The sequence below is a fragment of the Buttiauxella massiliensis genome, from assembly GCF_902500225.1.
Taxonomy (GTDB): domain Bacteria; phylum Pseudomonadota; class Gammaproteobacteria; order Enterobacterales; family Enterobacteriaceae; genus Buttiauxella; species Buttiauxella massiliensis.
Genome location: NZ_LR722649.1, coordinates 346,028 through 398,437 on the forward strand (window position 1 = coordinate 346,028; position 52,410 = coordinate 398,437).

At 49.1% G+C, this 52,410-nt stretch carries 45 protein-coding genes, 1 tRNA gene, 1 other RNA gene and 1 pseudogene (1 of these 48 running past the window's edge); 26 read left to right on the forward strand and 22 right to left on the reverse strand.

Annotation, left to right across the window (positions count from 1 at the left end):
• Both serA and GC128_RS03900 read left to right on the forward strand, forming a co-directional pair.
• Positions 1-920, forward strand: the 3' portion of a protein-coding gene (serA, locus tag GC128_RS03895) for a phosphoglycerate dehydrogenase (RefSeq protein ID WP_151993178.1). It extends 319 nt beyond the left edge of the window; only the last 920 of its 1,239 coding nucleotides appear in the window; its start codon lies off the left edge, out of view; the stop codon is at positions 918-920.
• 115 nt (positions 921-1,035) lie between these two features.
• A complete protein-coding gene (locus GC128_RS03900) occupies positions 1,036-1,647 on the forward strand; it encodes a DUF2238 domain-containing protein (protein ID WP_151993179.1) in 612 nt (203 codons plus the stop codon).
• 2 nt (positions 1,648-1,649) lie between these two features.
• Here the strand turns inward: GC128_RS03900 and GC128_RS03905 are convergent, their stop codons facing one another.
• The 3 genes from GC128_RS03905 to zapA form a co-directional block, all read right to left on the reverse strand.
• Positions 1,650-2,246 carry a 5-formyltetrahydrofolate cyclo-ligase gene (locus GC128_RS03905; RefSeq protein WP_151993180.1) on the reverse strand — a complete coding sequence of 199 codons (597 nt, stop codon included), beginning with the start codon at positions 2,244-2,246 and terminating at the stop codon, positions 1,650-1,652.
• A 26-nt stretch (positions 2,247-2,272) separates the two neighbouring features.
• Positions 2,273-2,456, reverse strand: a non-coding RNA gene (gene ssrS, locus GC128_RS03910) — 6S RNA.
• A gap of 41 nt (positions 2,457-2,497) precedes the next feature.
• Positions 2,498-2,827, reverse strand: coding sequence for a cell division protein ZapA (gene zapA, locus GC128_RS03915; RefSeq protein WP_034457736.1), 330 nt, complete (start codon positions 2,825-2,827; stop codon positions 2,498-2,500).
• A gap of 166 nt (positions 2,828-2,993) precedes the next feature.
• Here zapA and GC128_RS03920 point away from each other — a divergent pair, with 166 nt between their 5' ends.
• The 8 genes from GC128_RS03920 (at position 2,994) to GC128_RS03955 (ending at position 13,136) form a co-directional block, all read left to right on the forward strand.
• The gene (locus GC128_RS03920; protein WP_151993181.1) at positions 2,994-3,572 is read left to right on the forward strand and encodes a YecA/YgfB family protein; all 579 of its coding nucleotides are present in this window, start codon (positions 2,994-2,996) and stop codon (positions 3,570-3,572) included.
• 32 nt (positions 3,573-3,604) lie between these two features.
• A complete protein-coding gene (pepP, locus tag GC128_RS03925) occupies positions 3,605-4,921 on the forward strand; it encodes a Xaa-Pro aminopeptidase (protein WP_151993182.1) in 1,317 nt (438 codons plus the stop codon).
• Entirely contained in the window at positions 4,918-6,096 is a 1,179-nt protein-coding gene (gene ubiH, locus GC128_RS03930) for a 2-octaprenyl-6-methoxyphenyl hydroxylase (RefSeq protein ID WP_151993183.1), read from the forward strand. Before pepP ends, ubiH begins: the two co-directional genes overlap by 4 nt.
• Before the next feature lie 162 nt (positions 6,097-6,258).
• Positions 6,259-7,461, forward strand: coding sequence for an FAD-dependent 2-octaprenylphenol hydroxylase (gene ubiI, locus GC128_RS03935; RefSeq protein ID WP_151993184.1), 1,203 nt, complete (start codon positions 6,259-6,261; stop codon positions 7,459-7,461).
• Between the two features lie 421 nt (positions 7,462-7,882).
• Entirely contained in the window at positions 7,883-8,980 is a 1,098-nt protein-coding gene (gcvT, locus tag GC128_RS03940) for a glycine cleavage system aminomethyltransferase GcvT (RefSeq protein WP_151993185.1), read from the forward strand.
• Between the two features lie 22 nt (positions 8,981-9,002).
• Positions 9,003-9,392 carry a glycine cleavage system protein GcvH gene (gene gcvH, locus GC128_RS03945; protein ID WP_151993186.1) on the forward strand — a complete coding sequence of 130 codons (390 nt, stop codon included), beginning with the start codon at positions 9,003-9,005 and terminating at the stop codon, positions 9,390-9,392.
• A 56-nt stretch (positions 9,393-9,448) separates the two neighbouring features.
• Positions 9,449-12,322 carry an aminomethyl-transferring glycine dehydrogenase gene (gene gcvP / locus GC128_RS03950; protein ID WP_151993187.1) on the forward strand — a complete coding sequence of 958 codons (2,874 nt, stop codon included), beginning with the start codon at positions 9,449-9,451 and terminating at the stop codon, positions 12,320-12,322.
• Positions 12,323-12,392: 70 nt separating this feature from the next.
• Entirely contained in the window at positions 12,393-13,136 is a 744-nt protein-coding gene (locus tag GC128_RS03955) for an SDR family oxidoreductase (RefSeq protein WP_151993188.1), read from the forward strand.
• Between the two features lie 50 nt (positions 13,137-13,186).
• Here GC128_RS03955 and GC128_RS03960 read toward each other — a convergent pair whose 3' ends face one another.
• From GC128_RS03960 to GC128_RS03970, 3 genes are all read right to left on the reverse strand, one after another.
• Positions 13,187-13,432, reverse strand: coding sequence for a pentapeptide MXKDX repeat protein (locus GC128_RS03960; protein ID WP_151993189.1), 246 nt, complete (start codon positions 13,430-13,432; stop codon positions 13,187-13,189).
• Positions 13,433-13,531: 99 nt separating this feature from the next.
• Positions 13,532-14,320: a molybdopterin-dependent oxidoreductase gene (locus GC128_RS03965; RefSeq protein ID WP_151993190.1), complete on the reverse strand. Its 789-nt coding sequence runs from the start codon at positions 14,318-14,320 to the stop codon at positions 13,532-13,534.
• 9 nt (positions 14,321-14,329) lie between these two features.
• Entirely contained in the window at positions 14,330-14,941 is a 612-nt protein-coding gene (locus tag GC128_RS03970; protein ID WP_151993191.1) for a cytochrome b/b6 domain-containing protein, read from the reverse strand.
• Between the two features lie 140 nt (positions 14,942-15,081).
• Between GC128_RS03970 and GC128_RS03975 the strand changes: the two genes are divergently transcribed.
• Positions 15,082-15,795, forward strand: coding sequence for a response regulator transcription factor (locus tag GC128_RS03975; RefSeq protein WP_151993192.1), 714 nt, complete (start codon positions 15,082-15,084; stop codon positions 15,793-15,795).
• Positions 15,796-15,798: 3 nt separating this feature from the next.
• Positions 15,799-17,265: a sensor histidine kinase gene (locus tag GC128_RS03980; protein WP_151993193.1), complete on the forward strand. Its 1,467-nt coding sequence runs from the start codon at positions 15,799-15,801 to the stop codon at positions 17,263-17,265.
• Positions 17,266-17,310: 45 nt separating this feature from the next.
• Here GC128_RS03980 and GC128_RS03985 read toward each other — a convergent pair whose 3' ends face one another.
• The 3 genes from GC128_RS03985 to GC128_RS03995 all read right to left on the reverse strand — a co-directional run bounded on the left by GC128_RS03985 (position 17,311) and on the right by GC128_RS03995 (position 20,250).
• Positions 17,311-18,744, reverse strand: coding sequence for a 6-phospho-beta-glucosidase (locus tag GC128_RS03985; protein WP_151993194.1), 1,434 nt, complete (start codon positions 18,742-18,744; stop codon positions 17,311-17,313).
• Positions 18,745-18,909: 165 nt separating this feature from the next.
• Positions 18,910-19,638 (reverse strand): MurR/RpiR family transcriptional regulator, encoded by a 729-nt coding sequence (locus GC128_RS03990; RefSeq protein WP_034457717.1) that lies wholly within the window; start codon positions 19,636-19,638, stop codon positions 18,910-18,912.
• Between the two features lie 15 nt (positions 19,639-19,653).
• Entirely contained in the window at positions 19,654-20,250 is a 597-nt protein-coding gene (locus tag GC128_RS03995) for an HD domain-containing protein (RefSeq protein ID WP_151993195.1), read from the reverse strand.
• Between the two features lie 285 nt (positions 20,251-20,535).
• On the opposite strand from GC128_RS03995, the gene trhA reads away from it, so the two are divergent.
• Positions 20,536-21,189, forward strand: a complete 654-nt coding sequence (gene trhA / locus GC128_RS04000) for a PAQR family membrane homeostasis protein TrhA (RefSeq protein ID WP_151993196.1) — start codon at positions 20,536-20,538, stop codon at positions 21,187-21,189.
• A 39-nt stretch (positions 21,190-21,228) separates the two neighbouring features.
• On the opposite strand, the gene ygfZ is transcribed toward trhA, so the two are convergent.
• Complete coding sequence (ygfZ, locus tag GC128_RS04005; protein ID WP_151993197.1) at positions 21,229-22,215, reverse strand: tRNA-modifying protein YgfZ; 987 nt, start codon at positions 22,213-22,215, stop codon at positions 21,229-21,231.
• A gap of 247 nt (positions 22,216-22,462) precedes the next feature.
• Here ygfZ and sdhE point away from each other — a divergent pair, with 247 nt between their 5' ends.
• Positions 22,463-22,729, forward strand: a complete 267-nt coding sequence (gene sdhE / locus GC128_RS04010) for an FAD assembly factor SdhE (protein ID WP_151993198.1) — start codon at positions 22,463-22,465, stop codon at positions 22,727-22,729.
• Positions 22,710-23,132, forward strand: coding sequence for a protein YgfX (locus GC128_RS04015; protein WP_064513587.1), 423 nt, complete (start codon positions 22,710-22,712; stop codon positions 23,130-23,132). Before sdhE ends, GC128_RS04015 begins: the two co-directional genes overlap by 20 nt.
• A 7-nt stretch (positions 23,133-23,139) precedes the next feature.
• On the opposite strand, the gene fldB is transcribed toward GC128_RS04015, so the two are convergent.
• Positions 23,140-23,661: a flavodoxin FldB gene (gene fldB, locus GC128_RS04020; protein ID WP_151993199.1), complete on the reverse strand. Its 522-nt coding sequence runs from the start codon at positions 23,659-23,661 to the stop codon at positions 23,140-23,142.
• 100 nt (positions 23,662-23,761) lie between these two features.
• Here fldB and xerD point away from each other — a divergent pair, with 100 nt between their 5' ends.
• The 8 genes from xerD to GC128_RS04060 all read left to right on the forward strand — a co-directional run bounded on the left by xerD (position 23,762) and on the right by GC128_RS04060 (position 33,377).
• Entirely contained in the window at positions 23,762-24,658 is an 897-nt protein-coding gene (xerD, locus tag GC128_RS04025) for a site-specific tyrosine recombinase XerD (protein ID WP_151993200.1), read from the forward strand.
• Between the two features lie 23 nt (positions 24,659-24,681).
• Positions 24,682-25,398 (forward strand): bifunctional protein-disulfide isomerase/oxidoreductase DsbC, encoded by a 717-nt coding sequence (gene dsbC / locus GC128_RS04030; protein WP_151993201.1) that lies wholly within the window; start codon positions 24,682-24,684, stop codon positions 25,396-25,398.
• Between the two features lie 7 nt (positions 25,399-25,405).
• Complete coding sequence (gene recJ, locus GC128_RS04035) at positions 25,406-27,139, forward strand: single-stranded-DNA-specific exonuclease RecJ (protein ID WP_151993202.1); 1,734 nt, start codon at positions 25,406-25,408, stop codon at positions 27,137-27,139.
• Between the two features lie 118 nt (positions 27,140-27,257).
• Positions 27,258-28,356, forward strand: a protein-coding gene (gene prfB, locus GC128_RS04040) for a peptide chain release factor 2 (protein ID WP_133522190.1) whose coding sequence is annotated in 2 segments (ribosomal slippage) — positions 27,258-27,332 and positions 27,334-28,356 — 1,098 coding nt in all. Because the reading frame shifts where the segments join, the coding sequence is not laid out codon by codon here.
• Between the two features lie 9 nt (positions 28,357-28,365).
• A complete protein-coding gene (gene lysS, locus GC128_RS04045; RefSeq protein WP_151993203.1) occupies positions 28,366-29,880 on the forward strand; it encodes a lysine--tRNA ligase in 1,515 nt (504 codons plus the stop codon).
• A gap of 64 nt (positions 29,881-29,944) precedes the next feature.
• Positions 29,945-30,712 carry an amidase activator ActS gene (gene actS / locus GC128_RS04050; protein ID WP_151993204.1) on the forward strand — a complete coding sequence of 256 codons (768 nt, stop codon included), beginning with the start codon at positions 29,945-29,947 and terminating at the stop codon, positions 30,710-30,712.
• Between the two features lie 221 nt (positions 30,713-30,933).
• Positions 30,934-32,181: a peptidase T gene (gene pepT / locus GC128_RS04055; RefSeq protein WP_151993205.1), complete on the forward strand. Its 1,248-nt coding sequence runs from the start codon at positions 30,934-30,936 to the stop codon at positions 32,179-32,181.
• The gene (locus tag GC128_RS04060) at positions 32,178-33,377 is read left to right on the forward strand and encodes an MFS transporter (RefSeq protein ID WP_151993206.1); all 1,200 of its coding nucleotides are present in this window, start codon (positions 32,178-32,180) and stop codon (positions 33,375-33,377) included. Before pepT ends, GC128_RS04060 begins: the two co-directional genes overlap by 4 nt.
• A gap of 37 nt (positions 33,378-33,414) precedes the next feature.
• On the opposite strand, the gene GC128_RS04065 is transcribed toward GC128_RS04060, so the two are convergent.
• The 3 genes from GC128_RS04065 to GC128_RS04075 all read right to left on the reverse strand — a co-directional run bounded on the left by GC128_RS04065 (position 33,415) and on the right by GC128_RS04075 (position 35,798).
• Complete coding sequence (locus GC128_RS04065) at positions 33,415-34,593, reverse strand: MFS transporter (protein ID WP_151993207.1); 1,179 nt, start codon at positions 34,591-34,593, stop codon at positions 33,415-33,417.
• Positions 34,594-34,995 (reverse strand): GlcG/HbpS family heme-binding protein, encoded by a 402-nt coding sequence (locus GC128_RS04070; protein ID WP_151993208.1) that lies wholly within the window; start codon positions 34,993-34,995, stop codon positions 34,594-34,596.
• Positions 34,996-35,099: 104 nt separating this feature from the next.
• Entirely contained in the window at positions 35,100-35,798 is a 699-nt protein-coding gene (locus tag GC128_RS04075; RefSeq protein ID WP_151993209.1) for an IclR family transcriptional regulator, read from the reverse strand.
• Between the two features lie 212 nt (positions 35,799-36,010).
• Here GC128_RS04075 and GC128_RS04080 point away from each other — a divergent pair.
• A tRNA-Gly gene (locus tag GC128_RS04080) sits at positions 36,011-36,084 on the forward strand.
• A 148-nt stretch (positions 36,085-36,232) separates the two neighbouring features.
• Here the strand turns inward: GC128_RS04080 and GC128_RS04085 are convergent.
• The 5 genes and pseudogenes from GC128_RS04085 to GC128_RS04100 all read right to left on the reverse strand — a co-directional run bounded on the left by GC128_RS04085 (position 36,233) and on the right by GC128_RS04100 (position 41,389).
• A complete protein-coding gene (locus GC128_RS04085) occupies positions 36,233-38,458 on the reverse strand; it encodes a sensor domain-containing phosphodiesterase (protein ID WP_193216215.1) in 2,226 nt (741 codons plus the stop codon).
• Positions 38,459-38,581: 123 nt separating this feature from the next.
• Complete coding sequence (locus tag GC128_RS23275) at positions 38,582-38,854, reverse strand: diguanylate cyclase domain-containing protein (protein ID WP_407643459.1); 273 nt, start codon at positions 38,852-38,854, stop codon at positions 38,582-38,584.
• A pseudogene (locus GC128_RS04090) lies at positions 38,763-39,881 on the reverse strand (MHYT domain-containing protein); the annotation flags it as partial. The gene GC128_RS23275 and the pseudogene GC128_RS04090, both read right to left, overlap by 92 nt.
• Positions 39,882-40,091: 210 nt before the next feature.
• Positions 40,092-40,610, reverse strand: a complete 519-nt coding sequence (locus tag GC128_RS04095) for a hypothetical protein (protein WP_193216217.1) — start codon at positions 40,608-40,610, stop codon at positions 40,092-40,094.
• Positions 40,607-41,389: a winged helix-turn-helix domain-containing protein gene (locus tag GC128_RS04100; protein WP_151993212.1), complete on the reverse strand. Its 783-nt coding sequence runs from the start codon at positions 41,387-41,389 to the stop codon at positions 40,607-40,609. Before GC128_RS04100 ends, GC128_RS04095 begins: the two co-directional genes overlap by 4 nt.
• Positions 41,390-42,366: 977 nt before the next feature.
• Here GC128_RS04100 and GC128_RS04105 point away from each other — a divergent pair.
• Positions 42,367-42,972 (forward strand): helix-turn-helix domain-containing protein, encoded by a 606-nt coding sequence (locus tag GC128_RS04105; protein ID WP_151993213.1) that lies wholly within the window; start codon positions 42,367-42,369, stop codon positions 42,970-42,972.
• 96 nt (positions 42,973-43,068) lie between these two features.
• Here GC128_RS04105 and GC128_RS04110 read toward each other — a convergent pair whose 3' ends face one another.
• The 3 genes from GC128_RS04110 to GC128_RS04120 form a co-directional block, all read right to left on the reverse strand.
• Positions 43,069-44,442 (reverse strand): HlyD family type I secretion periplasmic adaptor subunit, encoded by a 1,374-nt coding sequence (locus GC128_RS04110; RefSeq protein ID WP_151993214.1) that lies wholly within the window; start codon positions 44,440-44,442, stop codon positions 43,069-43,071.
• Positions 44,429-46,600, reverse strand: coding sequence for a type I secretion system permease/ATPase (locus GC128_RS04115; RefSeq protein ID WP_226811995.1), 2,172 nt, complete (start codon positions 46,598-46,600; stop codon positions 44,429-44,431). The genes GC128_RS04110 and GC128_RS04115 overlap by 14 nt, the downstream gene beginning before the upstream one ends.
• 119 nt (positions 46,601-46,719) lie before the next feature.
• Positions 46,720-48,063 carry a TolC family outer membrane protein gene (locus GC128_RS04120; RefSeq protein ID WP_151993216.1) on the reverse strand — a complete coding sequence of 448 codons (1,344 nt, stop codon included), beginning with the start codon at positions 48,061-48,063 and terminating at the stop codon, positions 46,720-46,722.
• A gap of 404 nt (positions 48,064-48,467) precedes the next feature.
• On the opposite strand from GC128_RS04120, the gene GC128_RS04125 reads away from it, so the two are divergent.
• Positions 48,468-52,410 (forward strand): retention module-containing protein (locus GC128_RS04125; RefSeq protein ID WP_151993217.1); only part of this gene is annotated, 3,943 nt, incomplete at its 3' end.

Below are 52,410 nucleotides of genomic sequence, written 5' to 3' on the forward strand. Positions count from 1 at the left end.
CCAACACGCGTTCTGTTGCTGAACTGGTTATTGGCCAACTGTTGCTGCTGATTCGTGGTGTGCCAGAAGCTAATGCTAAAGCACATCGTGGTGTGTGGAATAAAGTGGCTGTGGGTTCTTATGAAGCGCGCGGCAAGAAACTCGGCATCATTGGTTACGGCCATATCGGGACTCAGTTGGGTATTTTGGCTGAAGCGCTTGGCATGAACGTATTCTTCTACGATATCGAAAACAAACTGCCGTTAGGCAATGCTACTCAGGTGCAGCACTTGTCAGATTTGCTCAATATGAGCGACGTAGTCAGCCTGCATGTGCCTGAAAATGCTTCCACTAAAAATATGATTGGTGCCAATGAACTGGCACTAATGAAGCCGGGCGCGCTGCTTATCAATGACGCACGTGGCACTGTGGTGGATATTCCTGCCCTGTGTGATGCTTTAGCACGTAAGCATCTGTCTGGCGCGGCAATCGATGTGTTCCCAACTGAGCCTGCGACTAACAGCGATCCGTTTAACTCACCACTGTGTGAATTTGATAACGTGATCCTGACTCCGCACATCGGCGGTTCTACTCAGGAAGCGCAGGAAAACATCGGTCTGGAAGTGGCTGGCAAGCTGGCAAAATACTCTGATAACGGCTCAACGTTGTCTGCGGTTAACTTCCCAGAGGTTTCCCTGCCGTTGCACGGTGGAAGCACCAGCCGTTTGCTGCACATTCACGAAAACCGCCCGGGGATTTTGACCGCGCTTAACCAGATTTTTGCCGAGCAAGGCATCAACATCGCCGCTCAGTACCTGCAAACAACGCCGCAAATGGGTTATGTGGTGATAGATGTGGACGCTGAAGAAGATGTTGCTGAAGCTGCACTGAAATCTATGAAGGCGATTCCAGGCACTATTCGCGCTCGTCTGCTTTACTAATCTCAAATCTACGGGAGCCTGCATGGCTCCTGTTTTTTCTTAAAGTCCTTTTCCTGAGTTGTTTTTTTAGCCTGTCCCACGGATAGTTACGCTTTTAGCCAGGCGGCGAAACAACATGACCAGTACATTCTTAAAATCCGGTGCCTTTATACTGCTATTGATTCTCATCTATACGGGCCTTAGCACCGCAGACAGGCTTACCTGGCTGATGGAGGTCACGCCGGTCATTATTATCGTCCCTCTGCTTTTAGCGACTCACGCTCGCTACCCGCTGACTCCGCTGCTGTATATGCTGATTTTCTTCCACGCCATTATTTTGATGGTCGGCGGTTTGTATACCTACGCGAAAGTACCCATTGGCTTTGATGTGCAGGAATGGTTCGGCCTGAGCCGCAACCCTTATGACAAGCTCGGCCATTTTTTCCAGGGGCTGGTTCCTGCACTGGCAGCGCGGGAAATCCTGATTCGTGGTGGCTATGTCCGTGGGCGCAAAATGGTCGCGTTTCTGGTGTGCTGCGTAGCGCTCGCCATCAGTGCGGTTTATGAACTCGTTGAATGGGCGGCGGCGCTGTCATTAGGGCAGGGAGCAGATGAGTTTTTGGGTACGCAGGGCGATGTCTGGGACACGCAATCAGATATGTTTTGTGCGCTTCTAGGTGCGCTGACTACAGTTTTGATACTGCAATACTGGCACACAAAACAGCTACTGAAACTGCGCGTAGCCTGAAGTTACCACTGCCAAATACGCGATGGCGTGACCACTGCAGGCAACGGGATATCCCATTCTTGCGCAGGTAACGCCGGAACGTGCTGGCAATCGTGTGCCAGCCCAACCGGCCACAAGCCATGCTGCTGCCAGTTCTGCAACGTACGGTCGTAAAAACCACCACCCATTCCCAGTCTTTGCCCTTGCTCGTCGAATGCCACCAGCGGCGTAATCAGCACATCCAGTCTATCCAGCGGCAGTACGTCACGCACATCAAGTTTAGGCTCAAGGATTTTCAGACGATTCATCACCAGATGGCTATCCTCGGCATAACGCAGGAACAGCAAATTGCCTTTACTAAAGGGATGCAGGACGGGCAGGTAAACGGTTTTTCCCGCTTGCCATAAGGCGCGTATCAGTGGCGTGGTATCCAGCTCACCGTCAAACGACAAAAACACAGCGACCGTCGCAGCTTTCGCAATGGGCTCATAAGCAAGCATGCGCACAGCGGCAAGTTCAGCAAAATGGTGTTGTTCAGTTGGAGTGAGTGCGCGGCGTCGTTGCCGAATATGTTGCCGGATATCTGAGCGAAGCGATGGGATTAGCTGAATTTTCGTCATGGTAATGACTAATTTGGTAGAAAGAGGGAATCTCCGAGATGCCGCCGCAGGCTGTAACCCTTGAACCCTTGGTTCAAGGTGAATGCAGCGTCAGAATCATCAGGCTTCTCGGACGGACCGAGCATGCTCACAGAATCTGGAGCACCACATTCTTGTGGTATGAAATATCGGCTCAGGGGACTGGCCCGCATGCAAACATCTCAGAGAAATTTGGTCTTCAAAGTTACTCTACCATAGGTAACTGTGAAGTGTTATTCAAAATTTGGACCCTGTCTTTCTGTTATGCGACCTTGCTCAAGCAACGCTTGTTCGATGGTCTGCTGTAACATCCGAATACGTTCTTCCATATTGGAAGCGTAGTCGCGGGTTTTCGATTTTTCCTGAGCCAACTCGTAGCAAATGTTCAGTGCTGCGATGAAAACTAACTGCTCAGTATTTGTGACTCTAGTGCGAACTTTTAAATCTTGCAACCGTTGATTAAGCTCTTCCGCCGCAAGATTCAGTGCATCCTGTTGTTCAGGCGGACAATTCACGCGCAATGAACGACCGAAAATTTGGATATCGACTGGTTGTGCAGACATGCCACCTTCCTGCTGTTAACTCGCCTGCCTTCGTTTACCGTACCTGGTAACGAAAGGGGCGTCACTATAGCTATCCCGAAATGAAGATACAAGCCCTTTTCTGGTGCCTTGGGGTCCCTGGTGGTAGCATAACATGAACTATCCCTGCCAACGATGGCGAATGCGCATGTCTATACAGAACACTATGCCTGACTATGACTTAGTCGGCCAACTATTGAACCAACAAGGTGTGGGTCTGACGGCCTCCGAAATGCACGGCCTGATTAGCGGCATGCTGTGTGGTGGCAACAAAGATACCAGCTGGCAGCCACAGCTACACGACCTGACAAACGAAGGGCTGGCCTTTGGTCAAAACCTTGCCGATACATTGCGCCAGATGCACGGTGCAACGAGCGATTCGTTGGAAGATGACGGTTTCCTGTTCCAGCTTTACCTGCCCGACGGCGACGACGTTACCGTATTCCAGCGTGCCGATGAACTGGCGGGTTGGGTAAACCACTTCCTGCTGGGCCTTGGCGTAACGCAGCCTAAGCTCGATAAAGTCACCGGCGAAACCGGCGAAGCTATCGACGATTTGCGTAACATCGCGCAGCTGGGCTACGACGAAGACGAAGATCAAGAAGAGCTGGAAATGTCGCTCGAAGAGATCATCGAGTACGTGCGAGTTGCCGCGTTGCTGTGCCACGACACCTTTACTCGCCCGGTTCCGACCGCGCCGGAAGTGCAGAAACCAACGCTACACTAAAAACGACGAAAGGTATCGCTCCAGGAGGTGTAATGAATCAGCACGAATTTCTCCGTCGCCGTCAGGCGTTGTTAGCCAAAATGGCACCGGCAAGCGCCGCGCTCATCTTTGCCGCTCCCGAGGTAACACGCAGTGCCGACAGTGAGTACCCGTATCGCCAGAACAGCGATTTCTGGTACTTCACCGGTTTCAACGAACCTGAAGCTGTACTGGTACTGATTAAAAGCGACGAAACCCATAATCACAGCGTGCTGTTCAATCGCCTGCGCGATAAAACCGCAGAAATTTGGTTTGGGCGTCGCCTTGGCCAGGAAGCGGCACCCGAAAAACTGGGCGTCGACCGTGCGCTGGCATTTTCCGAAATTGATGAGCAACTGCATCAGTTGCTCAATGGTCTCGATGTTGTCTATCACGCGCAGGGCGAACACGCTTACGCTGACACCATCGTTTTTGCCGCCCTTGATAAACTGCGCCGTGGTTCACGCCAGAATCTTGTCGCACCCGCGACATTGACCGACTGGCGTCCGTGGGTTCACGAGCAGCGCCTGTTTAAGTCGGAAGAAGAGATAGTCGCCATGCGCCGCGCCGGGGAAATCACCGCGCTGGCGCACACCCGCGCGATGGAAAAATGCCGTCCGGGCATGTTTGAATACCAGCTTGAAGGCGAAATCCTTCACGAATTTAACCGCCACGGCGCACGCTTCCCGTCTTACAACACGATTGTCGGCAGCGGTGAAAACGCCTGTATTCTTCATTACACCGAAAATGAAAGCCAAATGCGTGATGGCGATTTGGTATTAATCGACGCCGGTTGCGAATACAAAGGCTATGCCGGTGACATCACACGTACCTTCCCGGTGAACGGCAAATTCAGCGCTCCGCAGCGTGCGATTTACGACATCGTTCTCGAATCCCTTGAAACTGCTCTACAACTCTACCGCCCAGGCACCTCGATGCAGGAAGTTACCACGCAAGTGGTGCGCATTATGATTAGCGGGCTGGTGACACTCGGCATTCTCAAAGGTGAGGTTGATCAACTGATTGCTGACAACGCCCATCGCCCGTTCTTTATGCACGGCCTGAGCCACTGGCTGGGGCTGGATGTACACGACGTAGGCGCATACGGGCAGGATCGCTCTCGGGTGCTTGAGCCGGGAATGGTTATTACCGTTGAACCCGGTTTATACATTGCACCAGATGCAGATGTGCCCGCCGAGTACCGTGGCATTGGTATTCGTATTGAAGACGATATTCTTATCACCGTCGACGGTAACGAAAACCTGACGGCCAGCGTGGTGAAATCGGCAGACGATATCGAAGCATTAATGGCGGCGGCGCGTCAGTCATGAGCGTGATTATTGTCGGGGGCGGTATGGCGGGTGCGACGCTTGCGCTGGCGATATCGCATCTAACCCACGGAAAACTGCCGGTTCACTTGATTGAAGCGGCAGCGCCAGAATCAGCGGCGCATCCCGGTTTTGATGCCCGCGCAATCGCCATCGCGCAAGGCACCTGCCAGCAGCTGACGCGCATCGGCGTGTGGCCTGCTCTCAAAGAGTGCGCGACGGCGATTACTACAGTTCATGTCAGCGATCGTGGGTATGCAGGTTTTGTCACTCTCGAAGCTCAGGATTATCAAATATCTGCGTTAGGGCAGGTGGTAGAGCTGCATGATGTCGGTCTGCGATTATTTGCTTTACTGCGTAAAGCGCCGGGCGTGACCTTGCATTGCCCGCAACGTGTCGCGTCCTTTACTCGCGAAACCGATAAAGTGAGCGTTAAGCTCGATAATGGCGAATGTATTGAAGGCCAATTGTTGGTGGCTGCAGATGGTTCGCGCTCGGCGCTTGCCGCGCAGTGTGGCGTGACCTGGCAGCAGCAGGATTATCGGCAAGTGGCGGTGATCGCCAATATCATCACATCGCAGTCCCATAATGGCCGTGCTTTTGAGCGTTTTACCGAGCATGGGCCGCTGGCAATGTTACCGATGTCTGATGGGCGCTGTTCGCTGGTGTGGTGCCATCCTCTGGCGGCTCAGGCTGACATTGCGCAGTGGGATGACGAGCGGTTCTGCAATGAACTGCAACGCGCATTTGGCTGGCGGCTTGGTCGCATCACACATGCCGGTGTGCGCTCGCAATATCCGCTGGCGCTGACCACCGCTTCGCAGCCGGTTTCGCACCGCGTTGCGCTGGTGGGAAATGCCGCGCAAACTTTGCATCCGATTGCCGGGCAGGGATTTAACCTGGGTTTACGCGATGTGATGTCGCTGGCTGAAAACCTGGCAATGGCACATGAAGCATCTCAGGATATTGGCAGTTACGGCGTTTTGGTTGAATATCAGCAGCGCCGTTATGAAGATAAAAATGCCACCATTGGCGTGACCGATGGCTTAGTTCGGCTGTTCGCCAATCATTGGGCTCCGCTGGTTGTTGGACGAAATCTTGGGCTGATAGCGATGGAACATTTTACTCCTGCACGTGATGCGCTGGCGCAGCGTACGCTAGGCTGGGTTGCGCGTTAAAACCTGCCACCAGCCTTATTTATTTGCCATTTTGCCCCGGGAATGTGCTCGAAATCCTCACGTACTTTAGTACGCTCCGGCTTCTCCGCGCACTCCCGATCCAAACTGGTTGCAACATATACGCCTGGTGAGCAGGTTTAAGAATGTTAAAGGAGAGTCAATTTGCAAAGCGTTGATGTGGCGATTGTTGGTGGTGGCATGGTTGGGCTGGCGGTTGCCTGTGGCTTGCAAGGCAGTGGTTTGCGTGTTGCGGTGCTGGAGAACCATCTCCCAAAGCCGCTGGCACCTGAATCTGCACCCGCTTTGCGTGTTTCGGCCATCAATGCTGCCAGCGAAAAATTGCTCACTCATCTTGGTGCATGGCCAAAAATTGTTGCCCAACGTGCCAGTTGCTATCACGGCATGGAAGTGTGGGATCAAGACAGCTTCGGGCATATCGCTTTTGACGATAAATCCTTTGGTTTCAGCCATCTTGGCCACATTATCGAAAACTCGGTAATTCATCATGCATTGTGGCAACGAGCTGAGCAGTGCAGTGATGTCACCCTAATGGCTCCTGCCGAATTACAACAGGTTGCGTGGGGTGAAAACGAGGCGTTCATAACGCTGAAAGACGGCTCAATGCTCACCGCGCGTTTGGTCGTCGGGGCTGATGGTGCCAACTCCTGGCTGCGCAACCAGGCCGATATCCCGCTCACTTTTTGGGATTATCGCCATCATGCTTTGGTTGCCACCATCCGTACCGCCGAACCCCATGAAGCAGTGGCTCGTCAGGTGTTTCATGGCGAAGGGATTTTGGCCTTCCTGCCATTAAGTGACCCGCATTTATGTTCAATTGTCTGGTCATTGCCGCCGCTGGAAGCTGAACGTTTGCAACAGGCAAGCGATGAAGAATTTAACCAGGCGCTGTCCGTAGCATTCAATATGCGCCTTGGTTTGTGCAGTGTTGAAAGCGAACGCCAGGTGTTCCCGCTGACAGGCCGTTACGCGCGCAATTTTGCGGCTCACCGTCTGGCGCTGGTTGGCGATGCGGCACACACCATTCATCCGTTAGCTGGGCAAGGTGTGAATCTTGGGTTTATGGATGCCGCTGAACTAATTGAGGAAGTGCGTCGTTTGCATCGCCAGGGCAAAGACATCGGGCAGTATTTGTATCTGCGTCGCTACGAGCGTAGCCGTAAACATAGTGCGGCGATGATGCTTGCCAGCATGCAGGGTTTCCGCGATCTGTTTGCCGGCAGCAATCCGGCGAAGAAATTGCTGCGCGATATCGGTCTGAAACTGGCGGATACGCTTCCGGGTGTAAAACCGCAACTTGTTAAGCAGGCGATGGGCCTACACGATTTACCGAATTGGTTAAGATAACTACGTCACATTTCCCTTTCCTTTTATTGGAAAGGGAAACACCCTCCTCATTTGAAAAATTCTAATCTCACCTGTTATTTCGGATTACTTTTTCTCATCCCGCATTTTTAGCGATGTAGTGAATTTGTTTCTGAAATGGTCGTAAATGTTAGCTAACGCTAAATTCTGACTTAAACACTTCCTGTTTATGCGTAGCGACTCGCATTTTTACAGTCGAATGCTCTGCACCATGTGCCTGCGATTTTGGTCATAAGCTAATGCAATGACCGTTTGAGCCTTATGGTTTACTCCCTCATTCAATGGTAAGTTCAGGCAAAAGGTAACGTTTGCGTCGCTATCGGGATCGGTGGCGATGCTGGGTTTCGTCTGACGAAAAGAAAAGCGAACAGCGCTTTTCAACCAGATGGTTAAAGAGGAAAAAATGACTCAAAAGACCCCTTTGTTTGATCAGCACAATCTCTGCGGTGCGCGCATGGTGGATTTCCACGGCTGGATGATGCCATTGCACTATGGCTCGCAGATTGATGAGCACTATGCCGTGCGCAACGATGCCGGGATGTTTGATGTCTCCCACATGACCATCGTTGACCTGAAAGGTGCCCGTACTCGCGAATTCCTGCGTTATCTCGTCGCCAACGACGTAGCCAAACTGACCCAGCCGGGTAAAGCCCTCTACACCGCCATGCTCAATGCCTCCGGCGGTGTTATCGATGACCTGATTATCTATTTCCAGACCGAAGACTTCTTCCGCCTGGTGGTGAACTCTGCCACCCGCGAAAAAGATCTGGCCTGGATTAATCAACACGCCGAACCGTTCGCGGTTGAAGTCAGCGTGCGTGATGATCTTTCACTGATTGCTGTGCAAGGGCCAAACGCTCAGGCTAAAGCCGCGCAGCTATTTACTGAAGAACAACGCAAAGCGGTTGCTGGCATGAAACCATTCTTTGGTGTTCAGGCGGGCGATCTGTTTATTGCGACCACCGGTTATACCGGTGAGGCGGGCTATGAAATTGCCATGCCAAACGAAAAAGCTGCCGAATTTTGGGCGCAACTGGTCGAGATTGGCGTGAAACCTTGCGGCCTTGGCGCGCGTGACACGCTGCGTCTGGAGTCCGGTATGAACCTGTATAGCCAGGAAATGGATGAGAGTGTTTCTCCATTGGCCGCGAATATGGGTTGGACTATCGCCTGGCAGCCTGAAGACCGTGATTTTATTGGCCGTGAAGCCCTGGAGAGCCAGCGTGAGAAAGGCACGGACCAGCTTGTTGGCTTGATCATGACGGAAAAAGGCGTATTACGTAATGAGCTGCCTGTTCGTTTTACTGATGAATCAGGCAACATCCGTGAAGGCGTTATCACCAGCGGGACCTTCTCGCCGACGTTAGGTTACAGCATTGCTCTGGCACGCGTTCCTGCGGGCATTGGCGAAACCGCCATTGTTCAAATCCGCAACCGAGAAATGCCGGTCAAAGTAACCAAACCAATTTTTGTTCGCGGCGGTAAAGCTGTCGCGCAGTGAATTTGAAATCAGGAGAAAAACAATGAGCAATGTGCCGAACGAATTGAAATACAGCAAAGAACACGAGTGGCTGCGTAAAGAAGCTGATGGTACTTACACCATTGGTATCACCGAGCACGCGCAAGAGCTGCTGGGCGATATGGTGTTTGTCGACCTGCCAGAAGTGGGCGCAACAGTCAGCACTGGTGATGATTGCGCCGTTGCCGAATCTGTAAAAGCGGCTTCCGATATTTACGCGCCAATCAGCGGTGAAATCATCGCAGTCAACACTGAGCTGAGCGACTCGCCTGAGCTAATCAACAGCGAGCCATACGCGGCGGGCTGGATCTTCAAGATCAAAGCGAGCGACGAGTCCGAACTGGATGGTTTGCTGGATGCAACCGCGTACGAAGCCTTACTCGAAGACGAATAAATCTTTTATCCCCTCATCCTCTCGGGTGAGGGGAAACACTTCAGGAATCACCGCTCATGACCCAGTCTTTACGTCAGCTTGAAAATCACGAAGCGTTTATCGACCGCCACATTGGACCAGACGCACAGCAGCAACACGAAATGCTGGAGACGGTGGGCGCTCGTTCGTTAAACGAGCTGATCGCTTCGATCGTTCCGGCTGATATCCAGCTTGCCGAGCCACCACAGGTGGGTGAGGCTGCAACTGAATTCGCGGCCCTGGCTGAATTAAAGACCATCGCCAGCCGTAACAAGCGCTTTAAAACGTATATCGGCATGGGTTATACCGCGGTGCAAACTCCGCCGGTGATTCTACGTAACATGCTGGAAAATCCAGGCTGGTATACCGCGTACACGCCGTATCAACCTGAAGTATCCCAAGGCCGTCTTGAAGCTCTGCTTAATTTCCAGCAAGTGACGCTGGATCTTACTGGCCTTGATATCGCCTCGGCTTCTTTGCTGGACGAAGCGACTGCCGCTGCCGAAGCCATGGCCATGGCCAAGCGCGTCAGCAAACTGAAAAACGCCAACCGCTTCTTTGTTGCCGCTGACGTACACCCGCAAACGCTGGATGTGGTGCGCACCCGTGCTGAAACCTTTGGTTTTGACGTGATTGTTGACGACGCTGCGAAAGTGCTGGATCACCAGGACGTGTTCGGTGTGCTGTTGCAACAAGTGGGCACCACCGGCGAAGTACATGATTACAGCGCGCTAATTAGCGAATTGAAACAACGTAAAGTCATCGTGAGCGTTGCCGCTGACTTTATGACGCTGGTTCTGCTGACCGCACCAGGCAAGCAAGGTGCCGACATTGTGTTTGGTTCCGCACAGCGTTTCGGCGTGCCAATGGGCTACGGTGGCCCGCATGCCGCATTCTTTGCTGCACGCGATGAATTCAAGCGTTCCATGCCAGGCCGTATTATCGGCGTTTCTCGCGATGCCGCGGGCCGCACCGCGCTGCGCATGGCGATGCAAACTCGCGAGCAACATATCCGCCGCGAAAAAGCGAACTCCAACATTTGTACTTCCCAGGTTCTGCTGGCAAACATCGCCAGCCTGTATGCGGTGTTCCACGGCCCGGCTGGCCTGAAACGCATTGCAGGGCGCATTCATCGCCTGACCGATATTCTGGCTTCTGGCCTGCAACAAAAAGGGCTGGTGCTGCGTCATAAACATTGGTTCGACACTTTGTGTGTCGAAGTCACCGATAAAGCTGGTGTGCTGGCTCGTGCCGAAGCCAATGAAATCAACCTGCGCAGCGATATTCTTAACGCGGTTGGCATTACGCTTGATGAAGCGACCACCCGCGAAGATGTTCAGGCGCTGTTCACCGTTTTACTGGGTGACAACCACGGTCTGGATATCGACAAACTCGACCAAAACGTGGCGGGCGATAGCCTGTCTGTTCCGAAAGGAATGCTGCGTGAAGATGCGATCCTGACGCATCCGGTGTTCAATCGCTACCACAGCGAAACTGAAATGATGCGCTATATGCACTCGCTCGAGCGCAAAGATCTGGCGTTGAATCAGGCGATGATCCCGCTGGGTTCCTGCACCATGAAGCTGAATGCTGCGGCTGAGATGATCCCAATCACCTGGCCGGAATTTGCTGAACTGCACCCGTTCTGCCCGGCAAACCAGGCGGAAGGTTATCACCAGATGATCTCCCAACTATCTGACTGGCTGGTGAAACTGACCGGTTACGACGCGCTTTGTATGCAGCCAAACTCTGGGGCTCAAGGTGAATATGCGGGTCTGCTGGCGATTCGTCGCTACCACGAAAGCCGCAACGAAGGCAGCCGTAATCTATGCCTGATCCCAAGCTCTGCGCACGGTACAAACCCGGCATCAGCGCAAATGGCGGGTATGGAAGTGGTGGTGGTCGCCTGTGATAAACAAGGTAACATCGATCTTCACGATCTGCGTCTTAAAGCAGAGCAAGCGGGCGATGCGCTGTCTTGTATCATGGTGACTTACCCGTCTACCCATGGTGTGTATGAAGAAACCATCCGCGAAGTCTGCCAGATTGTGCATCAATTCGGCGGCCAGGTTTACCTGGATGGTGCGAACATGAACGCACAGGTGGGGATTACTTCACCGGGCTATATCGGCGCGGATGTTTCGCACCTCAACCTGCACAAAACCTTCTGTATTCCACACGGCGGTGGCGGCCCAGGTATGGGTCCAATTGGGGTGAAAGCGCACCTGGCTCCGTTCGTACCAGGCCACAGCGTGGTGCAAATTGAAGAGATGTTAACCCAGCAGGGCGCGGTTTCCGCAGCACCGTTTGGTAGTGCATCAATTCTGCCAATCAGCTGGATGTACATCCGCATGATGGGCGCGCAGGGGCTGAAAAAGGCAAGCCAGACGGCGATCCTGAATGCTAACTATATTGCGACTCGCCTGAAATCCGCCTTCCCGATTCTTTATACCGGGCGCAGTGGCCATGTGGCGCATGAATGTATTCTCGATATTCGCCCACTGAAAGAAGAGACTGGCATCAGCGAGCTGGATATTGCTAAGCGACTGATTGACTTCGGTTTCCATGCGCCAACTATGTCTTTCCCGGTTGCGGGTACGTTGATGGTTGAGCCAACCGAGTCAGAAAGCAAACTGGAGCTGGATCGCTTTATCGACGCGATGCTGACTATCCGCACTGAAATCGACCGTGTTGCGCGTGGTGAATGGCCGCTGGAAGACAACCCGCTGGTTAATGCGCCGCACACGCAGGACGAAATCGTGGCTGACTGGACGCATCCATATACCCGCGAATTGGCGGTGTTCCCGGTAGGCCATAGCAACAAATACTGGCCAACAGTGAAACGTCTGGATGATGTATACGGCGACCGCAATCTGTTCTGCTCTTGTGTGCCGATGAGCGAATATCAGTAATATTTATCCCGCTATATACTCTTAAGGGCACTTCGGTGCCCTTTGTTTTATCTGTAGATCAGGAGGCAAAATGGGTGTGGTTCTGGTAACGGGCGCAAGTCGTGGCATTGGTAGGGCGACTGCTATCCTGTTGGCACAGGCTGGCTACAAAGTCGTGATTAATTATCAGCAAAGCAAACAAGCCGCTGATGAAGTGGTAAGTATTATTCGTGCGCACAGCGGCAAGGCACTTGCCATCAAAGCGGATATTGCTGATGAACTTCAAGTGATGGCGATGTTCGTAGAAATCGACAATGCTTTCGGGCCGGTGACCGCGCTGGTCAACAACGCCGGGATTTTGTTCCAGCAATCCACCATTGAAGAACTGACGGCAGAACGTATTAATCGCGTGCTGGCGACTAACGTCACCGGCTATTTTCTCTGCTGCCGTGAAGCCGTAAAACGCATGTCGTTTCGCCACGGTGGAAAAGGGGGCGCGATTGTTAATGTGTCGTCTGCCGCGGCACGTTTAGGTGCACCGGGCGAATATGTTGATTATGCGGCGTCGAAAGGTGCGGTAGACACGTTAACCACCGGGCTTTCTTTGGAAGTTGCTGCGCAGGGTATTCGTGTAAATGGCGTGCGGCCAGGTTTTATCTATACCGAAATGCATGCTTCTGGTGGTGAACCCGGGAGAGTCGACCGCGTAAAAGATCTCTTGCCGATGAAACGTGGTGGCCAGCCAGAAGAGGTCGCGCAGGCCATCGCCTGGTTGCTAAGCGATAACGCCTCTTACGTGACGGGAAGTTTCCTGGATTTAGCGGGCGGCAGATAAAATCAATGGCAGTCACCTGAATGTTCGGTGAACTGCCATTATTCAGGTTATTACTTTTTACCCATCTCGTCTTTAGCCATATTGTCCTTAGACATATGATCCTTAGACATGCCGTCTTTTGACATATTGTCTTTCGACATGCAGTCTTTTTTCATACTGTCTTTAGAGCAGTCATGGGACATTTTCTCCATGTTATCTTTGGCCATATTATCTTTAGCCATATTATCGGCAGCATTTGCAGCCGTTACGCCAAAGAATAATGCTGAGCACATCAGAGCTGTGTAGAGTTTTTTCATTTTTTATATCCTCGTCGTTTAATTAACTACAGTGATTAATGATACCCAAAATAATTCGAGTGACAGTCAACGTAGCTGTCGCTTGAATTATGAAGGGTATTAACTTCCTCCGAACCAATTATAACCCTGATCCTCCCAATAACCTCCGGGATAACGATTGGTGACTTCCATAACCAAAATATGCTTTGGGTTTTTATAACCTAACTTGGTTGGCATTCTTAATTTCATGGGGAAACCATATTTACGTGGCAATATTTCTCCGTCGTAAGTTAATGCAATAATGGTTTGTGGATGTAACGCTGTTGCCATATCAATGCTGGTGTAGTAATCGTCAGCGCATTTGAAACTGACGTAACGGGCGTTTAAATCGGCACCAATGCCTTTGAGAAATAGCGAGAACGGCACGCCGTCCCATTTGCCAATGGCACTCCATCCTTCAACACATATATGCCGTGTCACCTGACTGACCTGCGCCATCTGGTGCAGTTGGGCGAGTGTCCACGGGCGTTTATCAGCCACTAAACCGGCGATTTCCAGGCGGTATGCGTCGCCATTAACCACAGGTGCTTCCTCTTCACTGTAAAAAGCATTGAAGGGGAATGGGCGTGTCATCATACTTTCCGGATAAACCGGAGCCAGGTCATTGGCATTAAATAACCAGCCTTGCACCCGGTCATTAAAGCGTGAAATACGGCTTAATGTGTTTTCTACCGATTGATTATCACTAATATCGCAACCGGTTAGCATCATCAAACCACCCAGCGTTAAACCTTGTTTTAAAAAACGACGGCGGCCTTCTGATGATAACTGCTTATTAATTTCTTTCGTGGCATCGTGAATAATGACTGCTTTATCGGAGTCAGAGAAAAGCTTATTTTTATTGTTCATCTTTTTCCCTTATCGCCCACGCAGCATAGCGAGTAAAGTTTTTGGCACCAGCGCCACCATAATTAGGTGAATGACGACAAACCCCACCATTCCAGACATGGCATAAAAATGAATAAAACGCGCGTTGTCATAACCACCCAATAATTCGCGTAATAGTGGAAACTGCACTGATTTCCAAATCACCAGGCCTGAACAAACAAGAATGATCCCGTCGAATATCACGAACAAATACGCCAGTTTTTGTACGGTGTTGTAGTGGCTAAGATCTTCATGAGCTAACTTTCCGCGCAGTGCTGCAACAAAATCTTTGATTAACTCGCGTGGCGACAAAGGCCAGAATTTGCGTTTCAGGCGACCGCTGAAAATATTAATCAGCAGATAAACCACGCCATTAATGCCAAAGAGCCACATTCCTGCGAAATGCCACTGCAACGCACCGCCTAACCAACCACCGAGGGTTAACTCAGCTGGAAAAGTAAAATTAAACAGCGGCGAGGCGTTATAAATCCGCCATCCGCTTGCCACCATGACAAGCATCGCTAGTGCATTCAACCAGTGGCAAATCCTCAACCACATCGGATGAACGATAATGGGTTTAACCTGAAACGTTGGAGTATCCATCGTTTTATTTCCGGTTATTGCGTTGAAATGAGTGTGGCCTAAATCTGTTCGCCAAAGCCTCACGAAAAGTTAAATTAAATGTGATAACTCCACACCCGTTTGTTGTATAGACTTCCTTTAACGCAGGTATAAAAGGCGAAGTGATGAAGCCCAAAAAGTTACTAATCGTCGAGGATGACGAAAATATTGCAGAGCTCTTGCAACTCCATTTGCGAGAAGAAGGCTATGAGATTGTCCATGCGGCCGATGGTTCGCAGGGCCTGGAATTGCTTAAGCAGGGTGGATGGGATGCCTTGATTTTGGATCTTATGCTGCCTGGCGTTGATGGCCTGGAAATATGTCGCCATGCCCGCACCATGACACGCTATACGCCGATCGTGATGATCAGCGCGCGCTCAAGCGAAACACATCGGGTTTTGGGGTTGGAATTGGGCGCGGATGATTACCTGGCTAAACCGTTTTCTATGCTGGAGTTGGTGGCTCGTGTGAAAGCACTATTCCGCCGCCAGGAAGCGATGAGCCAGAACCTCATGCAGGATGCAGGAACACTGACTTTTGAAAGACTTACGATTGACCCACTGGCGCGAGATGTGCGCCTCAGACAACAACCTGTTGAACTGACACCGCGTGAGTTTGACTTGCTGTGGTTTTTTGCCAAACACCCTGGCAAAGTTTTCTCACGGCTGAATTTGCTCAACCAGGTTTGGGGTTATCAGCACGAAGGTTATGAACATACGGTAAACACGCACATCAATCGGCTGCGCATCAAGATTGAAGATAACCCCGCAGAACCTGAATTCATTCTGACGGTGTGGGGAAAAGGATATAAATTCATCGCACCGCGACACGAGTAAAACATGCGAAAACTCACTCTTTCACAGCGCCTGACTCTGGTTTTTGCGTTGTTGCTCATCACCTCTTGCTCCCTGCTGGGGTGGTTGCAAATTCGCACCAGCACGCAATACAGTCAGGCGGTGATTCAACAACTTTCAGGTTCACTGGCTGAACATATCAACCAGAGCTACCCGCTGCTTGGGCAAGATGGCCTGAATAATGATTCGGTGCGCACGCTGTTTGATCATCTGATGACGGTGAACCCAAGCGTTGAAGTTTATCTGTTGGATGATAAAGGCAACATCATTGGCGATGCCGCACCGCCGGATCATATTAAACGCCGTCAAGTCGATCTGGAGCCGATCCAGTCAGCTCTTAACGATCGGCAGTATCCGATCTACGGTGATGATCCACGCAGTATCGATGGCAAAAAAGTTTTTAGCGTGGCCCCGATGCGGCAAAACGGGCAGGTGAAAGGCTATCTGTATGTCATTTTGCTCGGTGAAAATTACAATGCGCTTGCCAGCGACGCGCAGTCGAATACGTTGTTTAAAGTGGTTCTGCTCTCTATCAGCCTGGTTGCATTGCTTGGACTAATTGTTGGTGGACTGGCATTTCGCTGGATTACTCGGCCACTGCGCTCGCTTTCACGTCAGGTTAATGCGCTGGAAACCGGTGGCATGGCGGAAATGCAGGCGATGGCCGCGCTCCCCTCCGAAAAAGTACACAGCAATGATGAAATTAGCCTATTACGCCAGGGGGTTATCATGATGGCGCGGCGGATTTCGGAACAGTGGCACCGTCTTTCGCAGCAAGACCAGTTGCGCCGTGAGTTTATCGCCAATATTTCTCATGACCTGCGCACGCCGTTAACCTCACTTCACGGTTATCTGGAAAGCTTATCTGTTATGTCAGCAACACTTTCCGAAGCTGAGAAAAAACGGTATCTGGAAATCGCTTTAGCGCAGAGCCAGAAAGTACGGACTCTTGCACAATCATTATTTGAACTCGCGCGTCTGGAATACGGCGTTGTGAAGCCGCAGAAAGAGCATTTTTGTCTGAGCGAGTTGCTGCAGGATGTCTTCCAGAAATTCGAACTTATGACGCAAACTCGTCAGTTGCAACTGGTGGCCGATATTCAGCCTGGCTTGCCGTTAATTGATGCGGATTTGGGGATGATCGAGCGGGTGCTGACTAACTTGCTCGACAATGCGATTCGCCATACGCCAGAGCAAGGAACTGTCGCGGTTCGATTGTGGAAAGAGGGCGAAAAGGTGATGGTGCAAATTAGCGATAGTGGGCCGGGTATCCCACAGGAACTGAAAGAGGGATTGTTTGTACGCCCGTCGATTATCAATCAGTCACATATTAGAGTTGGTGGATTAGGGCTGATGATTGTGCGCCAGATGCTGCAACTGCACGGCAGCGATATTGCGCTGGTGGAAAGACCAGAAACCGGTGCCTGCTTCCGTTTTGGGTTGCCTACCTGAATTAAAAGCGCCCCGCAAATGGGGGCGCAAGATTGATCAAATTAATCAGAGGTTTTCGCCGTTACTAGCAATCACTTCTTTGTACCAGTTAAAGCTCTTCTTGCGTGAGCGGGACATATCGCCAGTACCATCATCGTGCTTGTTCACATAGATAAAGCCGTAGCGTTTGCTGTACTGACCGGTGGTGAACGAAACACAGTCGATACAGCCCCATGGGGTATATCCCATCAAATCTACGCCGTCATACGTGACCGCTTTCATCATTTCGGAAACATGAGCTTTCAGATAATCAATGCGGTAATCGTCGTTGATTGAGCCATCTTCTTCCACTTTGTCATAAGCGCCAAAACCATTCTCAACGATGAACAGTGGTTTCTGGTAGCGTTCATACAGCTCACAGAGCGCGTAACGCAGGCCAACCGGGTCAATTTGCCAACCCCAATCAGACGCTTTAACGTGCGGGTTCGGTACGCTGCCCTGGAAGCCAGATAGTGCATCACCACTACCGCCTTCAGCCTTCACGGCGTTAGTCATGTAATAGCTGAAGCCGAGGTAATCGCATACACCTTCACGCAGGATTTGCTCATCGCCTGCTTCCATTTTGATATTGAATTCGCGGCGTTCCCACTCGTTCAACACGTAAGAAGGGTAGTAACCACGCAGTTGCACGTCGGTGAACACATAACGTTCGCGCATGGATTCCTGGGCGTACATTTGATCTTCTGGTTTGCAGGAGAAAGGATACAGCGGCACCATCGCCAGCATGCAGCCAATTTGCATCTCAGGGTTGATACGGTGACCAATTTTCACCGCCATCGCACTTGCGACGAACTGGTGATGGAGGACCTGATACATCACTTCTTCCGGGTTATCGTGTTCGGTGTAAACCACGCCGGAGCAGCAATAACCAAACAGCGGCGCTCGCCAGTTGCGCTGGTTATTGATTTCGTTGAAGGTCATCCAGTATTTCACTTTGCTCTTGTAGCGTTCAAACACCACTTCGGCAAAACGAACAAAGAAATCGACCACTTTACGGTTGGTCCAGCCACCGTATTCGGTAACCAGATGGTGTGGCATTTCAAAGTGGGATAGGGTGATAACCGGCTCAATGTTGTATTTCAGCAACTCATCGAACATGTCGTCATAGAATTTCAGCCCTTCTTCATTAGGCTGAAGTTCGTCGCCTTTCGGGAAAATACGCGTCCAGGCGATTGAGGTGCGGAAGCATTTGAAGCCCATCTCTGCAAACAGCGCGATGTCTTCTTTGTAACGGCCATGGAAATCGATGGCTTCATGGTTCGGGTAATATTTTCCAGGGATAACTTCCTGAGTGATTTCACGCGGCACGCCATGAGCGCCACCGGTTAGCACATCACAGATACTTGGGCCTTTACCTTCTTTGTTCCAGCCACCTTCAACCTGGTGTGCAGCAACTGCACCGCCCCATAAAAAATCTTTCGGTAAAGTCAGTTTTTTCATATTTTGTAATCTCACTGTCAGTGCCAGAAATAATGTGGGATACATCACAAAATGGCAGCGCATTAATAAGCTCTGGTCTGGAGTCTAGCAAATGAGATTTAATTGTCACGATATAACAAATCACGATTCATGTGATTTGTTACACGGAAAAAACAGGCTGTTTTTTTATGCCATTTTCTTAGCCAATTTACGGCCTATGGTCTCTAAAATATAAATGACAGGGATTTGCGTGGTGATGTCATACACCCCGCCGACGCGTGTAAGTGGAATGTGCCAGGAGATATTAAAGTCAGCAAGCTTCGCCAGCGCTGAGTTCTCGTGGCTGGTAATGGAGAGCACTTTACAGTTGTGCAGGCTGAACTGGCTGGCGAAGCGCAGGATCTCTTCTGTTTCACCGGAGACTGAAAGAACAATTGCCAGGGCATTTTTCGCCATATCATTAGTGACTGGGAAATAAGGGTCATCAATATGGTTACTAAATTTTCCGACATTAGAAAAGAAACGTGCACCATATTTAGCCAAAGCACCCGAAGTACCTGCTCCGACAAATATAATTCGTTCTGATGAACAAATAATATCAACTGCCTGATCAATTAAATTATCAAACTCTTCATTATTAGTGCTTTTAAAAAAGCTGATTATTTCACTCGGGCCAAAATTAACCAGCTGCTCATCATTTTGCTCAAGATACAATTTAAAGCGCACACGAAATTCAGAATAGCCTTCGCAATTTAGCTTGCGGCAAAAACGCAGCACTGTTGTCGTGGAAACACCCACCGCATCAGCCAACTCGCGGATTGTCATGTACATCACTTTGTCACGATTTTTGATGACAAAATTATAGACCAGCATTTCCAGGCCATTGAGATTGGCAATTGCTGCATGAGTAAACATCTGGGTCTTCCCGAATTAAATTAACCAGCCTTTTTCTTGCGCTGAATATAAATGACCGACGACATGTTGCCATAATTCGGGCCAGCTTTCGCCCACCAGCGCGTTGCGCTTCAACACTTGTTCGAGCGAAATTCCATTCTCGCGCCAGCTTTGCCCATCGTTATGCAAATTTTGCAGGATAGGGAGGATTCTATCGAGTGCTCCTGCAAAGCGAGAATCGGCGGTGGCACCGGCTTCATATTCCAGCCATAGCTGTAAAAACAGAGTGCTCTGTGGTTCAGGTAACAATCCAAACAACCTTTCAGCTGCGATGGCTTCTTTCTCGGCAATGGCTGCGCGAGCGGCAAGGTCATAAACCAGGACATCACCGACATCTATCTCGACGATATCATGCAGTAATGCCATCTGGACGACGCGGCAAATATCAACATTTTCTGGAGCGAAGGGAGCAAGACTCATGGCTGCTACGGCAAAATGCCAGCTATGTTCAGCGGAGTTCTCGGGGCGACCATGACCGATAATCTTAGTACGGCGCTCAACAAGTTTTAGCTTGTCGATCTCCATCAGAAAGTTAATCACTTCACTCATTGCGCCGAAAGCTAGCTGCGTCATCCTGGTGCTCCATTAGTAAATTATTGGTGTGAATATATTGTATCGATACCGTTATAAATTTTGATTGATTTATTTTAGCGTACAGGTGTTAGCTGGAATCGTTCTCAGCTATGCTCTACCCATCATTCTTCGAGCTGCCTACGCGTTGGTCTTCCTCGTTCAGCCCCGTCACTTACTCAAGTAAGCTCCAGGGGACTCACTGCGTCGCCGCCTTTATGCAACTCGAATTATTTTGGGTAGAGTTGCGATGCATTATCCATTTTTTGTCTCACCGGGAGTTGCCATATGTCTGACAAACCATTGATAGCGAAAGGATATTCAATGGCGGAGGAAATCGCCAACAGTATTAGCCATGGTATAGGACTGGTTTTTGGGATTGTCGGGCTGGTTTTGTTACTGATACAGGCGGTTGATGCTAACGCAAGTGTGACAGCAATAACCAGTTATAGCCTGTACGGCGGCAGCATGATTTTGCTGTTTCTCGCATCAACGTTGTATCACGCGATTCCCCATCAACCCGCCAAGCGCTGGCTGAAAAAATTTGACCACTGCGCAATTTATTTATTGATAGCCGGGACGTATACGCCCTTTTTACTCGTGGGCCTGGATTCGCCACTGGCGCGTGGACTGATGGTTGTGATTTGGGGGCTGGCGTTGGCCGGTATTCTCTTTAAGCTCACTATCGCTCATCGCTTTAAAGTTTTGTCATTAGTGACTTATCTGCTGATGGGCTGGTTATCGTTGGTAGTTATTTATCAGATGGTAATTAAACTCGCACCGGGCAGTGTAACGCTGTTGGCAGTTGGCGGGGTGATTTACTCGCTGGGAGTGATTTTCTACGTCTGCAAGCGTATTCCCTACAACCATGCAATCTGGCACGGTTTTGTGCTCGGCGGCAGTGTATGCCACTTCCTTGCGATTTATCTCTATATTCATTAATTATCCGTCGCCCCATGTGCAGGGCGACGGCGGGTTGTTTTACTCATCTTCTAACGAATATGGCAGTCGCTCAATAACCAGCTCGCTGCCGACATCATCACGAACGCGCAGCACGCTATTGGCTTCCAGATCGTTGTTCATCACAACCTGAACCAATACTCGCCCATCATCAAGCTGGCTGGCTGCCAGTACCGTACCGGTGCGACGCCAGTTATCACCCATTTTCAACTCCAGGTCTTCACCAGCTTCCGGTAAGCGGCTGGCTTTGCCTGCGAGATACCATAGAGCACGCTTGTTAGCGCCACGGAATTTCGCACGAGCCACCATTTCCTGACCGGTGTAACAACCTTTTTTGAAGCTGATACCGCCCAGCGCCTGAAGGTTCGTTGCCTGTGGGATGAACTGCGCGCTGTTAACCGGTTCAATAACCGGAATACCGGCTTCAATCTCCAGAGCTAACCATTGCTGGCTGTCGTTACGCTGTGCTTCACCCTGTAATTTTTCAGCCAGTATTTGCGCGGTAGATTCATCAGTTACCAGCATGAAACGCTCGGCAGGTAAGTTGAACCATAGGAGCGTGGTAGCACCTTCTTGTACAACCGGATTCTCTGCATCAGGCAAGGTGGCAAAGAGATTAGCCAGCGCAGCGCGAGCCTGGAAACCTGCAACGCCCATCAGCACGCTTTCATCATCTGGAGCGATGGTGACTTTGGAAAATACTGCATATTTTTTTAGCTCAACAAGCTGCGCATCACGCAGGTTTCGGCGCTCAATCAAGGCAAAACCCTCGCCACGATGGAACAGGCGCAGGTTGCTCCACATTTTCCCTTTCGCGTCACAATGCGCGCAAAGTGTGTGCTGATTTGCAGCCAGTTGTGCAACGTCGGTCGTGACCTGGCCTTGTAGGTAGGTTTCTGCATCTTTGCCTGTCACGCTTGCCAGTGCCCAATCATCAAGAGTCATGAGTGTTAGCGGCAGGCGGGCTGCGGCCGTAGGCTGACGCGGAGGAAATGGAGTGAAAGCCATAGTTATGTCCCTGGGTTTTGAGCAAATGAATTGGCTCAATGGTAAAAGAGCCATTTGGCAATGCAAGCAGTTTGATAACGCGAGTTGTGCGCTTACGCGTTTTCTCGCAAGGTTAATGCAACAGCAACGCATTACAGATTTTTCTCACGATAAAGCGCGCAAACGGTAACATTCATTTAATGCGTGCCATAAAAACACGTTACACTAACATTTGTACCTACTTTGTCAGAGAACCAGGAAAGAGCACATGGATATCAATAACAAAGCCCGGATTCATTGGGCGTGCCGCCGGGGAATGCGCGAGCTGGATATTTCGATTATGCCATTCTTCGAATATGAATATGACTCGTTAAGCACTGAGGATAAGCAGTTGTTTGTCCGTTTGCTGGAAAGCGATGATCCAGACCTGTTCAATTGGTTAATGAATCATGGCAAACCGGCAGATACAGAGCTGGAACGGATGGTGACACTGATTCAGACACGGAATAAAGAACGTGGTCCTGTGGCAATCTGATCTTCGCGTCTCCTGGCGTGCACAATGGCTGTCTCTTTTGGCTCATGGTCTGGTCGCCCTATTAGTGCTGCTAATGCCGTGGCCGATGAGCTATACGCTAATCTGGATGCTGCTACTTTCGCTGGTTGTATTTGACAGTGTGCGCAGCCAGCGGCGCATCCATGCCTGCCAGGGCGAAATGAAACTTCTGACCGACTACCATCTGCGTTGGCAAAACCAGGAGTGGGAAATCGTTGGTTCCCCTTGGGTTTTACGCAGTGGCATGATGCTGCGCTTACGACGAGTCGGGCGCAAACGCTGCCAGCATTTATGGCTGTCCGCTGATAGCATGGACACGGGTGAGTGGCGTGATTTACGTCGCCTGATGCTGCAACAACAGGCGAGTGGAAGTGGGGAAGCTTAAACAGCTTTCAGGCAAAATGTTCGGCCATTTCCGCAAGAATTTGCTCACACCAGGTTTCGATTCGCTCATCGCTTAAATCGTACTGATTGGTTTCATCAAGCGCCAGGCCAACGAACAGTTGCCCATCGGCAATAACCGGTTTCGGGCTAGTAAACTCGTAACCTTCAGTTGGCCAATAGCCAATAAACTGAGCGCCGCGTGGGGCCAGTTTGTCGTGGAGCATGCCCAGAGCATCAAGGAACCATTCACCGTAGCCGAGCTGATCGCCCATGCCATAAAGCGCAACCAGTTTGCCTTCAAGATTCAGATTATCCAGTTGATCCCAGACGGCTTCCCAGTCTTCCTGTAATTCGCCGAAATCCCAGGTGGGGATACCGAGAATTAACACATCGTATTGTTCCATCATGGCTGGTGAATCATCTTTCAGATTGTGCAGTGTCACCAGTTCCGGGCCAATGATGTCACGAATTTTTTCGGCAGCCATTTCGGTGTAACAAGTGCTGGAGCCATAAAAAAGGCCAATGTTCATCGCGTTAACAACTCTTTTAAAAACGTGCAGGATTGCAAGTGTATCAGATCCCATTGTGCATCATGCATAATGGACACAATTCGCCAAATGTGAGGCTGTAGTGGAACAGGATCTGGCCCGAATCGAACAATTTCTTGATGCGCTCTGGCTTGAGCGGAATCTGGCACAAAACACGTTAGACTCCTACCGTCGGGATCTGAAGATGGTGGCGGAGTGGCTGGAACGTCACTCTCTGAGTCTGCTGAATGTGCAAACTGGCGATTTGCAGTCGCTGTTTGCTGAGCGCCTTGAAGGTGGATATAAAGCAACAAGTTCAGCGCGTATGCTGAGCGCGATTCGTCGGTTGTTTCAGTATCTCTACCGCGAAAAATTACGCGAAGATGACCCGAGTGTGATGCTTTCATCGCCCAAACTACCGCAGCGTTTGCCGAAAGATTTAAGCGAAGCGCAGGTAGAACGTCTACTGCAAGCTCCTTGTATAGATCAGCCTATTGAGTTGCGTGATAAAGCGATGCTCGAATTATTGTATGCTACCGGGCTGCGCGTATCTGAGTTAGTCGGCCTGACAATGAGTGATGTCAGCCTGCGTCAGGGTGTGGTGCGAGTCATCGGTAAAGGTAATAAAGAACGCCTGGTGCCGATGGGCGAAGAGGCGGTTTACTGGGTGGAAAACTACCTGGAGCATGGGCGGCCATGGCTGCTCAATGGCGTGTCGATTGATACTGTTTTCCCGAGCAATCGTGCCCAACAAATGACGCGCCAGACATTCTGGCATCGCATTAAGCACTATGCGGTGCAGGCTGGAATCGATAGCGAAAAGCTGTCACCGCACGTTCTGCGACACGCATTTGCCACGCATTTACTGAACCATGGTGCGGATTTGCGAGTCGTACAGATGTTGCTTGGACACAGCGATTTGTCCACCACACAAATTTATACGCATGTAGCTACTGAGCGGTTACGCCAGCTACATCAACAGCACCACCCACGAGCGTGAGTGGTAGAAGATAAGGAATCATCATGAAAAAGCGTTTGTGGCTGCTCCCATTATTAGCGGTCTCTGTGTCCGGTTTTGTTCATGCTGACGACGCAGCAATCAAGCAGTCTCTTGCTAAGTTAGGCGTGCAAAATGCTGACATTCAGTCGGCACCTGTTGCGGGCATGAAAACGGTATTAACCGATAGCGGCGTTTTGTATGTGACCGAAGACGGTAAACACGTTATTCAGGGGCCGCTGTACGATGTGAGCGGTGCGCAGCCTGTTAACGTTACCAATCAGCTGCTGGTGGGTAAACTTAAAGCGCTTGAAAAAGAGATGATCGTTTACAAAGCGCCGCAAGAGAAACACGTCATTACGGTGTTTACCGACATTACCTGCGGCTATTGTCACAAGCTGCACGAAGAGATGAAAGACTACAATGCGTTGGGGATTACCGTGCGTTATCTGGCCTTCCCACGCCAGGGCCTGCAAAGCCAGACCGAAAACGACATGAAAGGCATCTGGTGTGCAAAAGACCCTAAAAAGGCCTTCGATGCGGCGATGAAAGGCGAAGCGGTAGCTGGCGGGGCTTGCGATATGAATATCGCGAACCATTACAACCTGGGCGTGCAGTTCGGCATTCAGGGGACGCCTGCGATTGTGCTGAGTAACGGCACGGTTATTCCTGGCTATCAGGGGCCGAAAGAGATGAAGCAAATGCTGGATGCACACCAGCAACTGACCAATGTAGGTGGGTAGTTAAAGGGTGAAACAGCAAACACAACTTCGCCGCCGTACGGTCGATGAATCCGTGGTCTTACCCCAGCAATTGCACCCACTTTTAAAACGCCTTTACGCCAGCCGTGGTGTGCGCGGCGAGCAAGACCTGGAACGCAGTGTGAAGGGAATGCTCTCGTGGCAACAACTTAATGGCATGGATAAAGCCGTTGAGATACTGCATAACGCTTTCCGTGAAGGTTTGCGCATTATCGTGGTCGGTGATTTTGATGCCGATGGCGCGACCAGTACCGCGTTAAGTGTTCTGGGGTTGCGCAGCCTTGGGTGCCAAAACGTTAGCTATCTCGTACCTAACCGTTTCGACGACGGTTATGGTTTGAGCCCGGAAGTTGTGGATCAAGCTCATGCGCGTGGCGCGCAGATGATCTTGACCGTCGATAACGGGATCTCTTCCCATAGCGGTGTTGAACGAGCTCACGCACTGGGCATTCCGGTAGTCGTGACGGATCATCACCTGCCGGGGCCTGAACTTCCAGCGGCTGATGCCATCGTTAACCCAAATTTGGTTGATTGTGAGTTCCCGTCAAAATCACTTGCCGGTGTTGGCGTAGCCTTTTATCTGATGCTGGCGATGCGTGCTCATCTGCGTGATTGCGGTTGGTTTGAACAGCAGGGTCTGGCGATTCCAAACATTGCAGAACTGCTGGATCTGGTGGCGTTAGGCACCGTGGCTGACGTTGTTCCGCTTGATACCAATAACCGCATTTTGACCTGGCAGGGCTTGAGCCGTATTCGTGCAGGCAAGTGTCGCCCAGGTATTAAAGCACTGCTGGAAGTTGCTAACCGTGAGCCGCAAAAACTTGCAGCCAGCGATTTGGGCTTTGCGCTAGGTCCGCGCCTGAATGCGGCAGGGCGCCTGGACGATATGTCCGTAGGTGTGGCGCTACTGCTCAGTGAAAATATTGCTGAAGCACGGATGTTGGCCAATGAGCTGGATGCACTCAATCAGACACGTAAAGAGATTGAGCAAGGCATGCAGGTTGAAGCGCTAACGCTGTGCCAACAACTTGAGCACAGCCATGATGAGTTGCCATATGGCCTGGCGATGTACCACCCGGAATGGCATCAGGGCGTGGTCGGTATCCTGGCTTCACGTATCAAAGAGCGCTTTAACCGCCCGGTAATTGCATTTGCACCCGCGGGTGACGGCACGCTGAAAGGTTCTGGCCGCTCGGTGCAAGGCTTGCATATGCGCGATGCTCTTGAGCGTCTCGATACTCTGTATCCTGGGATGATGCTGAAATTTGGCGGCCATGCAATGGCGGCAGGTTTGTCGCTGGAAGAGGCGAAATTCGAAGAATTCCGTCAGCGCTTTGGCGATTTGATCGGCGAATGGCTTGATCCCGCATTGCTTCAGGGCGTGATTTGGTCAGACGGTGCTATTTCTGCGCAAGAGATGACGTTGGAAACCGCTGAGATGCTGCGCGATGCCGGGCCGTGGGGGCAGATGTTCCCTGAGCCATTATTTGACGGCAAATTCCGTTTGTTACAACAACGGCTGGTGGGCGAGCGTCATCTTAAAGTGATGGTTGAACCCATCGGCGGTGGACCGTTGATTGACGGCATTGCTTTTAACGTGGATACCGCATGCTGGCCGGATAACGGCGTGCGTGAAGTTGAATTGGCTTTCAAGCTGGACGTAAATGAGTTTCGCGGTAATCGCAGCGTTCAGTTGTTAATCGATCATATCTGGCCTCTATAGCCCTATTACTTGGCTATTAACGGGCAACAAAGCTATAAAAAGCGGCGTAATTCCGGTAAACTTTCCGGTCTACGACCGCATTTTCGTCTTCTGTCATCAACATAAGATAATACAGACCATGTTTGAAATTAACCCGGTAAAAAACCGCATCCAGGACCTCACTGAGCGCAGCGACGTTCTTAGGGGGTATCTTTGACTATGATGCCAAGAAAGAGCGCCTGGAAGAAGTAAACGCAGAGCTGGAACAGCCTGATGTGTGGAACGAACCTGAACGCGCGCAAGCGTTAGGTAAAGAGCGTTCCGCACTGGAAGCCATTGTCGATACATTGGACCAAATGACTCAGGGGCTGGAAGATGTTAACGGCTTGCTGGAGTTGGCCATCGAAGCCGACGACGAAGATACCTTCAATGAAACCATTGTTGAGATAGACCAGCTCGAAGCCAAACTGGCACAGCTGGAGTTCCGTCGTATGTTCTCCGGCGAATATGACAGCGCTGACTGTTATATCGATATTCAGGCAGGTTCTGGCGGCACCGAAGCGCAAGACTGGGCCAGTATGTTGATGCGTATGTATCTGCGTTGGGCAGAAGCGCGTGGCTTCAAAACCGAAATTATTGAAGAGTCTGAAGGTGAAGTTGCCGGTATTAAATCCGTGACTATTCGCATTCAGGGCGAATATGCCTTTGGCTGGTTACGTACCGAAACTGGCGTCCATCGTCTGGTCCGTAAGAGTCCGTTCGATTCCGGTGGCCGTCGCCATACCTCCTTTAGCTCCGCCTTCGTTTATCCAGAAGTGGATGACGATATTGATATCGAAATCAACCCGGCGGATCTGCGTATCGATGTGTATCGTGCATCTGGCGCAGGTGGTCAGCACGTTAACCGTACAGAATCCGCGGTGCGTATTACCCACCTTCCGACCAATACAGTGACTCAGTGCCAGAACGACCGTTCGCAGCATAAGAACAAAGATCAGGCAATGAAGCAGATGAAGGCGAAGTTATACGAGCTGGAAATGCAGAAGAAGAATGCTGAGAAGCAGTCGCTGGAAGACAATAAATCGGATATCGGCTGGGGCAGCCAGATTCGTTCTTACGTACTGGACGACTCCCGTATCAAAGACTTGCGTACAGGTGTAGAAACCCGTAACACGCAGGCGGTACTGGATGGCGATCTGGACAAATTTATCGAAGCAAGTTTGAAAGCAGGGTTATGAGGAACCAACATGTCTGAACAACAAGCACAGGGTACCGAAGCGGTCGATCTTAATAATGAACTGAAAGCACGCCGCGAGAAGCTGGCAGGCCTGCGCGAGCAGGGCATTGCTTTCCCAAATGATTTCCGTCGCGATCATACCTCAGACCAATTGCACGCTGACTTCGATGCGAAAGAGAACGAAGAGCTGGAAGAGCTGGGCATCGAAGTTGCCGTTGCTGGTCGTATGATGACTCGCCGTATCATGGGTAAAGCGTCTTTCGTTACCCTGCAAGATGTTGGTGGTCGCATTCAGCTTTACGTTGCGCGTGATGATTTGCCAGAAGGCATCTACAACGAGCAGTTCAAAAAATGGGACCTCGGTGACATCCTGGGTGCGCGCGGTAAGCTGTTCAAAACCAAAACCGGTGAGCTTTCTATTCACTGTACTGAACTGCGCCTGCTGACCAAAGCACTGCGCCCGCTACCGGATAAATTCCACGGCCTGCAGGATCAAGAAGCGCGCTACCGCCAGCGTTACCTGGATCTGATCTCTAATGACGAATCCCGCAACACCTTTAAAATTCGTTCGCAAATCATGGCTGGCGTTCGTCAGTTCATGGTGGCACGTGGATTTATGGAAGTTGAAACGCCAATGATGCAGGTTATCCCTGGCGGTGCGTCGGCTCGTCCGTTCATCACTCACCACAACGCGCTGGACATCGATATGTACCTGCGTATTGCGCCGGAACTGTATCTGAAGCGCCTGGTAGTGGGTGGTTTCGATCGCGTATTCGAGATCAACCGTAATTTCCGTAACGAAGGTATTTCTCCGCGTCACAACCCAGAGTTCACCATGATGGAACTCTATATGGCGTACGCGGATTACAAAGATCTGATCGAGCTGACCGAATCTCTGTTCCGTACTCTGGCACATGACGTGCTGGGTACTGCGCAGGTTAAGTATGGCGAAGAGATCTTTGACTTCGACCAGCCATTCGCCAAATTGACCATGCGCGAAGCCATCAAAAAATACCGCCCGGAAACTGATATTGCAGATCTGGACGATATGGGCAAAGCACTGGAAATCGCAGCAGCTATCGGCATCAAAGTCGAGAAGAGCTGGGGCCTGGGCCGTGTAGTCACCGAGATCTTCGAAGAAGTGGCTGAAAGCCACCTGATTCAGCCGACCTTCATTACTGAATACCCGGCAGAAGTTTCTCCACTGGCGCGTCGTAATGACGAAAATCCAGAAATCACTGACCGCTTCGAGTTCTTCATCGGCGGCCGTGAAATCGGTAATGGCTTCTCTGAGCTGAACGATGCAGAAGATCAGGCACAGCGCTTTGCTGACCAGGTTAATGCGAAAGACGCAGGCGACGACGAAGCGATGTTCTTCGACGAAGACTACGTAACTGCTCTGGAGCACGGCTTGCCACCAACGGCGGGTCTGGGCATTGGTATCGACCGTATGGTTATGCTGTTCACTAACAGCCACACCATCCGCGACGTTATCTTGTTCCCGGCTCTGCGCCCGGTTAAGTAAGTTGTACTCGTTCCTCCCTTCGGGGAGGAACCCATTTTTTAGTTAATGTATTCAGAGGATTGGTTTGAGCAAGGAAAGCACAGTCAGAACATGGGCACCCAATGTCCTCATCCTCCTACTAAGCCTGTTACTCGTCGCTTGTTCATCAAATAAAGCGGGCAGCTCTAAAGCATCCTCCGGCAGTTACAACGGCTCGGTTTACACTGTCAAACGTGGCGATACCCTTTCCAAAATCTCACGCATGACTGGCACAAGTGTCGGCCAACTGGCACGCCTCAATGGTATTCCTGCTCCTTATACGCTGGAGATAGGGCAAAAAATCCGTGTTAAAAGTAGCTCTGGTTCTTCATCTTCTTCAAAGAAAACAGCCGTTGCGAAAACCTCGAAACCACGTTCATCTTCCACAAGTAGCGTAGCGAAAGTCGCTGCACCTCCGGTTGGCTCAAAATGCTGGCTCTGGCCGACGTCGGGTAAAGTGATTGCGCCTTTCTCCGATAGTGATGGTGGGAATAAAGGTATTGATATCGCTGGAAAACGCGGGCAACCGATTTACGCATCCGCCGCTGGAACAGTGGTTTACGTCGGCAACCAGCTTCGTGGCTACGGCAATTTAGTTATGATCAAACATAACGAAGAATACATCACCGCCTACGCGCACAACGAAACGACATTGGTGAACACCAGTCAGAAAGTCACTGCCGGGCAGAAAATTGCCACCATGGGCAGCAGCGGTTCGGATTCTGTGAATCTCCATTTCCAGATTCGCTACCGGGCAAACGCGATTGATCCTCAGCGTTATTTACCTCCGATGGGCAGCAAACCTTCCTGCTAATAATTAAAAGCCAGAGCGAATCTGGCTTTTAATAAATCCCCTCGCTATTGATCTCTATCACGCATTACCCCGCCTTCCTGACTAATAATGCTAAACACTTCTATTCATAATATGAATGGTTAATATTTTGCAAAATAACAACTGAGTTATAACGAATATGACGAGGTTGATGCAATTATGATATTTACCAACCATTCAATGTTAATGGTGAGTAGCAAATAATGACAACACATATCAATGCAGACCAAATAATAAATACCTTTATCAGGTATACAACAATCAACACCACTTCCGTTGCAGATAATCAACACCTTCCTAGCTGTGAAAACCAGTACAAATTAGCGCAACTTGTTGCCGATGAGTTCGCAACTGAAAGTGCTGTTGAGACCACCATTAACGATAATGCTATTACCGTTCTTAGCCTTGCCGCAAATAACCCGGAAATGCCCTCCATTGTCTTCTTTGCACATCTCGACACAGCGCCAGATAACGCGAATGACACCCACGCTGTACGCGTGAAAAACTATGACGGTACAGATATCGTGCTGCCTGCGACTGGCGATGCGATTACCGTTGAAGCATTCCCTGAATTGCTGGACTACATAGGCCAGGAGATTATCACCACTGATGGCACTAGCCTGTTGGGCGCTGACGACAAAGCCGCGATTGCCGCTGGCGTCGAAGCCATTCGCTATATGCTTGCGACACCGGACTTTAAACATGGCGATATCAAACTGGTATTGCTCCCGGATGAAGAAATTGGTATTCGCGGAGCCAAAGCATTAAACGTGGCCGCATTAAATGCCGACTTTGGTATTTGCCTCGACTGCTGTGGTATCGGCGAATATGTGGTTGAAAACTGGTATGCAGGCAGCGCAAAAATGACCTTTAAAGGCGTGACTGCCCATCCAATGAGCGCCAAAGGAAAACTGGTTAATGCCGTATTAATCGCTAATGAAGTGATTAACGCATTACCCGAAGCTGAACGTCCTGAATTAACAGAGGGTCGTGAAGGCTATTTCTGGGTGAATAAAATCAGCGGTAATACTGTCAGTGCTACGCTTGAAATTGCACTGCGTGATTTTGAAATCGACGGCTACCAGAATAGAAAAGCAACACTACGTTCAATTACCGAACAACTCCAAAATCGCTACGGCCACGAAAATATTATTCTGGAACTATCTGATACTTACGATAATGTCAAAGCGGGTCTCGACAAAAAGCCGGAAATTATTGCCAGTGTTCAACAGGCGATGCGCAATTTGGGAATCGAGCCGAAGCCGCTAATTATGCGTGGTGGGTATGACGGCAGTGTCATCACTCCAGCTGGTTTACCTACGGTGAATATCTTTACCGGTGCTCATAATTTCCACTCCACCAAAGAGTTTCTCCCTGCAGAATCCCTGCGCCTGGCAAGCGAAATGCTGCTGGAAATCATCACTCTGAGCGCTCAGGAGGTTTCTGCGTGAATAAGTGGATAATCGAGTTTGTTCTATATGCGGTCTATATGGTTTTTGGCGCTGCCTGGGCGACAACCGGTGCAGTGATGCCGCAAATCATGGCCGATTTTAATATCGATGTTTCTCATGCGGCGTTGATGTCGAATGTGATTCTGTGGGCGAAAATTCTTGGAGCCTTCTGCACGTCAATTCTGACGGCGCAACTGGGTGCGAAGAAATCCTATCTTTTGGGTTGTGTGCTGACCGGGTTATCGATATTTATCCCATGGACCAATAATTTTGACCTGCTGTTAGTGATTCGCTTTATGGGTGGTCTGGGCGGAGCAATTTGCCTGGTTTCACTGGTGCCGACCGTGGCACGTTTGTTTGGTAACAAAACTGCATCTGCGCTCAACAGTTTAAACTGCACCTCCAATATCATCGGCACCATTATCGCGTTGACGCTGGCAGGTAGCTTGTCTATCTACTTTGGTGGCTGGAGAAATCTGCTGGCGGTCTATGGTGTGGTTACACTGGTTCTGGGTGCTGTGTGGCTAATCTTCTTCACCGATGAAGAAGTTGCTGTAACTACTGCAAGCCACGACGGCAGCACGGATAAACTGCGCATTATGAAAGATGCGATTTTTAACCGCGTTGTGTGGGGGATGATTGCCCAGTATGTCGGCGCGATGATCATGATGATTTTCATGTTCACCTTCCTGCCGCTTTACTACGCCAAATACGCGCACCTGCCGCCAGAATCGCATGCTCACCTGAGCGGCACGGTAAACCAGGTCGGGATTATGCTCGGTGCGATTGCAGGACCATTCTGCAAAGCTCGCGGCTACCATTATAAAAACTGGTTGTTTAGCACCAGCATCGCGATGGCAATTACCACCTTTATTATGCTGTTCGCAACCAATGACATTCTGATTCTGGTTTGTTCATTCCTGACGGGCTTTGTGTTTGCGACCTGGTTTGCCTTTATTTTCTCTATCCCAAAAGAGACGTTAAAAAGGGCCAATACGCAAACTGTGACTTATACAATGTCGACGTTCTGGGTATGTACATTCGTTATCGCTACCGCGAACAGTCAATTAATTGGTTGGTCGATTGATGCAACCGGTAGCTTCACAATGGGCTTTATCTGGGTGTTTGCGCTGATGGTGGTTTCACCTATCGTGGCTCTAATAGTATTCCCGAAAAAAGTGGCAGCTCACGCTTAAAAAAGAAGGGGAAACCGCGAGGTTTCCCTTTTATCTATCAGGTGCGTTGATTGTGTTTACCCGTAAGCCAGAAGAGAGGAGTTTGAGCAACCAGCACCAACAGCACTCCTGCCCACGGCGTTAGCACCATCTTGTTTTGTGCCACTAATCCACTCCCCAGGATCTCACCCAAAGTAATACCCAGGTTAAATGCCGAGATATTCAACGCTGAAGCAAAATCCACTGCCCGAGGAGTCCAGCGCGATGCTGTTTCCAGCATTCCTGCCTGAAAACCTGGTGACATCCCGAATGCCAGTGCACCCCAAATAAATAGCAGCGGTACAACAGCCAGTTTGCTGGAGAGGGTGAGCGCCAGGAGCACAAATACCGCGAGCAGACCCAGCAGCATACGACGTAGCGCAGTGGGCCAGCCGAGACTTGCAGCCCAACGTCCTCCGGCCATGTTCCCAACTAAAGTGGCTATGCCAAATACCACCAATAACATGCTGGCACTATGGGTCGAAAACCCACTGATGCCAGTCAAAATAGGGGTGATAAAGGTGAAGGCAGCAAAACTTGCGCCAAAACCTAGTACGGTAATACTCATCATCGCCAGAATCATGGGCTGTTTTAACGCAGACAATTGTATAAACGCCGAGCCTGCCTTCTGCGCGGGTAGTACCGGAACCCAGCGTGCCGTTGCCAGCAGAGCAATTGCGGCTAACACTGCGACCCCAAAAAAGGGTAAACGCCAGCCCAGCCCATTACCAATCACACTTCCTAATGGCACACCGATAACCATCGCAAGCGTCAGGCCTGCAAACATAACGGAAATTGCCCGGCTTGCAGCACCAGGTGCTGCTAATCGGGCTGCGACAGTGGCACCGATAGCGAAGAAACTGCCGTGTGCAATTGCTGTGATGATGCGACCCAGCAATAGCATGTGATAGTCGGTAGAAAATGCTGATAGCAGGTTACCAAAAAGAAAGGTCGTCACTAATGCCAGCAGCAATGGCTTACGTGGCAATCGCGCAAGCCCAAGAACGACAATCGGTGTTCCAATGGCGAGCGCGAGCGCGTAGGTTCCGACCAGGCTTCCGGCCTGAGCCAGAGACACATGTAAATCCTGAGCTATGGCGGGCAACACGCCGACGACGATAAACTCCGCCACACCTATAGCAAATGCAGTAACTGCCAGGGCCCAGACACCCGCATGAATACGATGTGGCGTGCTCATTTATGCTCTCCCGGCTGCGGCCAGCGCAATGATTTGATCGGCTTCTACCGTTGCACCGGCAATACCTACTGCACCAGTTGCGTAGTTATGTTCATCGTAGAGCACAACGCCGCCGCCAAAACTAATCAGCCCACCGTTAGTGGACTCCAGAGAATAAATTGCGCCACCTGGCTGAGCATCTGCACCAAGAGTCAGGCTGTCCGTACGAAAAAGTGCTGCGGTGCGTGCTTTCTTGATTGAAACATCAATAGCCCCCGGGACTGCGTTGTCCATGCGCAAAAAACCGCGCAGTAGACCTGCGTCATCAACAACACTGATATTAATAGCAAAATTCATCTCTTGTGCGAGCTGTCGGGCGCGTTCAATCACTTGCACAACGGTTGATTCACTTAAAGCAGACATTGGAAAACTCCTTGATGTGATAAAGAGTCGCCAATGATTGCTGTGAGCTAACAATTTGTGAAGATGGGTAGGGTGATTGGAGGCTAAAGTTTGATAATGCCGAACTAAGCCTGGTTGAATGCGATCGCCAGCGCTGTTAAGGCTGGCTTGCTTAAACGTTTGGCAGGAGCTGCTACACCTAATGCTGCAATAACGCATCCTTGCCGACGAAGCGGTATAGCCAGACAATTTAGCCCCACTTCAGCTTCCTCAAGGTCGAGTGCATAGCCTTGCTCGTGAATGATATGTAATTCCTGTTCAAGTTTTGCCGGCAGGAGATTTGCTCGTCGCAAACTGCGCACTAATTCAGGTTCGTTAGCTAAAAATATTTTGCCAATAGCGGAGGTCGTTAATCCTTCACGGCGGCCGCGCGGACTGGCTACCCGTAGATTATTGCAACCTTCGATAGCATCAATATAAAGGTACTCACGCGTGCCACAAGGGGCTGCCAGATAGCTGGTTTCCCCACTTAATCTCGCCATTCTCAATAAAGCCGGCGTAAATACTTCCCGCAATTGTTCATCCGCGTTCGCCAGAGGTTGCGAGATGTCCCGCAAACGCAAACCTAGTGCGTAATGCGTCCCTTTGCGGGTTATGTAGCCCAGAGCTGAGAGAGTGTTGAGCAGTCCATGTAATGTGCTTTTGTTCAAATTAAGCCGTGCTGACAAATCGGCTAAACGAGCGACACCACCTGCAGCGGCAATATCTTCAAGTATTGCCATTGCGCGTTCAACAGACTGTATGCGGCGGTTCTCATCAATCATTTTAGGACTCGGTGAGTTTGAAAAGTTCACCATTGTAGAACTTATTGGGTCGAAGGGAAAACGGGAGGGAATCACAAGGGAAATGATTTGCCAACAAGAGTTAGATATTCGCATGCCTCTAATAAAAACAATCGCTTAATAATCCACCACATAAAATGAAAAGGCGCTTGCCAGTGAAAGCTGAACGTCTATAATGCCTACGCACTTCTTAAGCGGGTGTAGTTCAATGGTAGAACGGCAGCTTCCCAAGCTGCATACGAGGGTTCGATTCCCTTCACCCGCTCCAGCATACCTTTCCTAATCTATTTAGAATCTAACGAACCCATTCGATACGTGCGTTACGCTACTTTTACGTCCTGAATTTGCTTTATCATTATTCATGACGACAGCAGAAAACCCCTTGTATCATGTTTTCTGCTGCCGGATTTTATGACTTAAACAGTTGCCGGTAAGGTTTCGATAGGTGCAGGCTTACCAATGAAGTAGCCCTGAACATAGTCAATTCCCATGCGGAATAGAGCATTCTGAATCGCTTCTGTTTCGACAAATTCAGCCACTAACGTCATGTTTTTCATTCTTGCTAACTCACAAATAGATTCCACGATTTTGTAATCCATTTCACTGGAAATAATATTGTGGATAAAACTACCATCGATTTTGAGTATATTCGCCTGCATGTTTTTTAGTCGCGCATAGCTCGCATAACCCGTACCAAAATCATCTATAGCAATTTTACAGCCTAAACGCTGTAGTGCATCCAGTGTCTTATCTGCTTGTAAATTGTTGGTAAGTTCATCGGTTTCGGTCACTTCCAGAACGATCTGCTCAGGCGCAATACCGTACTTAATTAGCATATTTTCAATGAGATGCGCCATATCTGTGCGGCAGATTGATGCTGGAGTCAGATTGATGGCGAAGCACTGATTTGGCCGTGAATGACGGGTTTCATCCATATATTTCATGGTGTTATTTAACACCCATAGATCAATGCTCGAGGACATGCCAAATTCATTTGCTAGCGGTAAAAAAGTATCCGGGAAAATAAGTTCATCATTACTACCAAGCATTCTCAACAGGACTTCATGGTAGCGGTGACCATTTTTACTTTCTATTGGCTGAGCCATCAAAACAAACCGATCTAACTCAAGCGCATATTGAAGTTGATTCATCATGTCGACTTTAGTTTTAACCTGACTTTGTACCTGGCGGCTGCTTTGCTTTCTCATATCCACGGGCAAGTTTGTTGTCAGGGAGATCTCTGCCAGTGCTCGTAATTCACCAATTAATAAATATAGATGACCCACTGGGTAGTTAATGATGCAGTAGCTACAACCAATTTGTGGGTAGAGCTTTACCCCATCACGGGTATAACGGAATGTTTTGGCTTTGTTGTGTAGCTCAGAAATTCTTTTTTCAGCATTTAAAGGGGACATCCGTACGATTAAATCATGACCTGAGCTAATATAAATAAGCTCATCATTTTCCAACACTGGCTTTAAATAATGTGCCAATTGTTGCTTGTACTGTACTTGCATGAGTAAGCCATAATGGCGGCCCAGCAGCTCAAGGTCAGGGATATATAATTGGCATAAGACAGAGACGGTGTTTTTGTTTAAATCCGCATCAAGTGCCAGCAAGTTTGGCAGATGCAAAACTGGATCGATGCTCATTAATCGTTTGGACTTAATATTCAACGCACGTTGCCGTGAAATATTTATAGCCATCAAAATAATTGTTATTGAGAATGCCGCAAAGCAGGATGTTGCAACAGCCAGATGTAACTTGTAATCGGCGGTTTGAGGAATATAGTTTTGATAGTTATTGCACAGTACGACCAATAACATCCACCAAATGAGAGAAATGGCAGCATGGCCCAGACGTAGCGTTCCCCAGATCATGACGGGTAATAGTAACGTCAGGGTATATACAGAGTTTATCAGCGTTAATTTATGATTGATTGGTGAGATCATGAGAGCCGTAAGCAATATCAGTGCACCAAATAGACAAATGAGCTCCAGTGCTCGCAGGTCTTCTGCAACTTGATTACGGATTTTTTCAATATACTTCTTCATGTATGATGGCGTTCTGAATGAACGAATTACCAAATAACACATTGGCAAACCAATCATATTCCCAACCAACATTCCCTGATAACTTATCAATGTTCGCGTGGTGAATGGAGATATGTACATCATTGTTTGATGTACGCCAAACATCCCCAGATAGAGTACAGCCTGGAAATAGTTTAAGAATAAAGTGGCATTAATAAATATCAGCCAAAAAATTCGCTGCCAGGTTAGGTTATAGCGCCCAAAGCTTGCTCGGCCACGCTTACCTGTAAAATAGTAATAACCAGCACAGCTTATTCCTATCGAAGTAAAATAATGTAGTACAGACATAATTGCCGGCTCAAAGCCACGATCAGGGGCAACTCGGTAAAATACACACAGTATGATACCAGGAAGTGCCTTAAAACCATAAATCATGGTGAGGGCTGTCATAAGTGCCATATTGAGGTAAAAGAAAGATACCTCGAAACCATCAACGTTGCCATAAGCACTCATATACTGAGTGATAGGGTATAGGATGAAGGGGAGAACAAGTGGTAAAGCCCACCATTTGTCTTTGTACTTGTTATACAACGCAGTAAATTTCATCATCAATGTCTGCTTTTTTACTAATTCCACTGTCTGGAATGATTTACAAGCATCCATTGCTTAAAAATAAGTGTTACTAACACTCGCTATCTTGCTCTATTAATACTCTTTGGTATTAACCTGGTATCACGTGGGCAATGTCATTGCTATCTCATCGTAAAAGATGACATTGTTTTTCCCTTTATCTTTTATGTAATACATCGCCACATCGGCTTTTTTCAAAAGTGTGGCAACATCTTGCCCATGCTCCGGGTAAATAGAAATCCCGATGTCTGGCAGACAAGAAATCAACTGTTGTTGCTGAGAGTTCATAGCTATCTGAGATTCTTGAAAGCAATTTTTTGGCAAGTTTGATCGCCGCATCCTCTGTTTTTTCGCAAACGACGATGATGAATTCATCACCACCAATTCTTGCCACAAATCCTCCCTTGCCAATAACGTTCCTGAGCATTTTAGATATCTTTACCAGCAGCTCATCACCAATGGCATGTCCCCAGACGTCGTTAACACGTTTAAAACCGTCAAGGTCAATAAACATAATGAACAGTGGTTGCATTTGTTTATCAAATAGAGTGTTCAAATGATTTTGTAAATAAAGGCGATTAGGCAATTGAGTTAATGAATCATGTTGCGTCATTTGTTTTAATTGCAAATTCTTAGAAATTAACTCTCTTTTGAGAAGTTCATTACTCAAATGTTCTTTGAAATTAATAAACCAGATGAAGATAGCTAACATAAATACCAGGGTAATAAGTATTACCATCGTCATAGCTATCGTGTTTTCGATGTAATCATCATGTTTTATGCTAATAAATGAGGAGGCCATTGGTTCCATATTCATTTTACTTGTACCTAAAAAGTGCATGATTGCTACACCGGTACAAAGAGTAAGAGTGGCACCCAGTCGGCAGAAGTTGGCGTAGCTGTCGTTTTTACTCGTCATAACCAACATCAAATGAGTTAAACGCAGCATGCCTAATGAAGTAATAAAAATAACGATTAGCGAAAGTGTGATATGAGCATTGCTAACATACCAATCACCTGTATTGATGATTGCAGCCATTCCCAGGTAGTGCATGGATGCTGCGGTGGCAGAAAATATCAATGCAGGAATGAGATAGTGATTTTTGCGTAATTTTTTGAATAAAAAGCAACCAAACCCCAGGGAACAACCAATAATAGCGACGAGTAAAGAGGCCAGCGTTATCTTAATGTTATAATTTATAATATGACTATGATGATGGGCCTGCATCACCATGTAGTGTAAAACCCAAATACCACAGCCCATAGTTGGGCCACTAAATAAAGGCCAACAGTAATGTTTTTTTCGAGCGCCAGCTTTACATAGCCAAAAAGAGACATAAAAAGCCAGGCACGCAATAATTACTGCGAGTAGGACTAATGAGATATCATAATTAAATAACATATTTAACTTAAAGTTTACTTTTAGGAAGCTGCATGTTTATTATCATCTTAATGTGCGAGTGGATAATAACGTGGTACTTATTATGTTCAAGGTATTTTTATTAATTTACACAAATAAAAGACAATCCGTGCACTGGTTGTCTTTTAATGGGCTGAAACATGCCTGAAATGATTTAACTTAGTTCAAGTCGCTGTAGATGTTTGTACGAAGTTACTCTTCATCGGGAAGCTGATACTTCTGGCAGTATAAATAAGGAATGTCTTCACGGGTGAGGAGAGCGGCATCCTTGTTTAGCCTAAAAATATCGATATCGCTTACTCCTGAGTTTTTCAGATAAAAATCAGGGAAAAATTGTTGCAGAATCGCAGCGGGTACGGTTTCACGGTTGGAAATGATGATCTGCTGGGATACCCAGACGGGGCTGAGGCCATACTCAGCAAGCGTAAAGAGGATGGTCCTCTGAACCGTATACTCTTCCTGCGGCGTGACGTTTATGATGCCGTTAATGTTTGCAATACCTTTTCCATCACCCGATTTGAAATCGACAATGCCTCTAAATGACGCATTACCCCTAACTATCTGTAGCGTCGACCGGCATACGATGCTGTGCGGATTCTCGTATGAGGGCATATATAGATAGAACGCGAGACCGGAGAGTATCGCCAGACACACCAGGAAAATGATACGTGTTTGTTTTCTGATAGTGGCTATCGCGCTAAGCATCTTCATTTACTATCGTACCGGGGATAATAGACGGACTGACAGGAGTTATCATGTGACAATTCCATATTGGTAGTGCACGTAATGATAGAAATATTTTTCGTCTCAGGATAAGCCGTTACATAGAGGTATTTATCATCACTGCACATTTCAGGATGCTGTTTGATAAAGCCCTCATGACGAATATGGTTACTTGCATCATCATTTAAAAAATAGTGGCATTGGCCATCATATTTTTTTGAAGCAACATAACCCGAAAAGTAACTCTCGCTGGATACTTTAGGGTAGAGAAGCATCCCAACTATTATGATGGTAAACATAATAATAAGTGCTTCCGCCAGATTTACCTTTGGCAGTTTTTTATTATCTATTCTATTCGTATCTGTTACAGCGTGCGGCTCTGTAAGTTCGATATCAACCTCAGGTACAACATGATCCCGTTTTTTTTCAACGGTTATTTCTTGTTGAATGATAAGACCTTTACGAGGAATTGTGGTGATTATTTGTTTCTCTACATTCATTTGTAAAAATGACTTTCGCAGAGAGAGAATGCTTTGATAAAAGGCGTTAAAGCTAACCTGTCTGTGGCTTTCACCCCACGCGAAAGCGAGTAACTCATTCTGAGTAACAATCTTAGTGTGATTCCTGAGCAATAACAGTAGGCATAATGAGGCTGTCGGCTTGAGTTTTATCTCTTCATGGCTGTCTGTATGTACCAGACACTGTTTCTCTGGTAGGAATACTATTTTGTTTTCAATGAGATAACATAGATTATCTGCTTCGGACATGTTGCCACTACTCTCGTTGACTCAGGCTGGTTTTCCACCTGCCATTATAAGCACAATGTGGCATGGAATAATCCAGCCTTTTAGCTACTTTACCCTGTAGGCACTTCTTGGATCATCAATATACGTATGATTAACTAAGTGTTAACTATTTTTATACGTTAAAAATCATTTAAAATCAATTTGTTATGGTTGTGCGCTGTTTCTTTTTTAACTGAAAAGATAAAATTAGCAGCGCAAAGATTAAAAAAATTACGTTTCTGCCCTCAGATTAATATACTCACTGACAGAGCAGTATGAGGGGGCAGGCGTGGTAGCTCAGAGTTAGATGCTCAATAGTGTAAATTTGAAAATGATATTTAATACCTGAGTATTTCAGTTGCCTTTACTCATCGTTGATGATGTCTCACCATAACAATGGGGCCATGGCCATTGAATAAACTATTTCAATTAATAGTATGTATTTATGGGGTTTCAACCCTGGTGTTTATGTTATTCAGATTCGTATGGCTTTTAACGCAGGCAAGAAAATATCAGCAAAATGATATTACCTGGTTTAAAGATAAGATTGATACCGTGATTGTGATATCGATTGTTTGGCCATTGTATTTATTATATATTATTTTTCAAGTTGTTTTTAATCCCTGCTGTTTATGGAATAACAGTTGTGATTGTTTGAAAAACAATATGCCCTGATATGATTTTTTTGAGTGATTATTTCATTGCTGTATAATGAAGTAATAATAAAGTATGCGGTTGTTCATGAGCGTGGAATATTGTTTGGCATGGAGTTCATAAGGTTATTCATTTCAAATCGCCATCCTACAATCCTCAAAATCTGGCTTACCAATCGCAGGTTTGCCGTAATGTCCTATATTGATATACGTTACGAGTAACGGGGTATCGATTGCGTTAGGGCGATCTCCTTTGCTTTGTGCCAGGAGATAATCTCAATCCCATAACTAGAGTAAGAGAAGCTGATGTCCATTCTTAATTTTGATGAATCTGTAATGCTCATTGGAGACGAGATTAAAAAATCTGAAAACGCCTATTTCTCTCTGAGGAAAAAACGTCAGCGCATTGAAATGAAAAAAGATGGAAACATTTTTTATCTTGAGAAAGGTTCTGTCTCTGTTTACCGAGTTGAAAATGACCTTGTTACGGTAAGTTTTACCGCCCCCGCTATCCTTGGCCTGGCACAGATGCGTAATGATGTGATGTCTCATTACCTGCGTTGTGACACGGACTGTGAGATGTGGGTAATGAATGCGGCTAATGCTAATGAGATGCTTAGCAAGAAAAACCTATGGATACATGCATTTGATATTCTGACTAACCATCTGCAGCGTTATTTCCAGCGTGAAAATCTGCGTTCGCATAAAACTATTCGCGAAATTGTGACGGAACACGTGAAACACATTTGGTCACTTGAGCCTGAAATACGTGAAAAAACATCAGTTTATACATTTATTCTCAGTAGGAACCACATTTCACGTAGCGCTATCCATAAAGTGCTCCAGGAGTTGGTTAACGAGGGTAAATTGACTCTGAACCGTGGGAAGTTGTCTTCGTTTAATGCCCAGTAAGACAAATCCGGGTGTTATGTATTTAACGCCAACCAGCTACTGAATTTCACGATAAAAAAAGCCGCAACATCATCTGTTGCGGCTTTTTTATCGTTTCTATCTTTCGCGTAATGCTTCCGCTTTGGCGCGAATAATCGGTTTCAGCAGATAACTCAGAATGGATTTCTTACCAGTTATGATATCGACTGAGGCGACCATACCCGGAATGATGACCATTGGATGCTCTTTGGTCCCCAGGTAGTTCTTATCAGTGCGCAGGCGTGCAATGTAGTAACTGTGGCCTTCTTTATCGGTTACTGTGTCCGGGCTTAGCTGTACCAGCTCGCCATTCAGACCACCGTAGGTGGTGTAGTCGTAAGCGGTAAACTTCACGACCGCATGTTGCCCTGGGTGCAGGAAGGCAATGTCACGCGGCTGAATTTTCACTTCGATAAGCAGTTTGTCATCAAGCGGCACGATTTCTACTAAGTCACTGCCTGGCTGAATTACTCCACCAATGGTGTTAACCAAAATTTGCTGGACGACACCGCGAACAGGCGAGACCACCATGGTTCGATTGACGCGGTCTTCAAGTGCTTTGCCTGTGGCTTCTGCTTTGCTCAGATTCGTGCGTGCTTCGTTAAGCTGTGACAGCGCGTCGCTCTGGAAGCGGTTACGACTTTCGCCAATCTTGTTTTCAATCTCTTTTGTCTCAGATGCAGACTTAGGAATGGAAAGCGTAACGGAATCCAACAGCCCTTTAGTTTCTACTTCAGTGCGGCGTAAACGCAGGATTTCAACTTTAGAAATTGCACCTGAGGCCAGCAGCGGCTCAGACATTTTGATCTCTTGCTGCAGTAAACCAAGGCTGTTTTTGTACTGTGCCTGTTTGGACTGGAAGTCACGCAGTTCCTGTTTTTTCTGTACTAACTGTTCCTGAAGACCTTCAATTTCATTCTGGAACTGGCGTCGGCGACTGTTAAATAAATCGACTTCTCCGCGTGCAACATCGGGTGCTTGCTTAGCAATTTCATCAGAAATAACAAACTCTTTATCTTCAGCTTCCGCTGTCAGGCGGTCGATTTTAGCCTGCAAGCCAAGTTTGTCTGCTTCAGTTTCACCGACATTTGAAGCAAAGCGAGTGTCATCCAAATGAATCAACGGCGCGCCAGCTTCAACGATTTGCCCTTCATGCACATACAGCTCGGTGACAATACCGCCTTCCAGGTTCTGTATTTTTTGCAAGCGTGATGACGGAATGGCTTTACCTTCGCCTCGTGTAACTTCATCAAGTTTGGCAAATCCGGCCCAAACGAACGCCAGTAAGACTAATACCAGGATAGTCCAAAGAGTCAGACGAATAACGCGTGGGGAGTCATCAATCAGAGCATGACTCACCTCGTTAATGTTATCGGCCTGGTTCTCATCGCGACCTTTAAAGTAGTGGCGAATTTGCGGGCGTAAACGTGCAAATAACTCAGCGAGACGCATTGATTTGACCCTTCTTCAGCGCATCCATAACAATGGCTTTCGGGCCATCAGCAATAATGCGTCCTTTATCAACAATAATCAGTCGATCAACCAGTGTCAGCATCGACGCTTTGTGCGTCACGAGTAACAGTGTTTTATCAGCGACAAATGGCACCAGCGCTTGTTTAATCTTGTCTTCACTGGTGTTGTCCATCGCACTGGTTGGTTCATCAAGTAGCAGAACTGGTGGCTCCAGCAGGAGTGCACGGGCCAGAGCAACAGCCTGGCGTTGCCCGCCGGACAGCTGCATACCACGCTCACCAACTTGCAAGTTGTAACCGTCAGGGTGAACACGAGCAAATTCGTTAACGCCAGCAAGTTCCGCGGCGCGCAGCATCGTTTCATCATCGACATAACGGGCACCGCAAATCAGGTTATCACGCAGTGAACCATTAAACAGCTGAATGTCCTGAGGAACATAACCAATGCTGTGGCGCAAATCGTTGACGTCCAACTGACGAGCATCTACGTCGTCGATCAAAATATTACCGCCGGTTGGCTGGTAAAGATTGATTATCAACTTGCTAATCGAGCTCTTGCCCGAGCCACTACGACCGATAATACCTACGCGTTCGCCGGGCTTAATGGTCAGATTAATCTTTTGCAGTGAAGGGTTTTTCTGCTCAGGATAACTGAAGTCGACATCTTTGAATTCAATGCTGCCACGGAACGTTTCACGCTTGAGAGGGTGCTCATGATCGCGTCTCTCCTGCGGCATCGACATCATTTGCTCGGTGTTTTTGATAGTCAGGCGCGCCTGGTGATAACGGGCAATCAACCCGGTCAACTGACCCATTGGCATCAGCGCACGGCCATTAAGCATGTAGCAGGCAATCAGGCCGCCCATGCTCAGCTTGCCGCCAATAATCATATACACGCCGACGATAATCATGATGACGCCAGACATTTGCTGGAACCATCCGGTCAAGTTGCTGGCGAAGCTGGATAAGGTTTTAACGCGTAATTCCAGGCGGCTTAAACTGCCCAGAGTTTGTTCCCATTGATACTGGCGTTCGCTTTGTGCGTTGTTGACTTTGATAGCGTCCAGACCACTGAGTGTTTCAATCAGCAATGCCTGACGCTCACTTGCCAAACTCATGGTTTTGGCAACGGCGGCATTTACAGGTTTCTGCAACGCCCAGCTAATCACCAGCGCGATAGGGAAGGTCAGTAACGGGATCCATGCCAGCGTCCCGCCGATAATGCCAATTACCAGCAGCAGCACCAGCGTAAACGGCAAATCGATAAGCGTGGTCAACGTGAGCGAGGAAAGGAAATCACGCAGCGACTGAAATTCATGAATGTTTTGCGCAAAGCTACCCACGCGAGCAGGGCGCGCTTTCATCTCCATGCCGGTAATACGCTCAAAGAGCGTGGCTGAGATAATCAGGTCACTCTTTTTACCGGCAATGTCGAGGCAGACACCACGCAGCATTTTTAAGATCAAATCGAAAACAAACGCCATGCAAATACCGACGGCCAAAACCCACAAAGTCACCGTGGCATGATTGGGTACAACCCTGTCATACACGTTCATGGTGAACAGCGGAGTTCCCAGCGCAATCAGGTTAATCAGCAAGCTTGCTAATATCGCATCCATGTAAAGATAGCGAGATAGCATCAGCGTATCTTTGAACCAGGATTTTGTACGCGGCAGGAAAGATTCAGACTGTAAGTCAAACTCATGACGAGGATGCGCGAAAATCACCTGGCCTGCGTAGCTTTTCTCAAGCTCTGCTGCATCAATATTGATTTCACCACCTTCGCTCTCGCTTGGCATAATGCGCGCAGTTCCATCGGCGTTCCAACCAAGCAGTACGGCGGCACCACCATCGCGTAGCAAAAGAATCGCAGGCAGAGACATGGCGGCGATTTTATTGAGCGAACGTTTGATGACACGTGCTTTTAAACCTGCACGAGCGGCAGCACGAGGCAAAATAGCCAACGTCAGGCGATCGTTCTCCAGCGGCAGCCCACTACTCAAAGTTGAGCGGCTTGCTGATTTACCATGCACAGAACAAAGAACCAGCAGGCAATCGAGCAATGGATCGTCATTGCGACTGCGCGGGTCATGATAATGCGACTCCTCAACTGGAGGAGCCTCTGACATTGTATTCATGTGTTCAACTTGTGAATTCATTGATAGGAATGTTCCTGACGCAATTATTTAGCAAAAAATAAAAAAAGCGAACTAATCCTGAAATAGTTCAGCGGGTAACTATTTCAATTAATTAAATGCTAATTAAGTTCAGGTAATGAGTTATTTTCTGGAGAGTCTATTGGTTGACCTGCAGGCACTGGATTAATTTTAAGTGCTTTTAATAATTCACCTGTACGCGCGCAAATACGATAACCCGTCGTAATCTCCAGATAACGTAATTCAACAAGGCGGCGTTTAGATGAGAATACTTCATTTTCACTATCCAATAAATCCAGCAGAGTTCGTTCACCCAGGCTGAACTGATCCTGATAAGCGGTACGAACTTTCACGCTGCGGTCAGCATAATCTGTGGCCGCGGGAATTTGGTCTCTGGCGCTTTTTAATGCTGACCATGCAAGGCCAATTTCCTGATTCATCTGGCGCAAGGTGTTATTACGCACGTCCTGAGATTGTTTTTCCAGATACGCACGGGACTGCATTGCTGCTTTATCGCTGCCGCCCTGGTACAGGTTGTAATGCAGTTTCACCATCGCCTGCCACTCTTCAGAATGGGCGCGAGTCGTGTCGGTGTCATTACTGATGCTGCGAGATACCGCTACATCAACACGTGGGTAAAAAGTTGATTTTGAAGCTTCATATTGCTGGCGAGCAGCCTGAATATCGGCATTGGCAGATTTCAGCAGCGGGCTGTTGTCTTCCATTATGCGTTTGGCATCTTCAAGCGATTTTGGAAGGATGGCATCAATACTTTCAGGCAGACTCAGGTTTTCAGGTGCTTCACCGGTCACACTCATGAATGTAGTATTCGCATCTTCGAGGTTGGTTTGCTCAGTCAACAAGTTGTTGCGAGCCTGCGCCAGACGCGCTTCCGCCTGCATTAAATCGCCTGAGCGGCCAACGCCTTGATCGGTACGCAAACGAATCTGGTCGTAGATGCGTTCATGGTTCGCGAGGTCATCTTCTGCCAGATGCACATATTCTTGGCGTTGCAATACATCAACGTAAGCCTGAACCACCTGGAATGCGGTATTTTCGCTGATGTTGAGCACGTTAAAAGCACGGGAATCAACGGTTGCCTTTTGACGGCCAACTTCACTAGACGTCGCAAAACCGTCGAATACATTCTGGTTGAGGCTAAGCGTGGCGTCGTTTGGAGACAAATTCATGCCATTATTACTACCACCCGCACGCGTAGTAGCATCATTGATGTTTTTCTTGCCTGCTTCGGCATCTACATTCAGAGAAGGAAGATATCCCCCGCGCGCTGCGCGCAAATCCTGCTCTGCAGAATAACGACTATTTACTGAAGCATTTACTTCCGGATGGCTGGATAAAGCTTGATTTACGGTATTTTGTAAAGTTGCTGCGTTAACTGATGGTATTGATAAACAACCAAGTATAAAAAGGGAAACCTTCTGCATTTTATGAAGCCTTTATATTGCGCGCGTTAACGATATCCCTATATCACGCCTTATATCCATTTCTGTTTTAACACGAAACATCATATCAATTAACAAGTGCAGAGGTCTTTATCTGATTACATTAAACGCAGCTTTCATTCGCAATGAAATTTAATGTTCTGTAATGTGATGTTTCACTTTTCGTCATTTTTGATTATATTTAACGCTCAGTCAAGTCTCCGATAATAGAGTGCTAATAACTGTGTTTTTTTCTACATTTATAAATAATCCCTAATAAGGATATGTCCATTAATGGGCATTTTTCTATTTTTGGTTATGTATTACAAATGAAATAATAATGTTATTAATTATTTAATTTATTGCGACTTTTATAAAAATAACGATGATATTCAAGAGAGGGTACTGTGAGTAATTTACTCGGTGTTATTAAAGCGGTCATTGGTCAGGTTTATGTAGTAGAAGCAGATGGCTCGCAGCGTCTCTTGAAAGAAGGTGACAGAATCTACAGTGGTGAAGAGATTGTCACGGGAGCCAGCGGCGCGGTGAGCGTATCACTGCCTGATGGTAAAACCCTGGATCTCGGACGTAATAGCCACTGGAGTGAGCATGGCTTGAATGCAGTAAGTACTGCAGAGCATGACACTCAGGATGTCGCATCGTTACAGAAATCCATTGCTGACGGCGCTGACCCGACACAAGCATTAGAAGCAACCGCTGCGGGCAATGAAGCACCGGTGCAAATTGAAGGCGGCGGCGGTGGCCACACTCTTGTTCAGTTAGATTTAACTGGGCAGATAATTGATCCAACCGCCGGTTTTAAAACAGCTGGCCTGGGTTCGCCGACATGGGAACTTAACTTACCCGAAAACGGCTTAGCCGATGCTGGTGCTCCACCTGTTTTGCCACCGTTAGTTAACATTGATGATTTTGCTGGTAACGATGGCTTTATTAACAAAAATGAAATCAATCACACCAATATCAGCGGTACCAGTAATCAAAATCACATCACTCTGACCTTCACAGATAGCCAAAAAAACACAATCACCCTCGACGTACCCGTCTCTAATGGCCACTGGACATTACAACCAGATTTAAGTGGTTTGGTTGAAGGTGAGATTACTGTTGTGGCAACGGCGACTGATGTTTCAGGCCGTACTGCAGAAAGTACCGCTAATTCTCTTATTGATGTTACCGATCTGCATGACCAGATCACCATCGACAACGTCACACCCGATAACGTTATTAACATCAATGAATCTCACGAAGCGCAGACCTCCGTTCACGGAACGGTTGGCGGCGATGCAAAAATCGGTGATGCCATCACATTAACCGTCGATGGCAAGGAATATCACGATGTCGTTATCGATCTCGGTAATGGCAACCTGGGCTATCGGATCAATGTCTCGACTCAGGGGCTGCTGGCCAATCCGAATATTCATGCCACGGTGACGTCAACCGATGAGGCTGGGAACACGACTCAGGCATCCAGCGATCATACTGTAGCTATTGATACCAACGTTTCTGCCGATATCACCATCCATCAGATTTCCGGTGACGACATCCTCAATGCGGCGGAAAGCCAGAAGCCAACCACCACCATCAGCGGCACCGTGGGCGGCGATGCGCGTGTGCATGATGTGGTGACGCTGACGGTGAACGGCCATGAATTTACCGGCACCGTGCAGCCAATGCCGAACGGCCAACTGGGTTACAGCATTGAAGTGAACACCGCGGACCTGGCGAACGGCCAGCAGGTGCATGCCACCATCACCACCACTGACGGCGCGGGTAATACCGCGACCGCGACCGCAGACCATGCGGTGAGCGTGGATTACGTGGCAACAGCCGATATCACTATTCATCAGATCGCCGGTGATGACATCATCAATGCGGCGGAAAGCCAGAAGCCGACCACGACCGTGACCGGCACCGTGGGCGGCGATGCGCGCGTGCATGATGTGGTTACGCTGACGGTCAACGGCCATGAGTTTACCGGTGCCGTACAGGCTATGCCGAATGGTCAACTGGGCTACAGCATCCCGGTGAACACCGCGGACCTGGCGAACGGCCAGCAGGTACATGCCACCATCACCACCACCGACGGGGCGGGTAACACCGCCACCGCCACGGCCGACCATGCGGTCAGCGCCGATTACGTGGCCACAGCCGATATCACTATTCACCAGATTGCCGGTGATGACATCATCAATGCGGCGGAAAGCCAGAATTCAACCACCAATGTGACCGGTACCGTGGGCGGGGATGCGCGGGTACACGATGTGGTGACCCTGACGGTGAACGGCCATGAGTTTACCGGTGCCGTACAGGCTATGCCGAATGGTCAACTGGGCTACAGCATCCCGGTGAACACCGCGGACCTGGCGAACGGCCAGCAGGTGCACGCCACCATCACCACCACTGACGGCGCGGGCAATACCGCGACCGCGACGGCGGATCACAGTGTCAGCCTCGACTACGTGGCCACCGCCGATATCACTATTCACCAGATCGCCGGTGATGACATCCTCAATGCGGCGGAAAGCATGAAGCCGACCACCACCGTGACCGGCACCGTGGGCGGCGATGCGCGCGTGCACGATGTGGTGACCCTGACGGTGAACGGCCACGAATTCACCGGCACCGTACAGCCAATGCCGAACGGTCAACTGGGTTACGCGATTGATGTAAACACTGCGGATCTGGCGAACGGTCAACAGGTGCATGCGAGTATCACGACGACGGATTACGCCGGTAACACCGCCACTGCCACGGCAGACCATGCGGTGAGCGTGGATTACGCGGCGACCGCCGATATCACCATTCACCAGATTGCCAGTGACGACATCATCAATGCGGCGGAAAGCCAGCAGCTGACCACCAGAGTGACCGGCACCGTGGGCGGCGATGCGCGCGTGCATGATGTGGTGACGCTGACGGTCAACGGCCATGAATTTACCGGTACGGTGCAGCCGATGCCGAATGGCCAGTTGGGCTACAGCATCCCGGTGAACACCGCGGATCTGGCCAACGGCCAGCAGGTGCATGCGAGTATCACGACAACGGATTACGCCGGTAACACCGCCACCGCCACGGCAGAACATGCGGTCAGCGTGGATTATGTGGCCACCGCCGACATCACTATTCATCAGATTGCCGTTGATGACATCATCAATGCGACGGAAAGTCAGAAGCTAACCACCACCGTGACCGGCACCGTGGGCGGCGACGCGCGGGTGCACGATGTGGTGACGCTGACGGTGAATGGGCATGAGTTCACCGGCACGGTGCAGCCGATGCCGGATGGCCATCTGGGTTACGCGATAGATGTGAACACTGCGGACCTGGCGAACGGCCAGCAGGTGCATGCGAGTATTACGACAACGGATTACGCAGGTAACACCGCGACCGCCACGGCGGATCACAGTGTCAGCCTCGACTATGTGGCCACCGCTGATATCACCATTCATCAGATTGCCAGTGACGACATCCTCAATGCGGCGGAAAGCCAGCAGCTGACCACCAGAGTGACCGGCACCGTGGGCGGCGATGCGCGCGTGCATGATGTGGTGACGCTGACGGTCAACGGCCATGAATTTACCGGCACGGTGCAGCCGATGCCGGATGGCCATCTGGGCTACAGCATCCCGGTGAACACCGCGGATCTGGCCAACGGTCAGCAGGTGCATGCGAGTATCACGACAACGGATTATGCCGGTAACACCGCGACCGCCACGGCGGATCACAGTGTTAGCCTCGACTATGTGGCCACTGCCGATATCACCATTCATCAGATTGCCGTTGATGACATCATCAATGCGACGGAAAGCCAGCAGCTGACCACCAGAGTGACAGGCACGGTGGGCGGCGATGCGCGCGTGCATGATGTGGTGACGCTGACCGTCAACGGCCATGAATTTACCGGCACCGTACAGCCGATGCCGAACGGCCTGCTGGGCTACAGCATCCCGGTGAACACCGCGGATCTGGCCAACGGCCAGCAGGTACATGCGAGTATCACGACAACGGATTACGCAGGTAACACCGCCACTGCCACGGCAGAACATGCGGTCAGCGTGGATTACGCGGCGACTGCGGATATCACCATTCATCAGATCGCCGTTGATGACATCATTAATGCGGCGGAAAGCCAGCAGCTGACCACCAGAGTGACCGGCACCGTGGGCGGCGATGCGCGCGTGCACGATGTGGTGACGCTGACCGTCAACGGCCATGAATTTACCGGTACGGTGCAGCCGATGCCGAATGGCCAGTTGGGCTACAGCATCCCGGTGAACACCGCGGATCTGGCCAACGGCCAGCAGGTGCATGCGAGTATCACGACAACGG

What these genes read in the sequence shown, in the direction of transcription:
- GC128_RS03900 (WP_151993179.1), top strand. Translation starts at nt 1,036, where the DNA reads ATGACCAGTACATTCTTAAAATCCGGTGCCTTTATACTGCTATTGATT.
- GC128_RS03905 (WP_151993180.1), bottom strand. Translation starts at nt 2,246, where the DNA reads ATGACGAAAATTCAGCTAATCCCATCGCTTCGCTCAGATATCCGGCAA.
- zapA (WP_034457736.1), bottom strand. Translation starts at nt 2,827, where the DNA reads ATGTCTGCACAACCAGTCGATATCCAAATTTTCGGTCGTTCATTGCGC.
- GC128_RS03920 (WP_151993181.1), top strand. Translation starts at nt 2,994, where the DNA reads ATGTCTATACAGAACACTATGCCTGACTATGACTTAGTCGGCCAACTA.
- pepP (WP_151993182.1), top strand. Translation starts at nt 3,605, where the DNA reads ATGAATCAGCACGAATTTCTCCGTCGCCGTCAGGCGTTGTTAGCCAAA.
- ubiH (WP_151993183.1), top strand. Translation starts at nt 4,918, where the DNA reads ATGAGCGTGATTATTGTCGGGGGCGGTATGGCGGGTGCGACGCTTGCG.
- gcvT (WP_151993185.1), top strand. Translation starts at nt 7,883, where the DNA reads ATGACTCAAAAGACCCCTTTGTTTGATCAGCACAATCTCTGCGGTGCG.
- gcvH (WP_151993186.1), top strand. Translation starts at nt 9,003, where the DNA reads ATGAGCAATGTGCCGAACGAATTGAAATACAGCAAAGAACACGAGTGG.
- gcvP (WP_151993187.1), top strand. Translation starts at nt 9,449, where the DNA reads ATGACCCAGTCTTTACGTCAGCTTGAAAATCACGAAGCGTTTATCGAC.
- GC128_RS03955 (WP_151993188.1), top strand. Translation starts at nt 12,393, where the DNA reads ATGGGTGTGGTTCTGGTAACGGGCGCAAGTCGTGGCATTGGTAGGGCG.
- GC128_RS03960 (WP_151993189.1), bottom strand. Translation starts at nt 13,432, where the DNA reads ATGAAAAAACTCTACACAGCTCTGATGTGCTCAGCATTATTCTTTGGC.
- GC128_RS03965 (WP_151993190.1), bottom strand. Translation starts at nt 14,320, where the DNA reads ATGAACAATAAAAATAAGCTTTTCTCTGACTCCGATAAAGCAGTCATT.
- GC128_RS03970 (WP_151993191.1), bottom strand. Translation starts at nt 14,941, where the DNA reads ATGGATACTCCAACGTTTCAGGTTAAACCCATTATCGTTCATCCGATG.
- GC128_RS03980 (WP_151993193.1), top strand. Translation starts at nt 15,799, where the DNA reads ATGCGAAAACTCACTCTTTCACAGCGCCTGACTCTGGTTTTTGCGTTG.
- GC128_RS03985 (WP_151993194.1), bottom strand. Translation starts at nt 18,744, where the DNA reads ATGAAAAAACTGACTTTACCGAAAGATTTTTTATGGGGCGGTGCAGTT.
- GC128_RS03990 (WP_034457717.1), bottom strand. Translation starts at nt 19,638, where the DNA reads ATGTTTACTCATGCAGCAATTGCCAATCTCAATGGCCTGGAAATGCTG.
- GC128_RS03995 (WP_151993195.1), bottom strand. Translation starts at nt 20,250, where the DNA reads ATGACGCAGCTAGCTTTCGGCGCAATGAGTGAAGTGATTAACTTTCTG.
- trhA (WP_151993196.1), top strand. Translation starts at nt 20,536, where the DNA reads ATGTCTGACAAACCATTGATAGCGAAAGGATATTCAATGGCGGAGGAA.
- ygfZ (WP_151993197.1), bottom strand. Translation starts at nt 22,215, where the DNA reads ATGGCTTTCACTCCATTTCCTCCGCGTCAGCCTACGGCCGCAGCCCGC.
- sdhE (WP_151993198.1), top strand. Translation starts at nt 22,463, where the DNA reads ATGGATATCAATAACAAAGCCCGGATTCATTGGGCGTGCCGCCGGGGA.
- fldB (WP_151993199.1), bottom strand. Translation starts at nt 23,661, where the DNA reads ATGAACATTGGCCTTTTTTATGGCTCCAGCACTTGTTACACCGAAATG.
- dsbC (WP_151993201.1), top strand. Translation starts at nt 24,682, where the DNA reads ATGAAAAAGCGTTTGTGGCTGCTCCCATTATTAGCGGTCTCTGTGTCC.
- lysS (WP_151993203.1), top strand. Translation starts at nt 28,366, where the DNA reads ATGTCTGAACAACAAGCACAGGGTACCGAAGCGGTCGATCTTAATAAT.
- pepT (WP_151993205.1), top strand. Translation starts at nt 30,934, where the DNA reads ATGACAACACATATCAATGCAGACCAAATAATAAATACCTTTATCAGG.
- GC128_RS04065 (WP_151993207.1), bottom strand. Translation starts at nt 34,593, where the DNA reads ATGAGCACGCCACATCGTATTCATGCGGGTGTCTGGGCCCTGGCAGTT.
- GC128_RS04070 (WP_151993208.1), bottom strand. Translation starts at nt 34,995, where the DNA reads ATGTCTGCTTTAAGTGAATCAACCGTTGTGCAAGTGATTGAACGCGCC.
- GC128_RS04075 (WP_151993209.1), bottom strand. Translation starts at nt 35,798, where the DNA reads ATGATTGATGAGAACCGCCGCATACAGTCTGTTGAACGCGCAATGGCA.
- GC128_RS04085 (WP_193216215.1), bottom strand. Translation starts at nt 38,458, where the DNA reads ATGATGAAATTTACTGCGTTGTATAACAAGTACAAAGACAAATGGTGG.
- GC128_RS23275 (WP_407643459.1), bottom strand. Translation starts at nt 38,854, where the DNA reads ATGAATTCATCATCGTCGTTTGCGAAAAAACAGAGGATGCGGCGATCA.
- GC128_RS04095 (WP_193216217.1), bottom strand. Translation starts at nt 40,610, where the DNA reads ATGAAGATGCTTAGCGCGATAGCCACTATCAGAAAACAAACACGTATC.
- GC128_RS04100 (WP_151993212.1), bottom strand. Translation starts at nt 41,389, where the DNA reads ATGTCCGAAGCAGATAATCTATGTTATCTCATTGAAAACAAAATAGTA.
- GC128_RS04105 (WP_151993213.1), top strand. Translation starts at nt 42,367, where the DNA reads ATGTCCATTCTTAATTTTGATGAATCTGTAATGCTCATTGGAGACGAG.
- GC128_RS04110 (WP_151993214.1), bottom strand. Translation starts at nt 44,442, where the DNA reads ATGCGTCTCGCTGAGTTATTTGCACGTTTACGCCCGCAAATTCGCCAC.
- GC128_RS04115 (WP_226811995.1), bottom strand. Translation starts at nt 46,600, where the DNA reads ATGAATACAATGTCAGAGGCTCCTCCAGTTGAGGAGTCGCATTATCAT.
- GC128_RS04120 (WP_151993216.1), bottom strand. Translation starts at nt 48,063, where the DNA reads ATGCAGAAGGTTTCCCTTTTTATACTTGGTTGTTTATCAATACCATCA.